Here is a 57,137-nt window from a genome sequence, read left to right as displayed (position 1 = left end):
TTCGCTTTTTTTATTTTGACGAAGCATTAGTAATTAATTCGCTTCAGATATTACTCTTTGAGCTTGCTGACTAGTTTGTTGGGAAATACATGAAGTGACTTGTTGCTGATTGTAGAGTCTGTCGTGGAATCCAAACATGATTATTCTGGCATTCATAGTCTTGAGCATAGTCCTGACATGAGCCTTCAGAGTTTCTAACAAGATATTCACAGCGGGTTTTCTCTTTATTGAAACGTCGTCCTACAATAGAAGAAAGATGCGTCCCATTTTTTTTTGTATTCACAGGAGCCACAGATGTTAAGACTTCTGGGGAATAAGTAATAGCCAACATTTTGTATTGTGATACGGAGTCATCTAATCTTTTGTAAAAATCGAGCGCACTCATTGAAGAGGTTTTCTCTTCGATATCTAATTGTAAATTCATTTGGCTGAACTGATGACGAAACTGAGGACTGCAGTGCGGCTGTGCCGCTATTTTTTGTAGAGCTGAAAAGAGTTGAGGATCTTTTACATCCTTCACCAAAGACTGCAAGTTGGTTTGATGCTCGTTCGAGAAAAAACGGCTGAGTCCTTTTGCTGTGATATCTGTGTCAACTGAGGCTGGTTGCCGCTCAGCTTTAGTCATTGCAGGAGGATCTTGGTTTGTTAAGTGCGAGGCAAAGTTTTGCTCAAGACAGACGCCGCGGGATTTTAAATCATTCAGGGCCATTGTCAGCCGTCCGCCTCCAAGAGGAAAGGCACGTGCGGGTGAATGAGCTGAGGCTGTTTGATATCGCTTCCAGTGCTCTGTAAAGTGAGAGTTCAAGTGATGAAGGGCTATATCCGTCGAAGACACGGTGGCTTTAAATTTATATGAAAGTAAATCACTAAGGACCATCGCGTAGCACCAACCAGAGGCCCCTTGTTCCCTTTGTACAGGCAAAGGGCGATCAGGTCCCACACTGCTTTCCCGTAAGTCATAGGGCTCACAGTTTTCACTCGTGGCCCATGAAGTGGAAGGAGTGAAGAAAAGGGCGAACATGATGGTTAATAAGATTCCAAAGAACAGGGACTCCATAGAGCTTATTCGAGAGGCTATTTGACTGGCTCTTTGAGTTGTTTTCAATGTAGATTGCCGACTGAATCCCATTCTATTTTTTCGGAGTCTCAGAGCACGATCTAAAGCTGTCTAAAGCTTTGACAACTGTCAGAATCATTACAGCAGATATTCTTTGGCTTTTTTGTTAGATTCGTCTCGGTATGAAACATTTTAATATAAAAATCGTGATGCTTTCTATTTTCTTCACGACGATGGTATCAGCAAATTCAGCTTGGGCAGATGAAGTTCCAGCCCCAGAGGCCGGCACACTGACTTTGTCAGCAGTGGGCGATATTATGATGGGCACCACTTATCCTGATAATTGGCTACCTGCAGATCAAGGTCGTTCGTTCTTTGCTCAAGCCGCACGATACATTAAAGCATCTGATGTTCGCTTTGGAAATTTCGAAGGAACTTTTTTTGAAGGACCGCCTCAGTCCGATGGAAAAGCTCCGGGACCTAATCGCTATCTTTTTAAAACACCTGTCGATTATGTCGAAAGATTGGTTGAGGCCGATTTCAACGTGATGAGTTTGGCTAATAACCATGCCCATGATTTCGGAAGTGCAGGGCTTCAATCAACAAAGGATGTTTTAAAGTTAGCCGGAATTCAATATTCATCAAAGCAAGGCGAAGTCGCGCAGTTTGATGTGCGCGGAGCGCGCGTCGCTTTGATCGCGGTGGATTATCGTACAGGTCCACGCAGTATATTAAATGCTGGACCGATTTTAAACGAAATCACTGAGTTAAAAAAACGCTACGATGTTGTTATGGTTTCAGCCCATGTGGGAGCCGAAGGCCGTGGCGCTGAACGTGTCTCTGACGAGAATGAAATTTTCTTAGGTGAAAACAGAGGGAACTCAGTGCGTTTTGCTCGTCAAGCTATTGATGCCGGAGCCGATGTTTTGATCATGCATGGTCCCCATGTGCCACGTGGTATTGAGGTTTATCGTGAGCGTGTGGTGTTGTACAGTTTAGGAAACTTTGCAACGGCTCGCGGAGTGAGTGTATCAGGAATAGCAGCACTGGCTCCTTTAGTACGTGTGCAGGTAGCGACGGATGGTCGCTTTTTAAAAGGCCAAGTCTTTTCCTTTATTCAGGTACGAGATCAAGGAACATTACTAGATCCGCAAAAGCGCGCCTTAAAGATGATTGAAGAATTATCGCAAAAAGATTTCGCGGGTTCTGCCCCACGCTTTAGTGAAACAGGCGGCTTTGTACGCTGATGAGTGTTTTAGGCCTACGTGGTTATTTAACACTAGGGTTCCAGTTTGATTTTGATCTGATAATCCGTTGCAGATGACGAAATGATCCCGTAGCTGGGGTCGCGCACCACTAAGCTGTAGCGGCCTTCGGAAAGATTTCCGTGCCGCTGATAGTTTTTGCTTTGATTGCTTTCAAACTGAGGGAAGTGATTGAATTTGTTTTTACTTTTGAAGTGAGCCAACTGATCTTCACGCATTAAAAATACATCCAGTTCATTTCCTTTTTGTACTTGCACCGAAACACTCAAAGTTCCTTCATAAGGTAAAGAAAACGTGTACCACTGAACAGCATTGGCCTTGATTCGATCCGTTGTGTTTTTAATTTCGATGGGATCAGGTAAGCCCTTTTTGCTTTGGCGATCAATAACGTATGCGGATGTTAACCAGACCGCTATAGCAAATAATAGAGCTCCAGAAAGACTTAATAAAATCCATTTGGTTTTTTGCTCTGACATCGAATTCTCCGTTAGTTCTTTTATAAGCTTCTCTTATAAACTATAGAGTCATCATTTGTTTTTGCAAAGAGAACTTTTGCCTCAAAGCACGTTTTAGCCACGCATTTTTCAGAGCTAAAGGGATTAGTTTGGTCGCTATGATGGCACCTCACTTGCTGAATATATACTCATGTGGACTCATGAGGTTTTGTGCCTCAAAAAAGGGGTAAGAACATGGATATTATAAATGAAAGAGACAGCTTAAGAGGGAATAGGACAGAGACCAGAGGCGATACGAAAATACAGTCGTCTTTCACAAAAACGGAATCTGAATCGGTTTTTGCGATGTTTATTTCTCGTAGCGATGCTGAAAATGCTATTGATTCATTAAGAAAAAATGATTTTGCAGATGAGGATATTTCGCTTTTGTCTCCAAATAAAAATGGCTCACGTGATTTCGTCTATCAGCAGAATACAAGTATTACGACAGGTATGATGATTGGGGCTATCTCTGGCTTCTTTTTGCTGGGACTTGTGGGATTGTACCTTGGTGCCAGTCAGCCAGAAGAACTGGGAATGACCTCTTGGATTGTTTCAACTGTGTTGGCTTCGTTGGTAGGTCTGCTATTAGGTGCGGCCTGTGGCGCCCTAGTCGGTATAGGGACACCTCCGTCAGCAGGTCGTCGTTATGGGTTCTACTTGCGTGAAGGTGGCTCTATTGTAAAAGTGCGCGTACGCAATGAAGAAGATCGTCTGTTGGCCCTCAGATTAATGGAACGTTTTAAAGGCCAAGACATTACAATTTTAAAAGACTCAGTCGTCTGGTCGACGATTTTACCAGAAAAGCGCCGACCAGCCTTGACTCACTAACTTGATTCTTTAACTCTTAACTTCGTCGTGAACTATTTCATGACGAAGTTGTAAATTCCAAAGCTGAGCATAGAGATTCTTTTTCTGAAGGAGTTCCTCGTGAGAGCCTTCTTCAGAAATTTTACCTGCGGATAAAACATAGATTTTATCCGCGTGGGTCACTGTTGACAGACGATGGGCAATAATTATCGTTGTGCGATTCTGCGATATCTTGTTTAAGGATTTTTGAATAACAGCTTCCGTTTCATTATCTACAGCGGACGTGGCCTCATCCAAAATCAATATCTTTGGATTCTTCAAAATAACTCGAGCAATAGAAATACGTTGTCTTTGACCGCCAGAGAGTTTCTGTCCACGCTCTCCGATAAGGGTATCGAGCCCTTGTGGAAGTTTGTTAATAAACTCATCGGCGTAAGCCTGCCTAGCGGCCTCAAGTACCTCTTCGCGTGTCGCCTGTGGATTTCCATAAGCTATGTTTTCGTAGATAGTTCCATGGAATAGAAATACGTCCTGACTGACAAGACCAATATTTTCGCGCAGCTCTTGCGTGTTTAATGCCGTGATGTCGTGGTCACCAATAAGAATTTTTCCGCCTGTAGGTTGATAGAATCTTAGAAGCAATTTTGTTATCGTGCTTTTGCCAGAGCCAGTTGGTCCCACAATCGCAATGGTATTACCAGCAGGGACTTGAATTTGCACGTGATGCAAAATCGGCAGGCCATTGCTATATGCAAACGAGATATCGTCAAAGCGAATGTCAGTTTTCTGAGGGAAGCCTGTACGACTTTGTGGTTTTTCAATACCGATAGGAATACTCAGAAGATTAAGAACGCGATCGGCAGATGCCATGGCACGCTCGAAAAGATCCACAGTTTCAGCAAGGCTTGTTAATGGCCACAGAAGCCTTTGTGTTAAGAAGACAAGGACGCCATAGGAGCCCACGCTGAGTTCTCCGCGAAGAGCCATAAGTCCACCAATAACAAAAGTAGCTAGGAAGCCCGCCAGTACAGCCATGCGAATTAAAGGATTAAAAGCGGAAGAAATCTGAATGGCATTGCGATTTGAAGTCAGATAGTCCTGACTGTCTTTAGAGACAGCTTTTTCTTCACGGGCCTCTGAGGCAAAACTGCGTATAGTGGCAATACCACTGATATTGTTGGCAAGGCGTGCTCCAATCAGACCAGCGCGTTCGCGAACCTCAGCATAAAGAGGGGCTGCGCGTTTCTGAAAGTAAAAAGCTCCCCACAAAATAACGGGTACAGGTAAGAAAGCAAATAGGGCAATGTTAGGAGCTAGTGCAAAGAACACGGCTCCTACTAAAAGGACGGCGGTCATGACCTGTATCAAGCTGTTCATCCCACTGTTAAGAAAGCGTTCCAGTTGATTGATGTCATCGTTAATAATAGAAACTAAACCGCCAGTGCTACGATCTTCAAAATAAGACATGTCGAGTTTTTGTAAGTGGCTGTAAGCATCGACACGTAATTCGTGCTGCATGGATTGAGCAAGGCCTCTCCATTTAAGTAGATGCAAGTATTCAAATAGGGATTCAAAGGCCCAAATAGCCAAGGTTAGTAAAGATAAAACAATCAACTGATGCTGAACGGATTCGATTCCAAAGCGCGCCAGAAAGGATTTTTCTTGATTGGCGACCATGTCGATGGCGATACCAATTAAAATCTCGGGTGCGACATCGAAAGTTTTATTTAGGAATGAAAATAAACCACCCAAATAAAAATCTTGACGATGACGTTTGCTATAAGAAAAAAGACGACGAAATGAATAAAGTGAACCCTGAGGTGTAGATGTTGCCATAGCCAGAGTTTTTAGCTCAAGCTTAGAGGCTTGTCACTAACGGGCTTTTTCAGTCAGGAGCCAATCGCATTTATGCAATATAGTCGTGCGTACATTATCCAAATGTCGGCGTAATTCTGTGCGCGATGTCTGCAGGATAAGATTATAAAGCTCAGCAGCTTTCTGTAGCTCAATTAAGCGAGGTTTTTCAGCACCACGTGACAGAGGGAAATCTGGGGCTTGTAGGTGGTGCACAATAGCCTCACGAACGGCAGTAGTCCAATCGATTTCTGTTTGTGTAAGAAAGATCGAAGGGATAAAGGTCGGAGACTTTTCTTTCTCCAAAGTCTTTTGTTCTGCCTGCTTAAGATCAAATGCTAATTTGCGAATCTGTTGTAAGACAGTTTCAAGTTCTGAGTCATATTTTTTACCAAATAAAAGAAAAACAGTTTTCTTCCATGTTTGGCAAAAATCTTCAAATTCGATCTGCTGATCTTTTTCGTGCAGTGGGGGATTCGTAATATAGTGAAGAGTCTTTGTTAAGATATCGACAGAGAGCACTACGCTTTCTTCTTGCGCTGTTTGGCAGTTGTGAATCATCTGTTCGTGTGACCAATTGGCGACATTAAGTAATGACTGTGAATTAACAGTGGCTGTACGAAATGTCAGATCAAAGCTTTCATAAATTGAACGTTCCATAGGGCGATCTAGAAAATTATCAAAATAACTTTTGGCACGTTCACTTTTGGCTAACGAAAAAAAGTCATGTAAATGGATAGCGAAAATTTCGAAAGAGTTATTCCAGAGATTTTCGTTCTTGCATGTTTTATAGAGCTGGTAGGCCTTTGCTTGATTCGGTTCAGCCTCATCCAACAAGTGGTTGATTTTTTTCTCAAGAATCTGCGGAAAGAATTTCCAAGTCTCTTGTTGCATGCCTTTAGCATAGCACACGTACTGGAAATTCAGAGTTTTTTGTTTTTAGTTTTTTGTCAAAAAAATTGACGTTTTATTGTGAATTCGCACAGTACTTTTGAATTTGGTTTTCAGTGGCAGACGAGATGCGATTCTTAGCTCCAAATGCATTTGTCCAAATCTGTTGAGCTTCCGCGGGAACCTCAGACATATTATAAACGGGGCGTACCGTGCGCAGTGGAGTGCGCTCCATAAATAAAGGCAAATAAGAAACCCCACGGATTTTCAGTTTAGATTGGGGAGCGCCTGTTAAATGAAGCTGCACCATGATGGATGTTTTGCGCGGAACTTCGGCCTGATTGCTGACGAAGTTACCTGTAGAGTAAACGATAAGACCTTCGCGTCCACTCGCCGTTGTGACTTTTTCCCAAGGTTGTACAACGTGTGGATGAGTCGCTAGAACAGCGGTAGCCCCAGACTCAATCAATTGGCGGCCCAATTGTGTCTGTTGATTGTTATGGCGTAGTTGATACTCGTCACCCCAATGAGGTGTCACGATAACGGCGTGAATTTGTGGATTGCGAGACAGCTTTTCTACAAGTCCAAGGAGTTCACCCTGTTTTTGAAAGCAGGGCATAACTTGACCATGGCGATCTGGAACTCCATTCGTTGAAAAAGTACAAGCCACCCATGCGATGTTACGGCCTTTACTTTGTGTGATGGTGTACCATTGGTGATCTGGATTTTGTGTTTCTTCACGCGTGCGCGTTCCTGCATAAAGAAGGTTATTCGCCTTTAAGGCTTCGATAGTTTTATCTGCACCTAAAGAGCCGCGATCTAACGAGTGATTATTAGAGGTCGACACAATATCAAATCCTGATTTTTTAAGATCTGTGATCAAAAGAGGATGATAGTTGAATAGAGGATAACCACTGTAGACGTTTTTATCGAAGCGGTGGCCAACATCGCCGACCTGTCTTCCGTTCGCTGTTAGTCCCAGAGCGGTAGGACCTTCTAAGTTAGCGTAGGCAATGTCTGCTTTTTTAATATAGGGAAGTACACCTGACCAAAGACTTTCAAAACGAGAAGAATGAGTTGTAGCTTGTATCTGAAGGGGAGCGTGCAAAAGGATGTCCCCAACGGCAATAATTTCGATATTATCACCTTGTGAACAGGCTTCTGAAAAGTTCAGATTACGGCTGGTTTGAGCGTGAGCTTGAAACGCCATTAACGATGAGATCGTAAAAATAGTCGTCGAAAGGGCCGCAGAAAGATAAGACCATTTTGCACGCTTCAACATAAAACCTCTCTTTAAAAGGATAGCATCAATAAAGATGCAGGTCTTATTCCAGTAACAGATATCATATAGTCGCTTTAGGATGTCAAAAGACAGAACATGGTACAAAAAGGGTCTTTAAAAGGGGTTAGCCTGTGTTCAGTTCAGGGTCTCATTTTAAGACGAAGTGATCCGACTGAAATAAAAACACCGACTCTGAGGCCGGTGTTTTTGCAGTTTGAATAAATTGTCGAGCTGAATTATTGAACTGAATTACTGAGCTACGCAAGTCGCCACGTGAATCACTTCGTTGAAACGAACGATTTGATAAGCACGGCAAGTTTCGCTACGAGCAGAACAGTCAAATTTGACAGCAGCATCTTTGCTTTCAGTGTAAGCCATTACGCGGTTACCATCGCACCAGCTTAAAATGCTCACTTGGATATCGTCGAAATCAGCAGCTAAAGCAGAAGTTGAGAAAGCAGAAACAGTCATAGCTAAAATCAAAGCGAATTTTTTCATTGGGTTCTCCTTAAAAGTGTTGGTCGTTTGTAAAAGAAAACGGCACTTTCTGTCAAGACGGCGGCTTAAAAAAGGAACAAGACCTCTTTTTTTGTAAGCTTTACCTGAAATTGTGTCTAAAGTTTTTATCTGTTATGATCAAAAACATGAAGTTATTTGGACTCAAGATATTTATTCTGCTGGCTACTATTCTGCTCAGTTCCTGTAATATATCGCTACCTACAAATGAAAATCAGAAGAATAACTATGTTTGTCAGACATCTCCTAACTCCTTTGCTAGCTGCTGTGTTGGCCGTGGCGGCGCCTTGTCGTGTTCTCCGCCATTTGGCGCTCACTACTTCCGCAGCAGTGATGGAGCCTTGATCTGCGGTGATGGCTCAGTTTCTACAGTCTGTTATCGTTAAATTCACACTAAGTTAGACATTTTCACTAATTTCGTGCATACTACCTGATCGCCTTTGAGTGCTACAGAAGGGCTAAGGAGTACCGTGTTTTTATTGCCGATGACGTTACATAATATTTCTGAATTGCGTGACCCGCGAGAGCGAGTACCACTCAGTGAAAATGAACGTTACGAGCAAGGACTTCAATTGATCAGTGGTGGACGTTTTGATTCTTATCGCCACAGCACTCAGAACCAACGCATCGAAATCGAAATGTCATGGACCGAAGCTCCACCAGTTTCTTTAGTCAAAGTGAATATCAGTGAATCTCATGCAGATGGAACATTACGCTTTACATGCTCTCACTGCACAGAAAACGGAAGAATGGCTCATAGCTGCTCGCATCAGTGGGCGAGTTACGTTCTTCTTTGGCAAGTGTTAACTCTTCCTCCAAAAGACATTGCCCATCCAGATTTGGCAGATCTTGCTAAGACATTACAGCCTCAAGTACAAGAGCAGTTACAGAATCTTGCAGCCGAGCCAGTGGTTTTTCAATCCATCAGCATTTACTCAGAAGAGCCATTAGTTTCGTCAAGCGAGTCTTTAGCTGACATTTTAAAAGACAATTTTTATGGCTATAGATTAGTAGAGCCAGATAAAGATCGCCAGCTTCTATCGCCACGACTTTGGAATTTGCCGGAAGTCTTCGGTAAAAAATTAACAGCTTTTTCTGAAAGTTATTTCAACGAGGTCAATCGGCAGAATCGGATTGCCGATATGGTTCGATACAATTTCAGTGGTGGTGTGCAGGTCAGTGCCAAAGATATTTTGCGACATCCGTTACATCGTATAGTTCCCATGCAATTGCTTCCTCCGACGTTAAAAAGCATTCCCGCCGTTTTTCAAAAATGGCCTGTGTTACAGCAAGCGACTCATAGTTTTGTGACGCAAGTTTTGTCAGAAGTCGAAGTGGTGATGCAGTACCTACTATCCGAAATAGCCAGCGCTCAGCGCAGCGGAGCCGTTGAGGTTTATCTTCAACATAAAGAGCGCAGAGACTGGGCTCTAAAACTTAAAAGTATTGATTTTGATTTGAGTGATGAAATTTACTGGAGAGTCGACTTACAAGAAAAAATTCAGTTAGAAGCTGAATTCCAGTTAGTAAACAGAACAAAATCTCCACTCAGTTTTTTTCAATCATTTGCTGTAGACCTTAAAGAAGCTATTGTTTTGGTTCACCCGTGGCTATTAGAGTTCACGCGACTACAAGAGATATGTAGGGTACAGGACAATCAGAATCATACGGGTGAAATGAAGCTGCATTTGGGAACCATGCCTCAATTTAATGTAGAGGGTGAAGGAGTCGTTCGCAATATTATCAAAGAACTACGCCAGCGTCCTATACCAGTAAAACTATCTGGAGAGTCTGCATTAATCACAGCTGAGCAGATGACGACGGAAATTCATCTTCAAGAAAACGGCAGTTTTTTCTTTCAACACCAGTTAAGACCAAAAAGTGCAGATAATGTGCAAAAGTATCGTCAGCGCACAGGTTGGTCTGAGCGTTCTAAAAAATGGATTATGGCTTTATCTGAAGGCCTACCATCCTATTTCAGTTCTGATATTAAAGATTTAGCTTCAGGATCTCGTCGTAAGCGAGAATGGGATCTAAAGCTTTTGCGTCACTTAGGAATTCTGCAATATGTTTTCTTTGAAACACTTTCTTATTATTATGACGGACAGCTGACAGATGGTTCCAAAGTTGAAAAAGAAAGAATTTTTCAAAGCCTATATGGACGAGTTCATGGGCTACTGACTTCTGGCCGTGATGCTGAAATTTTTAATGGCGATAAGCTCGAAGAGCTGTGTTCGCATTCCACACTTGTCTTTTTTGAAAAGTTCGTAGAAGACATATTAAGGTCTTTACCTGCTGCCGAGAGTTTTTATTCAGATGACGGCGAAATCATTGTGACCGGACTTTTTGAGCGCGAAGGAAGAATACTTTACTCGCTCTTAAAGGCATTGGCCCTCAATACGGGTGGCGAGATTTTTAAAAGAAGTCGGACTTCTTTTTTATCTAGAATATCAGATGTTGAAACTCTAAGTCACAGTCAGGACCTTTTTTATTTTTCGACAGGTGAACGGCAACTGCGTTCGATGCTACATATCAGTCTTGAGTATTTACAAGAGCTGGTGCCTTTTGGATGTCGTCTTTATTATGAGGGACAGCCACTGCAAGAGTTAGAAGAGGACGAATTCCGTGTGGAATTTGCCATTCGTGGGGATACAGACCAAAAGAATTTCAATTGGTTTGAATTAGATCCAAAGTTCTTTTTATTAGGTGAAGAAGTGAATCCAGATCATCTTTTAAGTCTGGGTTCGGGCGGAGTGATTGAGTATCAAGGCAAATTGTATCTGGTGCCGAAAAAACAAATTCCATCTTTACGTCGTCTAGAAAATTTTTGGCAAAAGCTCCAAAAAGGTAAAGTGGAAACTCAGAAGAAAAACCGCGAAGCGGGTGCCTATCAGTTGCCGCGCCACCAGACTTTAGAGTTATTAGCTTTAAGAGCTTCAGGTGTTAAAATCGAAGGCGATAAAGAGTGGCAGCGAATTTGTGATTTCTATGACAATTTGGGAACAGTGGCTAACGAACTTAAAATTTCAGACTCGGTCCATGCTGATTTAAAACCATATCAAAAGCGCGGTGTACAGTGGTTGCAGGACCTCTATCAACTGCGTTTAGGGGCTCTGCTTGCCGATGACATGGGATTAGGTAAGACGCTACAAACACTGTGTTTCCTAGAGGGACTGCGTGATAACAAAGAGTTAGGACATTCAATGATTGTGGTCCCTTCGTCTTTGATTTTTAACTGGGAACAGGAAGTAAAAAAGTTCACACCTAAGATTCCTTTAGAGATTTTTTCTAGTCGTGAAAAGCTCCAATTTTCTGAGCGTTTAAAATCAAACCAAACGTCCGTCGTACTGGTTACGTATGGTCTGTTACTGGAGCACGAAGAATTTTTCAGTGAATTTAAGTGGAAAGTTCTTATTTTCGATGAAGCTCAGAATATTAAAAACATCAGCAGTAAAAGATCGAGCGTGGCCCGTTCGTTAGCAGCACAGTTTAAAATCTGTCTGACGGGAACACCTATGGAAAATCATTACGGAGAGTTTTTCTCGTTAGTCGATTTACTGGTTCCGGGAAGTTTGGGTGGGTTAGAAGACTTTAGAAAAACCTACGTCAATCGTGAAGGTGTTTCTAAAGAGCAAATTGCAGATCTTAAGCTTAAAATCAAACCTTTGCTTTTAAGAAGAACAAAAAAAGAAATTTTAGATCAACTTCCAGAAAAGCAAGAAACGAAGATCAGCATCGCCTTTGAAGAAAAGCAAAAAGAAATCTATCGCGATATTGCCTTGGCCTATAATCAGCGCGTGCAAGAAGCCATGGAAAACACTGTTCAGGATGGCAAAGTGCAGGGGACAGCAAATGTACAACTTCAAATGCTGACAGCTTTATTAAGACTTCGTCAGGCCTGCTCTGACCCTGCTGCTTTACCGAATGTGAAGTACGATAAGGTTCCGCCGAAGTTAGAAACACTGATTGAGTCATTGCAAGAAATTATAGAGGCTGGTGAAAGTGCACTGGTCTTCACTCAGTTCTTACAGACGCTGGAACATACAGCTAAGTTACTAAAGGCGCACAATATACCTGTGTTTGTCCTACATGGCGGTGTGACGAGTAAACAACGTCAAAAAGTTCTTTCCGACTTCCACGAGTTAAACACAGGCGGCGTTCTTTTGATGACGCTGAAGACTGGTGGTGTGGGTCTGAATTTAACAAAAGCCAGCTATGTCTTCCATCTTGAGCCGTGGTGGAACCCTGCCGTAGAAAATCAAGCGACAGATCGTGCCCACCGCTTAGGACAGAAAAAAGCAGTGCAGGTATTTAAGTACATCATGCACGAATCTTTAGAGGAAAAAATTGAGCTTCTTAAGGCCAGAAAAGAGCAGAAGTTCCAATCACTTCTATCTGAAAATGTAAAAGATGTTGAAATTGCACAGTCGGGCCACGCTTTAAGTAAAGAAGAGTTCGATATGCTTTTAGGAATTTAGGCTCTATTTAAAGCTCTCAGACACAGTTTAAAGTAATAGCCGGAATGGATTATAGATATTCATGTAAAATGGATTCCAAAGTTGGTATTTGCGAATCATATTCTCTTCACGCTCCCAAAAGTGAAGTTGGGCCGCTGGCCAGCCATAACCATAAGGATAGCTCGTTGGATTTTTTCTTTTAGAAAACACAAATGATTCTGGATAGCGGTTGTAATCAGAAGAAATAATACCCATCTTGTCTAGGGCCATTAGGCGAATTTTTTTAGCTTCATCTAAAATTGTCGTAGCATCCGCTTTCTTATTTTGCAAAGCCTGTAAAGCCAAGCGCAGTTTCAGAGCGTGTTGCAGGCGCAACTGTGTAACCTCAAGAAGTAACTTTAATTCAGTGTTTTTTATGCCAGCAAGACTTGGGTGGCTATTCAAAGCGTTTTGTAAAAGACCTATTTCTGACTCTAAAGCCTGAGGGTCATGACGAAGTTCGCGTAATAACTTCCTTTCATGTGTTTTTTCAAAAAATGGATAGAGGTCGTCCATCAGGTTGGCAGAGCTAAGAGCTTGAATCAGTTGATAGTTTTTCAGGTACTGGGTTTGCCATTTCAGTATGGGCTCCCAGACTTGAGTGTCCTCACCCAATAAGTTGAGTCCTGCAAGAGGGTTTTGTTGAAGTTGACTATCTGTTAAAAGAGCTAGTGTCCAATCGAATAACCAATAACCTAATTCTTGGCCTGTCGAAAAATTGACTTGTGAATCAAATCCATTTTTTTTCAGAAAACGCAAATCATCGGCGCGTGCCACTAAATAATCAGTCAGGAATAATGGAACATCAATATCCATGCCGATATAATAACTGGTCTCGGGAAAGTACATAATATCGCGTTTGTCTTTTTGTTCCAGCATAAGACTGCGCATATCGGCGAAATCAAATCGCCCATACATAGGTGTTTGTGGATCCGTTAAGCCATAGAAAAATACAGTGTGGGGTTGTATACCCACAGTGGCGCTGGAAAAACGAGGTAAAAAATGAAAGTTCCCATACTTTGCTGAGTATTGATTTGTCGAAACATGCAGTTTGACATAAAAGCTGCGTCCTTGGGATTGAAGTTCTTCATTTAAAATTTCAATCCATTTTAAAGAATTTTCTTCATTGATCGAAGTGAATTCAGTCGTTCCTAACTCGGAAGCAACAAAATCAAAATCGTAGATAGCCATCAGCTCGCGAATGCGCTGGCGCAGGGCCTGTTCATCACCAATACCTAAAACGGCTCTCCAGAAGGGAATCAGATAGAAATTTTTTTGTTGAATCATGGCAAAGCTAAAAGAGAGTCCGTAGTGAATTCCCAGTTGGTGCGCTAGTTCAATGGTGGGTTTCAGCTTTGGCTGGAGCTCTTTATCTGGCAGTCGCAGTGTTTGCAGTTGAATCACGTTTTGTTGATTGCGAGCTAGCCACCAAATGGTATCTTGAGCGATCTGGGATTGATCCATAAAGAAACCATCGGTCCATTCTCCCGCGTGCTGTGTGTGTAAGTGAAAGCCTCTTAATCGCAATGAGGGTTCCCATGTCCATAACTGGCCACATTTTTTTAGAACCTCTGCTTGTGTAGGTATTATCTGCCAGCGCGGGTGAGGAAATAGAAATCCGAGTTGACGTAGCCCATAGTAGGCCGTGCTGATCATTTCCTCTTCAGAAGCAGAAATCGTCAGTTGGTAAGATTTGGAACACGAAAAACGCACCCGATGGCTTTGAGAGCTAGGCAAGAATTCGATTTTTATAGGCAGATGAGAAAGGCCAGCCCGCTGTAGCCAGTGGGTCATATCGGTTGTAACTAGGGATAGATCAGGGCTGTAGCGCAGCTTCTTCAAATTAGCTTCTGCATTTTGATGCGCAAATACGATAGAAGCAAAAGCCAGTAAAGATAAAAAAGTTATTCGAAATTTGACTGAGAAGTTCAATCTGAAATTCATATTGGGATTTTGACTATAGAAGATAGGTCGAGGCAATAAAAAAAGGCCCCTTTCAGGGCCTTTTCAGCTATCAACTCAGCATTTTCTCAGCAGAGAAGCCGCGAGTTGTCTATTTGCGTACTATCTTAGTTATCAGTAATAGTGATCCAAGTGTTAGTCACACCATATTGTCTAACAAGGCGGTTGAAGATGCGACCATTTTCAGATTGCATACGAACGCAGCCATGAGATGCTTTGCGACCTAATTTTGAGTAGTTACCCACTGGAGTTCCATGCATAGCGAAACCACCTTGGATGAACACAGCGTAAGGCATGTTACCTAAGCCCATGTAGTCTCCACCTGGATATTTGCTAGAAGAATACTTGTCGTAGATACGTCCATTTGGGTTTTTATCGAAGTTTGGAGTTTCGTGACCTGGTAAACCTGTTGATACTAACCAAGAATCTTGTAATTGACCATTAACATAAAGATAAAGCTTTTGTTCATTCTTCTTGATGTGAGCGAATACCGGACACTCAATTCTGTAACAAGCTTTTTGTAAAATTGTATTTTCAAATAACCCAAGATCTACAGTTTCATTTTCATAAAGTTGTGCTGTGCCGCCTTCTAAGAATGGAGATAAACCAGTTTCGTCGTAGTAGCGTTGATCCAACTCTCTTAATGTGTTTTCGATATTGCTATCGAAAGGATTCAACTCTTCGATCACGTTTGTTTCTGTATCGACTTCTTGGGCGTGGGCTTGGAAACCTAAAGATAGGATACAAGCAGCAGTCAGTAACATATATTTCATTGGGTTATCTCCTCTTTGTTTTATTAATTAGAATGGGTGAAATATAATGGTGTCTGAGGTGCTTTCGCAACTCGGATAGTAGGCGCTAGAAAAGATTGCGGGAATGTCAAAACTCTGTACACTAGTTATTAGACAGTACAAAGAAAAGGATCATTATAATGAATTTAATGACATTGATTAACGTGTTAGTCGTCGTGGTTTTGGCTCTGCATGTGGGATTTATGGTGCTGGAAATGTTCTTTTGGACCAAACCCATTGGGCTTAAAGTATTTGCTCAGAAGATAGATAAAGCGCGCGATTCAGCTGTTCTGGCGCAAAATCAAGGGTTGTATAATGGTTTTCTGGCAGCGGGTTTATTGTGGGGTTTGCTTCACCCACAGCCCGAAGTGTCGCATCAAATCAAATTTTTCTTTCTAGCCTGTGTTGTGGTTGCGGGGCTTTTCGGAGCTTTTACAGTCAGCAAAAAGATATTTTTTGTTCAGGCGGCTCCGGCTTTGTTACCCCTTTTCTTGCTGTGGGTTATTTAGTCAGCACGCTTTACAGCATGCTTTAGATTTGACATCAAAATAGCTCTGAGGCCCAATAGGGCCCGTGAGTAATTTGTTTGAAGCTTCTATTGATCCTAAGTTACGTCCCTTGGCCGAAAGATTAAGACCACAGCATATCTCTGAGGTCGTTGGACAAGAGCACATTCTTAATGAAAAGCAACCTATTGGAAAACTTCTACGTGCAGGGCAGTTGATGAATTTGATCATCACAGGTCCACCGGGAACTGGTAAGACGAGTTTTGCTAAAGCTCTGGCACAAACAGCTAAGGCTCACTTTATGTCTTTAAATGCTGTTGATGCCGGAGTGAAAGATCTTAAAGCTGCAGGCGAAGAAGGAAAAAAACGTCTGGCGGAAAGAAGCGAAAAAACGCTGCTTTTTGTAGATGAGATCCATCGTTTTAATAAGTCACAGCAAGATGTTCTGTTGCCATTTTTAGAACGGGGCGAATTGTATTTAGTTGGCGCCACAACTGAACACCCAAGTTATGAATTAAATCGAGCTCTCTTAAGTCGAGCTCAGGTTTTAAAATTTAAAAGATTAGAAAAAGAAAGTTTCGTCAAGCTTGCACAGAAAATTTCCACTACGGAAAATGTTGATATCAAAACTCTTTTAGACGATGAGTCTTTAGAGCAGTTGATTTCACTTGCTGATGGGGATGGACGCAAGTTTTTTAATTACTTAGAATCTGCAATTGAACTTTACAAGATCAGCCCTGAAGGGTTTCCGCTCAATACCGAAACACTGATGCAGTTAGTGGGAAGTAAAGTGCTAGCCTATGATAAGGCCTCAGATCAGCACTATGACACGATTTCGGCTTTCATTAAGTCTATTCGTGGTAGTGATCCTGATGCGGCTCTTTATTATATGGCTCGCATGTTAGAGGGCGGTGAGGATCCAGTTTTTATCGCGCGCCGTCTGGTGATCTTAGCCAGTGAAGATGTGGGGAATGCCGAGCCGCGAGCTTTACCATTAGCTATGGCCGGAATGCAGGCGGTGGAAGCTATTGGGATGCCCGAGTGTGCGATCAACTTAGCTCAGGTCGTAACATTTCTAGCAAGCTGCCCGAAGTCGAACCGCTCCTATGTGGGGTGGAATAAGGCGGTAGCTTTTGTTCAGCAAACAGGAAACGCTGATTTACCAATACACTTGAAATCAACGGAAAGAAAAACGGGTGGTTATCTTTATCCACACGACTACGAAAGAGCCTATGTAGATCAAAGCTATTGGCCACCTGCTATTAAACCGCAAAGTTTTTATGAGCCAGTAGCTAGGGGCCACGAAAAAATCGTCATTGATTATATAAAGTGGCTTAAACAAAAGCCTTAAATAGAATAAGAAAAAAGACGGCTGATATCTTGCCATTTCTCACTTGTTGGGGATTGAAACGTCACCTTTTGTCCGCTGCGAGGATGAGTTAGAGTTAACTCTTTAGCCCAAAGACAAAGCCCATTGATTTTTAACTGATCGCGATAGTAGCGATTGTGATGCGAGTCCCCATGTTCACGATCTCCGATAATAGGATGAGACACACGATTCATATGACGACGAATTTGATGCCATCTTCCTGTTTTAGGGGACACTTCTAAAAGAGAGTAGCGACTGGTATCGAACTTTTTACTGATTTTTACCGGATGCTCGATGCGAGCTAAAGTTCTGTAATTGGTTTCACAGGGAACAAGTTCTCCGGTAGAATCGAGTTCTAAAGGAAGTTCAATTCGGCCATCTTCTTCCCGTAACCAACCTCTGACCACCGAGTAATACACTTTATGAGTTTCGTGATTCTTAAACTGCAAGTTAAGGTGAGCTGTGGCCTCTTTGTTTTTACCAAAGATCAGAATACCCTCTGTGGCCGCATCTAGGCGATGTGCAGGAAAAGCTCTGATGCCATGGACATCCTTGAGCCATTGTACACAGGTTCTGCGTTTTAGCCCTCGTCTAAAGCGTGGATTTTCAGGTGGATGGACGAACCATGTGCTGGGTTTAAAAAGTAAAAGCAGATCTTCATCTTCAAATAAGATTTGTGGCTGGGTCGTATTTTCTTCTTCTAAAGCTAATAAATCAGTTGTTTGCATGGGACTTGCTGACTTTTCTTGCGAGGTCAGACAATTTTTGTGTTTCAAGATACTTCAAGGTAGCTTTTTGTGTTCCATCGGCCACAGAGCTCATAATCGTGTACATAGCGCAACTAACGGCACACTCTTTGTGCGGAGACTTATTTCGCGGGGCTATGGATTCAGAAGGTGATAGGGCAACATAGACATCTTTTAAGTTAATAGAGGCTGAATCACGCGCGAGCTTAACACCACCAGATTTTCCGCGTACAGTGAGCACTAGCTTTGCTTTGGTCAACTGCGATAAAAGGCGACGAATAACCACTGGATTTGTATTAACACTTTTTGCAAGGCTGTCTGAGTTCATCAGATCTTTTTTGCAAGCTAAAGCGGTAAGTATATGAACAGCTGTCGCGAATTGTTGATTGACCATGCGGAATGTTTTGCCATTCAGGTGTTAAAAATGCAAAATATTTGTATGAATAAAAAAATATTTTCATGGGCGCTTTACGACTGGGCCAATAGTGTTTTCTACACGACGGTAATGGCAGGTTTTTTTCCTATTTTCTTTAAAAAATACTGGAGCAGTGAAGATAGCGTTATTCTGAGTACAGAACGATTAGGATGGGTTTTGGCCATTTCTGGTTTTATGTTGGCTATATTAGCACCCACATTAGGGGTGATCTCTGATAAACGACGCGGAAAAAAGAAACTTTTGTTTGCCACAATGCTGATGGGTGTAATTTGCACGATGGGACTGTATTTCGTGCCTGTGGGCGGTTGGGCCACAGCGGCTTTTCTTTATGGCACAGGTTTATTTATGGCCTCAGCCAGTGTGGTCTTTAACGATGCGATGTTGCCCTCTGTGTGTGACGAAAAAGACTATGGTTTTGTTTCCTCTTTAGGTTACTCGTTGGGTTATTTGGGCGGTGGTGTTTTATTTGCTGTCAATGTGGTGATGTATCTGAAACCAGAGCTATTCGGAATAAGTGACGGGGCTCAGGCAGTTAAGATTTCATTTTTAACAGTGGGTGTTTGGTGGTTTGTTTTCACTTTACCATTGATGAAAAACGTTCCTGAGCCAGAAACGCAGTTAAGTAAAAAAAGCGTTAAAGATTTAACTTTAGAAACATTTCAAGAGCTGAAAAGCACTTTCTTAGACATTTTTAGAAACTCGAATCGTAATCTTTTTTATTTCGTTGTGGGTTATTGGTTCTATATTGATGGCGTGTACACAGTGATGTCGATGGCCGTTGATTTTGGTATGGCCTTGGGGTTTGAAAGCTCTGATTTGATCAAAGCTTTATTAATTACACAGTTTGTGGGATTTCCATCTTCTTATTTGTTTGGAGTACTCTCTCGAAAAGTAAGCAGTCAGTATCTGATTTTATTTTGCTTAGGCATTTATTTTGTAACGATCATCGCGGCATCACAAATGACAGAAGCATGGCATTTCTACGGATTGGCTACTATCATTGGTTTAAGTCAGGGCGGAGTGCAAGCGTTGTCACGCTCTCTATTTGCTCAGTTAGCTCCACCGCATAAATCAGGTGAGTACTTTGGCTTTTTCAATATGTTAGGTAAGTTTGCATCGGTTTTAGGGCCTGTGCTGGTCGCTTTATTCGCGCGCTATACACAGGATTCACGTCAAACTATTCTGAGTCTTTTAATTTTGATCGTGATCGGCTCCTACTTTTTATTTAAAGTAAAATTGAACCCTAAAAGTTAGATCTCATCTTTTTTGTGTTCTGTATTTTCAGGAGCTCCTTCGGGATTTTCTTGTTGGTGTTTTTGCACCTCAAGAGCTTTTTTTCCTGTAATGCCAAACCATTCAGGGAATGCAAAAGCTAAAACCACGAATAAGATCGTGATGAATAGAAAAAAGACGAGCATGATCCAAATTAATTCCATAAGCCAACCTGTGTCTGTGGACTCACTATAAATAAAATAATAGCGTAGCCATGTGAAGTGAGTGTAATTATAACACAGGTAAAACAATCTGTGACATAAAACAAGCTATTTGCTAAGACAGAGGGCTATGACGTACAACCCGCGGGATCACTACTTTAAAAAAGCTAAGCAGCAGAACTTTGCAGCACGCTCTGTTTTTAAACTAGAAGAGATCGATCAAAAATTTAAATTACTAAAACCAAAACAGATGGTGTTGGATTTAGGGGCGTCTCCGGGGTCTTGGTCGCAGTACTGTGCCCAAAAAGTAGGGCCTCAAGGTCATATTTTAGGTGTGGATTTAAAACCTGTTACGGCTAAGCTTTCTAACGCTGTTTTTATTCAGGCTGATTTACGCGATTTAAATTTAGAACAAATTTTTAAAGAGCACGGGTTTCCACCTCCGTTCGATTTGGTCATTTCTGATATGGCGCCAAACACAACGGGCATTCGCATGACGGATCAAGCTCGTTCGTTTGAGCTATGCGAGTTGGCGTTGAATATCTCGAAACGCTTTTTGAAAAAAGATGGGCACTTTATCTGTAAACTTTTTCATTCAGATGATTTTACTGATTTACGTAATCAGATCAAAGAAGACTTCCAGCAGTTCCATGCCGTAAAGCCAGATTCAACACGCAAAATTTCAAAAGAAATTTTCTTAGTTGGCGTTAGAAAAAAACATGATCCAGATTGTCTTTCAAAATAATTCCTTTGTCGTCTGTAATAAGCCCGCACAGGTTTTATCCGTGCCCGCACGTGATAAGGCAGATCCGCGCCCTTGTTTGGGGCTTGAGTTACAAAAGCATTTAGGACAGCCAGTATATCCAGTTCATCGCTTGGATTATGAAGTGAGTGGATTAATTCTGTATGCTCTCACTTCAGAAAGTCATCGTGAGTCCCAAGATTGGTTTCAGAACAAACTTATTCGGAAAAAATATCGTGCAGAAACGCCTTTTCAAAACTTTGATCATTGGCCTCAAAACGTAACCACAGATCGCAGTCAGATCATCGTAAAACCTGGTAGTCAGTTCCTATGGAAGACCAAAATATTACGTGGTAAACGCCGCTCATTTGAATCTGCACACGGAGAGTGGGCTGAAACAGAAGCCCTTGTTCATGCTGTAGATGAGGCTGCAAAAAAAATATTATGGGATCTTTATCCGATCACAGGTAAACCCCACCAGTTGCGTTTAGAACTCAGCCGCAGAGGATTCCCGATTTTAGGGGACTCTTTATACGGGTCTACTTATAAGCGGGAAGAGGCTGGAGTGGCTTTAGCGGCCATCGAGATCAATCTGTCAGGGGTTCAGAGTCGTTATGGCTTACCCGAGAAAATACTTCTAAATCCCTCAAATTAACCACAGACGAACTAACCACCACATACTAAACGCACACTAACCGGATAGAGCCTATTCGGGTTCTAAGTGAGCGGATGATGCCGTGATTCTAAGCAGCATTAAAACACAGCAATTGCTTCAATTTATTTGCAAGTGGTTCCAATTTGGGCTACTTGTCGACACGGCAAGGCAAAGATCCTTTGGGACTGTGTTGCCGTAGATCCAGTAAGCAGGAGGGGATATGAAATCAATCTTAATGACAGCGTTGATCACCTTAGTGTCGGTAACGGCTTCTGCTCAAATTAATCCGGATCTATTTGAAAAAATCATCGATAAGAATGATCTTGTGATGGTGGATGCCGAGGCGACCAATGTACCTCGTTCATTTGCCGCTTTAGTGGATGCTTTTGGTTATATTGATATCGGCTGTACAGCTACTCATATTGGTCATGGTTATGTCTTAACGGCTGGTCACTGTTTCTGGGCCAATCTGCAATTAAAAGAAAATCAAGACTGTTCAGATGTTTCGATCTCTTGGGGATTTCGCCAAGGCAAAGAACCTTACATGGTTTCAAAGTGTGAAAGCATTGTAGCGATGCAAGACAATGAAAGCCTAGGAAGTGACTTTGCTATTATGAAAGTTTCTCCGGTGCCGCCAGTAAAAGTGGATTTGGAGCGTCGTCGCCGTATTATTGCAGGGAATCGTGTAACGGCTTTTTCCCATGCAGATGATCAACCACTTCAGTGGTCAAAGTATTGCTTTGTTCAACCAGAATCTGCTTACAACCAATTTCTTCCGAAGAAAGCCATTCAACATAAGTGTGATACTAATCCAAGTAGCAGCGGAGCTGTATTGATTGATGTCTTCACTAAAAAAATCGTGGGCATTCACAATGGGGGAGTTTTAATTCCTGGGCCTGCTATGAATTATGGGACGCACATTTCGGAAGCCACGCTTTCAGGTGTTCTTGATAAGCTGGGTTTCTAAAAATGAAAACCCGTTCACCGAAACAGATCTTACTTATTCTTTCGATTCTACTTGCTGGCTGTGTTTCGGGTGGACATTCACAAATAAAAGATGGTTACCCAGATGTTTGGTGGCAGGCAGTTCCTGAAGCTGAGCTGCCAAGTTGGGAAATTCCGCCGCAAGCCGCAGACCGTAGTAAAGGCGAGGTCATTCTTTCAAAACGTAATGAGCTTGGTCAGTTTTCAAATCTGCCAGCATCAGAGTTTTCTCTTGATGGATTGAAATACGCCAGTGTTGAAGGTCTTTGGCAGTCGTTGAAGTATCCAGAATCAGCAACAGATGAAAGAGCGCGTAAAGATCTCGTGTGGCCTTACACACGTGCAGAAGTTCGTGCACTCAGTGGTTTCGAGGCGAAAAAGGCCGGTGATTTGGCCAATGCCAATATGAAGAAATTAGGGATAAAATGGGTGACCTATAAAGGCCGTAAAATCGAATACAATGGCCGCGATCAAGAGGTTCATTATGAGCTCATTTTAAACGCGTGCCGCGCTAAACTTCGCGATAATCCAGAGCTGGTTCGATTGCTTTTAAGCACAGGGGATTTAACGTTTTTAGCGGATCATCGCCAAAAGGCAGATTCTCCGCCTGCGTATTTTTACCACGAGATCTATATGAGACTTCGAGCTGAGCTCCGCCATGAAGGGGCTCCTCGTTAGATTTGAATAAAACCCAAGCCATTTCTAATTTAAGTGTCTCATTCTGAGTGCACGTCAAAAATGGAACCTACTGTCTAAAGTTTTCTAACACCAATTTCTAATGCCAGATGAGCTGCGATATACGGATGCCATACGTGTGTCGAACTTAGACTGCTGTGATTTCAACTAGTTAGAAGTTGGTATCGTATTTGAAATTAGAATCCTATATGGAAACAAATACAGAAAACAATAAATCAAAGTTGTTCGCACGCAAAATCGGTCTACTGAGTTTATTTTGTACTGTTTTGATTTTGAATGAATCTTGTCAAATGAGTGCAGAACCATCTTTATTGAGCATTCAAGACGAGATCCGTAAAACACATGCTCAAGAGCTATTAAGCACGCAAGGTGAAGTTCCTGAGAAAGTGGCGCTATTTGATGGTGATCGTAATTTCTCTCGTTATATCGAGCAATATGTACAGAAAAGAAATAAAAGAATTAATGCAGAAAGCTTTACTCAAACATTAATGAATTTGAGCCAAGATCACTCTTATGACCCGATCTTTTTATTGGCTGTAATTCAAACTGAAAGCAGCTTTAACTTTAATGCGGTTGGTAGCGTTGGTGAAATCGGTTTGATGCAAATCCGCCCGAATACTGCTGAGTGGATTTCTAAAAAGAAGAACTTACCTTGGAAGGGCGCACAAGCCTTAAAAGATCCTGAATATAATATCTTACTTGGTGCTCACTACTTTCAATACTTGAAATCGACTATGGATTCTGAAAGTTTGAAGTATGTAAATGCGTACAATATGGGTCCCACAAGTGCAAAGCGTATGGCACAAAATAACAACCTGAAAAAACACCCTTACTTCGGTAAAGTTGTGAATAACTACTTGATGATCTACGCTGACTTAAAAAATATGAAAGAAAAAGAACAGAAGATGTTGATTGCTGAAAAATCAAATAAACAATACTTTGCTAGTCTACAATCTTCAGTATCAGCAATTTTCTAATCGCTGATCAGTTTAATGGTCTGAAAATTTAAAAAAATAAATAACGGCGCGTTCATTCTGTCTCAGGGTGATGCGCCGTTAGCATTTCTATCTTAAGTCTCAGCCTAGCGCGGTCGATAAGAAAGAGTCTTACAATTGCAACGAATAAGGAATTTCTTATGAAGAACTTAATACTGTTATCTGCACTGACTTCTATTTTATTTACGGCTCCTTTTGCCTTGGCAGCTCAAGATGTTGAAGATGATTTCGGTGGACGCTATACAACTTACGATGAAGCTTTTTTACCTGAAAAAAGTGCCGTGGAGTCCATCAAGGATAAGTTGGGCCTCAGTATTCCATTTTATGCCGGTCCACAAGAGCGTGCACAGGCGGCAGACAATGCGACAAAAAAACAGTACTGTCGGCAGCATGCACGCGAAGCGTGTCGTGTTGTTCCTGAAAGTGCAGATGCTGTAGGTGATTTGCGAATGGATGCGCTGAACTGCCGCTTTTTACCAGAAGCTCCTATGGGAACTTATGATGGGGGAGCCTGCCCACGCGCTTGTTTAGCATGGACAGATGACTGCCGAGACCTGATCAGCGAAAAAGAACTTCGTCGTATTTTCGCCGATGATCTTTAGTTTTCTTCTAGCAGAATAATCTGGGTTCGATTTAACAAACTGTCTTGAAACACCGGTGTTTTGGCTTTGACTGTCATCGGTGTGCCGTTAGCAAAAAGAATTTCTTGTTCGTGTGAATGCATGTGAGCAAAGTTGGAAACAGGACGGCCTGTTTTTCCTAAAACAACAAAAACAATAGAGACCTTTTCATTATCAATGACTCCATTGACATCAGGATCAGCAAATTTAAATGCTGTTGTCGGGGATAAAGACGTCGAAATAAAAGCCAAATCCTGTGCGACTTTTCCCACTTGATAATACTTTTCAATCTGTTCAGGTTTCAATCGCGTACCGCGGAACGAGATCCCTTCAAAGCGAGGGAGTCTCCACATAGCTTCACGCATGCGTTTAGTCCATTGGGAAACCGCTGCAGAGTCCGGGCGGCCATCGCGTAATTCACGATTCACAGTAACATAGATTTGTTCATCGTCGCTTTCGTTCCCTAAGGTGTATTCGATAATCGCTAAGGACCAATCATTTTCAGGGGCTTCCATAAATTCATAGAAGTCAGTCCACTTGTCGTTAGGGTCTACGGCGCGTTCAACAGAGGCTTGCACAGTCGTCACTAAATTCGAGTGATCCATGTTGTCGAATTCACGAATCAAAGCCAAAGCGGAAGGGCCATCGTTCAACTTGGTCATAAAGCTTCGCTGAAAAGCTAGATATTTCGAAGAGTCCGACAAAGCCATCATTTGAATAGGGGGGCCTGCCGTTTTGAGGCTGAAGGTTAACTGCCCTGTAGGCGTCGCTACCGAAGCTGAGGTCGAAACATTCGCCAACAGCGCTTGCGGTATCAGCAGCGATGATAATAGGGTTGGTAACAAGGTCTTTTTAACGGCATTGCCGATCGATTTGATTTTAACCATGCGACAGGCTTTGCAAATACAGCGCCGTTTAGAAAAGGGGCTAAAGTGGCAATAGAGATTCTAATGAAACTTTCATCGTCGAATGCTTTGACGGGTGCCGCTTTTGGCCTAAAAACCTGCGGCCGTCATCATCTCGGTACGAAGGACATAACGGCGTAAAACAGCCGCGCCAGCATCGGGATCTTCTGGGATGAAAAACTCAGATGAATGATAGAATGAAATCTTACATAGGCTAGATTTTACTTTATATACAAAGTTTACGGCGTCTACAACTTTGATTGGCGTCTTAGAGTATATATCACAAGCAGCATAAGATCGTCTTAGCAGCGACACTTTCTGCATCAATTTTTTATATTTCTCTTGATGTGCAGATTTCGAAAAAAGATAGGCAACAGCATGGCGAGTTGTAACGGCATCGCCTGTCAGGGCATAAAGTGCTTCATGTAAAACTAATGCTGCTAAATTTTCTGGGTTTAAAAGAGCTGTATAGGTTTTACTTAGAGTGATATCTTTATGATATCTAGAAGCTAATAAACGCACGTTTTCCGGTATGGTGATTTTGTGATAGCGCAAATCATGTAACAACAGAACTGGTTCAGAATCATCATTCCAAGAGTGAAAAGTAATGGCACGTGTGATCACGTAAGCTAGCAGTTCATTCGCCTGTGCGATTTCCTCTAGTTTAATAGCCACTAAATCATGTGGAATGTAAGAAAGATGGCCTAAAGCCGTCGTTACGGCGTTGGTAAAGTCAGTGCGTGGTTGTAATGGGCGATGAATATACGGGGAGCGATGTATTTGGGCTTCATACAGATCATAAAGATACATACGAGATTCTGGTTGGACATAGGCTCCGTAGCCACCTCCGCCCGTGTCTGTGCCATTAGGAACTGCTTGAGTGAGTTCAGCCGTGAAAAAAAAGAAAGTGGTGATCAGTAACATTTTTAGCATGAAGATCCTCTTAAGTTGTCAGGGGAACTAATTGTACAGATAGAGCATAGACTTCTGTGCCGTTGCCATCATCTAGTAGTTCATTCATTTCTTTGCGAAATTTCTTAATTAGCTTTTTTGCATAGGGCACTTTTTTAACATCCATCGGGAAGATCATACTGGTGATATCTTTTTTATCCATCTCGACTTTATCAACAGCTTCCAGCGCACGATGCAGTATTTGTTTTTGGAAAGTTTTATGGGCGTCCGATGTTTCGCCTTCTTTGTAGTTGGTGATGTTGTGCTTTGTTTTCTTTAAGATCCCTTGGTGCTCACTTAAAAGTCCAACTTTTTTAAGGTGCTGTACGGCTGTCCGGACCACATCTTCACTGATGTTTAAGCGCTCGGCAATATCCGCCAGATCAGAAGAAAAGTTTTTCATTAAAGTCATTTCAAGAAGGGCAATATAGTACCAATGTGAAATATGAGGAAATAAACCTATCGGTAAGTGTTGATAATCTTTTTCTCGCTCTTTTAAAAGGAGCGGCAGCTCTGTTAGAAACTCAGTATCCAAAGACTGTTCTGTTCGACGGATAAGATCCGTTGAGATATTTCTTTTTGCATTCATAATCTGGGAAAGGGAAGATGGGTCCATATCTAACTTCTGTGCAAAAGCACGTAAAGAGTAGTTAGAGTTTTTTTCTTTCCTCGCATGAAATTGCTTTCTAAGCCAAAGACCGAATTCAAGAGCAATTTCTTTCGAGACAGATTTTTTCATAACGTCAGTCAACGTCCTTTCGCCGAGTAAAATGAAATAAAGACCGAATGCATCTATTTGAGACAATATCAGATCATATTAGGTGGGCATATTCTATGCCACACTTTATTCGCTTACGCGCTCAAAGAATCTCGACTTTCGACCGATGGTTTAACGAAACCAATGGGGGATGTATGGCTAAAAAATTGAGAATTGTATCAACTGTTGCTTTGGTATTTGTGTTGATAGCATCTTTTCAGAACTGTAGTAGTTATAAGGCAGATGAGGGGATGGAAAATCAGTCCTCAATTGGTGGTAGTGGTGCCAGTCAGTCCTCATCGGATGGTCAACAGTTAGTCGGTGCACCTATTGTAAGATTGCCAGAAATCGACCCTGTAAGCGGAGATATTATCGGGTTTCCATCCACGCCCAATAGCAGTACAACCACTACAACAACGAGTCAGATTCCTAAGACTTCTTTTATATACAAAACTACTTTGGTGAATAGCTCCGGTCAGTACGTGGATGCTGTCTGTAATGCGTCGGCCGTAGATCAAGAAGGAAACAGTTACTGTGCTGGCCACACGAGTAGTGATTTAGCTGAACCTAATGCAGGTGGGGCCGATGTTTTCGCGATGAAGATCGACAGTACCGGCAAGCTTGTGTGGATCAGACAGTTGGGCAGTAGATCGCTGGTCGCACTGACGACTGACTATACTTCGGCCTCTTCTGCCGGTGATCGTGCAGTCGTTAATCACAATGACTTCGCCAATTCCATCGCCGTTGATAATTTTGGCAATGTGTATGTTGGCGGGATGATGTCTCCGACTCAGCATAAATCTGGGAATAGAGTGAGCGGCTACAGCGGAGGCCTAGTCGGCGGTGGGGCCTTTGTGATGAAGCTCAATCATCAAGGTGCTATTCAATGGTTGAAGTATGCAAATGACAACGTTAATGCGGTGGCAACAAACTGTTCTGGTTTGGCTACGGATAGCGGGGGAAATGTCTACTGTACTGGTTCTGCCGTCGATTTTGTTGAAAAAAGCGGGAATAAAGGAAAAGGCGATGTTTTCGTAGTTAAGTTCAATGCTTTAGGTACTATTCAGTGGAAACGACAATTAGGCAGTGTATCCAACACTTTTGGTGACAGCAAAGCCAGTAGTGTGCCGACATCAATCACTGTGGATAATGCGGGGAATGTCTATACGGCCGGAGTAACAGATGGCAACTTAGCGGAAACTTCTGGTGGGAATGTAGATGCCTTTGTGATGAAGTTGAGTCCTTTGGGCGTCATTCAGTGGGTCAGACAATTGGGTAGTAAATCAAATACTTTTGGAAGTAGTGCCGGAGCAGATTATTGTAACGGGATAGCTGCTGACAGCATTGGAAATGTCTACTGTGCTGGCCGTACAGATGGACGCCTAGCAGATGCCTATGCTGGTGGTAATGGTGACGCCTTTGTGATGAAGTTGAACTCTCAGGGAACAATTCAATGGGTGAAGCAGTTAGGCCAGTCGTTTACTCAAGGGGACAGTTCACAGTATGAAATTTGTTATGGAGTTGCTGTAGACCCCTCAAATAATGTTTACTGTGCTGGTATGACAACAAGTCGACTGGCTCCAGGTTCCTCGGCAAATCGTAATGGTGATGCCTTTGTGACAAAGCTAAACCCTCAAGGTGCAGTTCAGTGGGTGAAGCAGTGGGGGGAAACGGAAGCCGAAGCTCAGAACAGATGTCATGGTGTTAGTGTGGATGTTGCGGGAAATGTGTACTGTGCAGGTTATTCCAATATTATTCACACCAGCGGCTCTTCAGGTTTTATTATGAAAATTGGCGTGAGCCAGCAGTAAAACATCAAGAAATTTATTTACAGCAATATTGTGGGTGAATTTAAAGAAAAGAATTAAAGAAAAAAATTGGTGGCTCGGGTCGGACTCGAACCGACACGGGCTTGCGCCCACAAGATTTTGAGTCTAGCAAGTCTACCAATTTCATCACCGAGCCACACGAAAAGACTTACGAGGGCTAATATAAATACAGCTCATCGATCAGTTCAAGAAAATTTTTCAAGTCCTTACCCAACAGCCCACTTATCTTGACCATTTGCTTTGATTTATGGCATTAAACAGCCGGAATAGTGTATAAATTTCGTCAAATTAGCTTTGGAATTAACTTGGAGATGCCAATGAATCTATTGAATATCGCGTTAGCCCTAGTTTTCGGTTTTACAACCTCAGTTGCGACAGCTTCGACGGCAGCAACAGATTTGAACCAACCATCAGTAGAGTGTGTGGATTTATCGACAAACCAAGTTGTAAAACAAGGTGTGGCTCCAGCTCAAGCCGCGGGCGAAGTTCAAAGTGGTGGCACCAGCGGTGTGGACGAAGTGGTGCTATTTGATCGCACTCCAGAGACTTCAGGTGCCGCTGTAGCGGCCGGTGAAGCGACCGTACAAGCAACGACCGTGACTGAAACAACAGTGGTTCCGGCAGCAGTGGCGACAACAAAAAAAGTGGTTAAAACAACGAAGTCTGTGCAGAAGAAAGCCATTGCCGTTCGTCCTCAGGGTTCAGGTGTAACGGATATCGTTCCAGCAGAGGGATCTAATCTTCGCGTGGTTCCTGTGGCAAGACCGGGTTACATTTCAGGTGTGACCTCAACGGGTGCTGTGGTCATGGTTCCTGCAAATCAACAGTCGTATGAAGTGGTTAGAACTTTCGAAAAAGACACTAAGTCAGATTTAAAAGTAACAGGTCGTAGCTTCTTAAATTCAGAGGGGCGTGCGATGGTTCTTATTCCTGTAGCGAACGAGGGTTATATTTCTGGAGTGACAGCGTCAGGAGAGATCGTTCGCATTCCGACAGCAGCGCCGAAAGCCACAACTGTTGCGGCTGTGCGTGAACCCGTAGTTTATGGAACAGCTCCGGCTACAACAACTACAGTTGTTACCAAAACACAGACAGTAGCGGTGGCCCCAGCAGCAACTCAATCAGGTTCTGAAACATTAATCGAACGTGAAGTCGTCGTTTCAGAAGCGGCAACAGCTCCAGAGGTGCAGCTTCCAGCTAGCAGCACGATGAAAGTAACTAAAAACGCGGCATCAGATAAAAAAGCTTATGCTTTAGTCGTTGTAGGTGCGGGTGGTTATCCAGAAGTAAATAACGTAGATGTTGGATACGACTTAACAGGTGCTTTGGGTTACTATTATAACGCATTTATGTTTGAGTTAGGTGCGGGCGTTGCAAAACATAAAATGAATTTACGTAACTACAGCTTCTTCAATCGTGTTGATAACTTTGACGTAGATCAATACAAAGGTTACGTGGCGGCGAAATACCAATTTGAAAAAGGCACGTTGGGTCTGAGTGATAAACTACAGCCAATTGCTGGCGCGTTGTTATCTTACACAAAAAGAGATTATAATTTGAAAAACCCAGCGGTGGTAACAGCTTCTGGTAATACGGGAAGTTCAAATGCATTGGATTTAGGTTTAAATGCGGGACTTGATTACGAGTTTACTTCGAAATTCTCATTAGGCTTTGATTTCAAATACATGTTCAATTTGTCGAACGAAGTGAGTGCAACCTATAATGATCCTAATTTTGGTTATACAGGAACTGCGATTGAAAAGTTGCAATACTACACTGCTGGTATTTCGGCAAAAGTGAATTTCTAAAGGTGAATTGTTAACTGTGATCAGATATCTGCAAATCTTGTTAATGGCCTTGAGTATCTATACACCTGCAATAGCCGAAGAGTTAGTGCAGGTCGAAGTCATTAATGAAGCTTTGTTTTCTTTGGCAGGTAACGAGACCTCGACAACCCGTGATCTGGCACTTTATAAATCTGTCCTAACTGAAGTTTTTCGCAAAAAGAATTTAAGTCAGTATTCTGCCAATGGTGTTCAAGATTTTTTACTTTCTAGAATGGCGTACAAAGAAGCGCAGGTATTTTCGTTGAAGCCTGAAGCTGTTAAAATCAGTGATAGTGTTAGAAAAAAATTAGAGGCTTATGATAAAGCGGAATTAGACCGCGAAGCTAATTTGATAACTCAATCTTTAGCTTGGATTGAGTTAAAAGAAAATCAACTTAAGGACCGTGAGCGATTTCAAAACTGGATTGATGTTTTAAAAAGAAAATATCAGTTGAAGATTAAGTCGCCTCAGTATCGCTGATATGATCCATATCAAACCGGCTATTCAAACAGATTGGCCCCAGATAATCTCTATTGCGGAAGCGGCGAAGACCACTTTGGAATATCCTGCTGCGTTTAATTGGTCAGCAGAGACCTTGGCTGAAGAACTAAATCATGTTTTCACGATATTGGCAGAGCAGTCCGAAGAGGTGAGGGGATTTGTCTGTTATCGCGAGCTATCCGAGGCTTTTGAAATCAGTGTTTTGGCGACTCATCCCAGCTTCCAAAGAACCGGCATTCAAACCGAATTAGTCCTGTATTTACAAAAACTTGCTGCAACGCATAATAAAAATGTATGGCTGGAGGTGCACCAAAAAAATACGGCGGCGCTGGGCTTCTATCAAAAGCTAGGGTTTCAAACCCTCCGTATTCGAAGTCATTATTACTCAGATGGTGGAGGAGCTGTGGTGATGGGCTGGAAAGCATCTGAAAATCGTTAAACCGGCCTTTGTGAGTCTGAAAGTTCAATCCAAGTAAAGACAAGTTGCCCCAGTCAGGAATTTTTGTTAAGGTGATTACGAATTGGGCCAAAAGCCCAATTTTTTTTTGCTTAAAACAAACAAATCAATATTTTCATTGAAAATTTGTTCTTGGACAGAAAAAGACAAAAAGGGATTGCTTTGGACAGTTGGTTAACAAAAGTAGAACAGATCGCACAAGAAATCGCGGAACGTGAAGGGTGTGTTTTGTATGACATCGAACACACGGGTGCGGGGCGTGGTAGAATTTTACGTGTTTTTATCGATAAAGAAGGCGGAGTCGGCATCGAAGACTGTTCGAATGTTTCCAAAGGACTTAACTTGCGCCTTGATGTTGAAGATGTAGTTCCTGGGGATATGTACAACCTTGAAGTATCAACACCGGGCTTAGATCGCCACCTTAAAAAAGTATGGCATTTCGAAAAAGTAGCTGGAAAAAAAGTATTCGTTCAGCTTTCTAAATCTTTAGGTAGCCTCGGTGCCACTGAAGACAAGGGAATGCTGTCGATGAAAAAGTTTGAAGATGTATTAACTGGTGTTGAGGGCTCTGACTTAATGTTCGATATTCGCGGACACAAGATTAAAGTTCCTTTTTCAGCAGTAGAAAAAGCAAAACTCGTATTTGAATATAAAACGAATCCTAAAAAGAAATAACTGGGGGAATTATGGCAGATAACATGTTTTCTGATTTGGCAAAAGTGATTGATCAAGTCGGTAAAGACAAAGGCATCGATAAAGAAGTCGTCATTGACGCCGTTAAGCAAGCGATGCTAGTAGCCGCTAGAAAAAAATATGGTACTTATCGCGAAATCGAAGCCCAATACAATGAAGAAACTGGCGAAGTTGAATTGTATGAGTTTAAAGAAGTAGTAGAAGCAGAAAAATTTGTCGACGAAGAAGTTGAGATCACATTAGATGAAGCTTTGAAATTAGATCCAGGCGCTCAACTAGACGATTCTATTGGTATCAAATTAGAATCAGGTGATTTGGGACGTATCGCAGCTCAAACTGCAAAACAAATTATTTTACAAAAAGTACGCGATGCCGAAAGAGAAATCATTTTCTCTGAGTTCGAACAACGTAAAGGTGAAATTGCATCTGGTATCGCACGTCGTGTAGAAAAGGGCGCAATCGTTGTTGATTTAGGCCGCACAGAAGCTCATATTCCACCGCGCGAACAAATTCCAGGTGAAGTTTACAAACCAGGTGATCGTATTCAGGGTTACTTATCTGAAGTACGTCAAACGACTCGTGGTCCTCAGATCATCATGTCTCGTGCAGACGAGCGTTACTTAGTGAAACTTTTCGAAATGGAAGTTCCAGAAATTTATGATGGCATCGTTGAGATCATGTCAGCGGCTCGTGAGCCAGGCCAACGCGCTAAAATCGCAGTCCGCACAAAAGACAACTCGGTTGATCCAGTTGGAGCTTGTGTAGGTATGAAAGGTTCTCGTGTACAAAATATCGTACAAGAACTTAAAGGCGAAAAAATTGATATCGTGATGTGGGATGAAGACGTTACACGCTTTGCATGTAATGCTTTAGCTCCGGCTGAAATTTCAAAAGTTTTCTTGGATGAAGAAAATAAAGAAATGGAAATCGTAGTACCAGATGCTCAACTAAGTTTAGCTATCGGTAAAAAAGGTCAAAACGTGCGTTTGGCAGCTAAATTGACTGGTTGGAAATTAGATATCATTTCTGTATCAGCAACATCTGCTCGTACTGCAGAATCAATTTTCAATTTAATGTTGTTACCAGGTATGAGCGAAACAATGGCTCAAAATATCTTCCAATCAGGTTTTGGTTCATTCCAATCTTTAGCTACGGCTAAAGCGGAAGAAGTGATGACCATCCCAGGTTATGATGATCCAGAAAAAGCTCAAAAGTTAATTGATGATGCTGATGCTTTAATAAAGAAGTACGAAGAACAGGGCGTCCCTGTTCCGACGTCTCCTCAGGCTCAACCTGTCGAGAAAACATCTTCAGCTAAGCAAAGAGCAGAAGAGCAACTTAAGGCCGAACTATCTAAGTTAGGTCAGGAATAGTTTATACATAGAAGAAAAGACGAAGGGTAAAATTGCGTGAGTAATCCAAAAGTTTTCGAGTTTGCAAAAGAAGTCGGTATGACGCCGCTAGCTTTGATGGACAAAATCAAAGAGTGGAGTTTACCGGTTAAAAATCATATGGCTGAACTCGAGCCGGAAGTGCTAGAACAGATCAAAGCTAAGTTGGCTGAGCCAACTGGTGAAGCTACAGAAGAGAAGCCGAAAAGGGCGACTCGTCGAAGCACGACAAAAAAAGCTGCTAATGAAATTGGTGGTCCAACAATTGTTACGGCTACCTCACGCAAAGCAGCTGCGGCTAAAGCAGCTGAAGATGCCGAAAAGACGGTTGCTAAGCCAGCGCGTACCTCAGTTATTCGTCGTAAGAAAGACGCAGAAGTTGCTGAAGAAACTAAAGCAGCAGAGTCTGCGGCAGAAGAAGTTGCAGCTCCAGTGGAAACTCCGGTAGAAGCAGCTCCACCAGTGCAAGCTCCAGTGGTTGAAGAGGTTGTTGCTCCTGTAGCAGCTGCGCCGACACCTGAAGCTCCGGTGGAAGCAGCCCCAGTAGCTCCAGTGGTAGTTGAAAAAGCAGCGCCAACTGTGTCTCGTAAAAAAGAAGTTTCGATTGGCGATAGCGGAGTTTCAAGCTCAGCAAATGTCGCTTTACCAAAACGTAATATCGTCGGTCGTATGGATTTAAGCCGTGTTCAAGGTCCTCCGGGTTCTGAACGTGGCCCACGCCCACAAGGTGGTGGTTTCCAACGTCCGCAAGGCGGCGGAGCTGGTGGTGGATTCAATACTCGCTCACCAGGTGCTGGCCGTAACATTCGTGCTGGATTTGTGGCTCAAATGCCAGATCCAGTTGCTCCGACAACGGATTTTGATTCTCAAAAACGTGATTATGATAAACGCTCTAAGAAATTTGGTGGCACACCTACAGGTGGATTGTCTGCTAAGGAAAAAGAGCAAGAAGAGATACTACAAAGTTTTAACGCTGTTGAGTTCCGTAAGCGTGAAATGGTTTTCCAACCAAAGAAAAAAACCGCTGTATTAAACCGCGCGGCTCAGAAAACGCAAATCACAACTCCGAAAGCATCGAAACGTATTCTTAAAGTGAATGGTAAGATGAAAGTTGGGGACATCGCCATTGAAATGGGTATCAAAGCAACACAGTTAATTAAAGCTTTGATGACGAATGGTGTGATGGGCAATGTAAACTCGGATCTAGATTTTGATACGATTGCTTTGATCGTACCTGAGTTTGGCTGGGAAGCACAAAACACATTTAAAACTGCAGATGAAATCGTTGTAGAAACAGCATTCGGAAATTTAGAAGCTGAATTAGTGATTCGTCCACCGGTTGTGACTGTTATGGGTCACGTTGACCATGGTAAGACATCACTATTAGATGCTATCCGTAATGCTCGTGTAGCTTCAGGTGAGGCTGGCGGAATCACTCAGCATATCGGTGCTTATTCAGTTACGACTGAAGATGGCAGCTTAATTACATTCCTAGATACTCCGGGCCATGAAGCTTTTACGGCTATGCGTGCGCGTGGAGCGAATGCAACGGATATCGCTATTATCGTAGTGGCGGCTGATGATGGTATGATGCCTCAAACAGCAGAAGCTATTAGCCATGCGAAAGCAGCGGGTGTACCGATTATCGTGGCAGTGAATAAGATGGATAAGCCAGGTGCAAATCCTGATCGTATTAAGCAACAGTTAACAGAGCTTGAAATCGTTCCTGAAGAATGGGGCGGTAGCACGATTTTCTGTGAAGTGTCGGCTTTGAAACGTACAGGTATTCCTGAGTTACTTGAAAATATTAAATTATTAGCGGAAGTGGCAGAGCTAAAAGCCAACCCTGAAAAATCGGGTTCAGGTTTAGTTATTGAAGCGAAACTTGAAAAAGGTAAAGGCCCTGTTGCAACTATCCTTGTTAAAGACGGACACGTAAATGTAGGTGACTACATCGTGGCTGGTTCGATGAAGGGTAAAGTGAAGTCATTAACTAATGACAAAGGCGAGCGCGTAGATACGGTTACTCCAGGTTTACCAGTTGAGGTCTTAGGCCTTGAGGGTGTTCCTGCTGCCGGCGATCGTTTCGATGTTGTGGTAGATGAAAGAACAGCAGAAGAAGTTGTAGGTGTTCGTAAAGAACAAGCCATGGCTGAAAACACTCAAAAGAAAATGTCTTTAGAAGATATGTTCTCGAAAGTGACTCAAGGTGATTTGAAAGAATTTAATATCATCTTGAAAGCGGACGTACATGGTTCGTTAGAGGCGATTCAAGGGATGTTGAATAAAATGACATCTGTTGAAGTTAAAAATAAGATTGTCCACGCTGCTGTAGGTGGAGTTACTGAAAATGACGTTATGTTGGCACACACTTCAAAAGGTGTGGTGATCGGATTTAACGTACGACCAGATAACAATGCACAAGCGAAAGCAAAACAACTGGGTGTCGACATCAGAACGTATTCGATTGTTTACGAAATGATGGACGAAATCAAAAAAGCAATGACGGGTCTATTGGCTCCACAAGTTGTTGAAAAAGTTATGGGTACGGCTGAAGTGCGTAATACATTCAGTGTTCCTAAGATTGGTGTTATCGCCGGATGTTTCATTACGTCTGGTAAGATTCAACGTTCGAATATGCTTCGTCTTGTTCGCGATGGAAAAATCGTTTATGAAGGCAAGTTAGGTTCATTGAAACGCTTTAAAGATGACGCTAAAGAAGTTGCTGAAGGCTTCGAGTGTGGTATCGGTATCGAAAATTTCAATGACGTTAAAGTCGGAGACGTAATCGAAGCTTACACTAAAGAAGAAGTGGCTCGCGAACTGACTCCTATAAACTAGAAGGTTATTTGTGAAAAACACCGGTGATGGAAGACGCAAAGTTAGAGTAGAAAAAGAAGTGCAAGAGGTGATCTCGCGCTTCATTATCGAACAAATGCGCCATGATTTACCCGGTGTTGTTACTGTAACGCGCGTTCAGATGCCAGCGGATTTCAGAACGGCACATGTGTACGTCACTTATTTTGCTTCTTCAACAGAAGGACAGGATGCCATGACTGACGCAGCAGAAGTTCTGCAAAGTTGGTCTCGTGACATTCAAGACGAAATTGGGCATGTGATGAAAATGCGTTACTGTCCAAAGTTAACTTTTCACAATGACGAAGCGACCGAAAAAATTCTTAAAATTGAAAGAATCCTATCTCATATCAGCAGTGATCCTGAGTTAGCTAAAAAACTCAGTGATGAGGATATTGATTGAACGGATTATTACTTATAAACAAGCCGGCAGGGATGACCAGTCACGATGTGGTCAGTCGTGTTCGCTATCTATTAAAAACTAAAGAAGTAGGGCACTCGGGAACTTTAGACCCTATGGCAACGGGCCTGATGGTTTTACTTATTGGTGAAGCCACTAAGCTTAGCTCTTATGTCACTGAAGGTGATAAATCCTATGCCGTAGGTATTCGTCCTGGGGTGACTACAGATACATTAGACATTACAGGTCAGATTTTAGCTGAAAAACAAGTGCAGTGTTCAGAGGGGCAGATTCAAGAGTTAGCACTGTCGTTGGTGGGTGAGTTTCAACTTCCTATTCCGATGTTTTCTGCAAAAAAAGTAGATGGTAAAAAGCTGTACGAGTATGCCCGTGAAGGCGTGCAGATCGAGCAACCTCAAAAGAAGATGGCTTTCTGGAATGTGACTCACCAAGAGCCCTTAAAGTTTCACTTACACTGTTCTAAAGGTAGTTTTATTCGTTCATGGGTTCAGCTTTTAGGTGATCGCATGGGGTGTGGGGCAGCCATGGCCAGCTTGGAAAGAACTTCATCTCACCAGTACAACTTAACAGAAGCGATGACTTTAGCTGAGCTAGCCTCTATGGAAGCCCAAGAAGTAAGCAGAAAATTGGTCCCTTTGGATAAGGCTCTTAAAGGTGTGAAGTCTATTCGGGTAAAAGGTCAGGATGCTGTTTTGATGAAAAATGGTCAAATCAGTCACTCATTACGATCACAGTTGATTTCGCGCTTCAATCCAGATCAAGATGAAATCATTCAAATCTTACCCGAAGAAAAGGGTCGCTTGCTGGCCTTAGTAGGGCTTGAAAAACAGCAGGGCTTTAAAATTAAAAGAGTCTTTAACTGTTGAAAACCCTTGAATATTTTCCCCGAGATTGCTAAAAATTGACCTCTATCTTTGGTATCGTCAGCCATGACGTTATTGAGGATCTAACCAGTCGCAAGACTCTAAACAGGAGAAACGTTAATGGCCGTTACAAAAGTACAAAAAGCCGAAATTTTAAAAAAATTCAAAACATCTGATTTGGATACAGGTTCACCTGAAGTTCAAGTTGCCTTGTTAACTGCAAGAATCAACGAAATGTCAGGACACTTCCAAACACACAAGAAAGACAATCACGGTCGTATGGGTCTAATCCGCGCGGTTAACCAACGTCGTAAATTGTTAGACTACTTAAAATCAAAAGACCAAAGCCGTTATGAAAAACTAATCGCGGCACTTGATATCCGTAAGTAATCAAAATTCGAAATACCCCGAAGGCCCGCAAAAGGGCCTTCGAAGTTTTAGAGCTTTATACTGAATTCATCTTTTCAAAGCTCTAAGACCAGTTCAATGACCGACTCAGTGATAATAAAGGAGTTATATGATCAACACAGTCACCACTACAATTGCAGGACAGCAAATTAAAATCGAAACAGGAAGACTGGCGAAACAATCTGATGGATCTGTTTTAGTTTCTTCTGGTAACAACATGGTTCTTGTTACAGCTGTTTCCGCTAGACAAGCGAAGCCGGATCAAGGTTTCTTTCCACTTTCTGTAGAGTTCATCGAAAAATTCTATGCGATTGGTAAAATCCCAGGCGGTTACTTTAAACGTGAAGGTAAACCATCAACAGAATCTGTTTTAAATGCACGTATTATCGATCGCCCAATTCGTCCATTGTTTCCTGAAGGATACATGAATGACACTCAAATCGTAGCGACTGTATTGAGTGCTGATGGTGCGTTCCCAGTAGAAATTTTAGCTTCATTAGGAGCCTCTGCTGCTTTGCACATTTCTGATATTCCGTTCGGTGGTCCAACGGCGGCATGTATGGTTGGCCGTGTAGACGGACAATTCATTGCGAATCCAACACCAGAGCAAAAAGCTAAATCTGATATGAACATCATCGTATCAGGAACTAAAAATGGTATCTTGATGGTAGAAGGTGAAGCTCAATTCATCTCTGAAGCAGACGCCTTAGCTGCATTGAAATTCGGTCACCAATCATTATTGCCATTATTACAAATTCAAGAAGAGTTACGCGAAAAAACAGGATCTGTACCTAAACGTGCATTTGTTCCTGCGGTTATCGATGCTGACTTCAAGACAGCGGCTGAGAGCTTATTGACTCCGCTAATTGAAAAAGCGATGTCGATGAAAGTTAAACAAGAGCGCTACGCTGCTTTTGATGCTGCGAAAACTACGGCTAAAGAAGCTTTAGTACAAAATATCGCTGACGATAAATTGAAATCTCAAAGAGAAAAAGAATTAAGCAACATCGTTGAAGATGTGAAGTACAAAGTAGCTCGTGCTATGATTTTAGATAAAGGCTCTCGTATTGATGGCCGCGATTTGAAAACTGTACGTTCTATCTCTAACGAAGTAGGTATCTTACCTCGTGCGCACGGCTCTGGCTTATTCACTCGTGGCGAAACGCAATGTCTTGGTACTGTAACTTTAGGTACTGCGGATGATGAACAATCAATCGAAGCACTAGAAGGCAGCTACAAGAAAAAATTCTTATTGCATTACAACTTCCCTCCATACTCTGTTGGTGAAACAGGTCGTTTTGGTGGTCAAGGCCGTCGTGAAATCGGTCATGGTAACTTGGCTGAACGCGCGATCAAAGCTGTTATCCCAGATCATGTTAACTTCCCATATACAATCCGTATCGTAGGCGAAGTACTTGAAAGTAATGGTTCAAGCTCAATGGGAACTGTGTGCGCCAGTACATTAGCTCTATTAGATGCAGGTGTTAAAATTAAAGGTAACGTAGCGGGTATCGCGATGGGTCTGATTAAAGAAGGTGATCGCGTAGCGGTTCTTTCTGATATCTTGGGTGATGAAGATCACTTAGGTGATATGGACTTTAAAGTTGCGGGTACAGCTAATGGTATTACAGCAGTTCAAATGGATATCAAAATTGACTCTGTAAGTTTTGCCGTAATGGAAACAGCGTTGAATCAAGCTCGTGAAGGTCGTTTACACATCTTGAACGAGATGGAAAAAGTGATCAACGTACCTCGTGGTCAGATCTCTGAATTTGCTCCAAGAATTGAAACTATCAAAATCAAACCAGACAAAATCCGTGAAGTTATCGGTTCTGGTGGTAAAACAATCCGCAGCATCACTGAACAAACAGGTGTTAAGATTGAAATCCAAGATGATGGTACGATCAATATCGCCTCGGCTGATCCAGCAGCTACGAAGAAAGCTATTGCTATCATCGAAGCTATCTGTGCTGAAGCTGAAGTTGGTAAGACTTACCAAGGTAAGGTTATCAAAATCGCAGAATTTGGTGCCTTCGTTGAAATCTTGCCAAATACACAAGGTCTTTTACACATCTCTGAAATCGCCAATGAAAGAGTTCGTCAAGTGACGGATGTTCTTAAAGAGGGCGAAATGGTTGATGTGAAAGTTCTTGAAGTAGATCGCGCAGGTCGTATCAAACTTTCTCGTAAAGCTTTATTACAGTAATTCATTCAAGACTGATGGACGTATTTAAGAAGTCAGTTTTACCTAACGGAGTGCGGATTGTGACTGAACATCATCCGCACTCAAAGTCAGTGTCGATCGGAGTTTGGGTTCTAACTGGAACTCGCGATGAAAAACCAGAAGAAGTTGGAATCTCTCACTTCGTAGAGCATCTGGTTTTTAAAGGCACGAAAACTCGTAATGCCTATCAAATTGCAAAATCATTAGAATCTTTGGGTGGAGAGTTAAATGCTTACACCACACGTGAATACACGAACTACCATTGTACAGTTTTAAAAGAAGACTGGAGAATTGGTTTAGAGGTATTGGCTGATCTTGTTTGTAATATGAAAATCTCGCAAAAGGATTTCGACTTAGAAAAGAAAGTCATTTTGCAAGAGATCGCGATGTGTGACGATCTGCCAGAAGAATTGATCTATGACTACTTCTATGAGGGGGTTTACAAAAATCATCCTTTAAGTCGTCAAATATTAGGGCAGGCAGAAACAATCACGAAGATGACTCAGAAGAAGATATTTGAGTTCTATCGTCATTTCTATCAAGGTAAAAATTTGATTATCAGTGCCGCTGGTCCTTTAGAGCATGATCAGTTGGTTATTGAGTGTCAGCGTCTATTTAAGAATCGCAAGAAATTTTCAGCGAAGAGCAATCGCCGTGCTCCTCGATGGAAACGCTATCGTAAAATATTTGAACGGGACATGGAACAGGCCCATGTTTTAGTGGGATTACCTTCTACGAGCTTTAACGATAAATTTCGCTTTGAAGCTTTGGTTTTGAATTCATTGTTGGGTGGGGGAATGACCTCACGTCTGTATCAAGCCATTCGTGAAAAACAGGGCTTGGCGTATACAGTGTTTTCTAGTCTAAACACGAATGTGGATTCAGGTAATATCTCTGTTTATGCAGGGACTGATTCTGCGAATGTGAAAAAAGTCATGCAGATTATTAAAGATGAATTTGCGAAACTTAAAAAACAAGGGGTGCGCAGTAGCGATCTGACGTTATTTAAGACACAGGTGCGCGGCCAGCTTCTAATGGGATCTGATGATATTGAAAACCGCATGTCTTCTTTAGGAGTCAATGAGATGGTTTTCGAGCGCTACAAGCCAGTGAGTAATGTCATTGAAGAAATAGAAAAGATATCTGTAGAGTCGATGAATCAGTATATTGCAAAATACTTAGACCTAGACAAGATGTCGGTCGTATTGATGGGGCCTAACTTGCAAGGCCATCAGCAATGGCTTCAAGATTTCGATTTTTCAAAAAATTAAAATTATCTAAATTGAGGGGTATGTATGAAAGTCAAAATTAAAAAATGGGAACATTATAAAGGTGAATTGCCAGCGTATCAGTCAGCAGGAGCTAGTGGTTTTGATGTGCGTGCACAACTAAGTGGTGATTCTATCACGTTAAAAAAAGGTGAGCGTGTGATGATTCCGACAGGGTTGTCATTCGAGATTCCTTTCGGATACGAGATTCAATCGCGACCACGCAGTGGTTGGGCAGCTAAACATGGCTTAACCTTGATGAATTCCCCAGGCACTATTGATGCTGACTATCGTGGTGAAGTTAAAATTATCTTAGTGAACCTAGGGCAAGAAGATATTGTGATTCAAGATCAAGATCGCTGTGCTCAGTTGGTGATTTGTCCGATCTATCAAGCGCAATTTGAAGTTGTCGAAGAACTTGGCGATACCGCACGTGGTGCAGGTGGCTTTGGTTCTACAGGGAAAACATAATCATTCTAAATAAATTGATTTGCTAACCAAAGCAGAACAACAAGACCGAAAACAGTGCCTATCAGCTGATAGGCACGCTTACGTTCCACTCTGAAATTATCACAAAGTCCGATCACTCCTAGTAATGAAGTGAAGGCGAAGCCGATAAGTGAAATCGGTGCAAAGTATTCAGATAAAGTCTGAAATAAATAAAAAGGAACTGAAGACAGAGCGACCAAGGTGAAAATCTTGCGGAAGCTTTCCGTCTTATTTTCAAAAAATTGAAAATAGTAATAAAGAAAAAGACTCATCAGAAGGGCGCTAAGGGTTGAAATGATGGGCATCAAAAAGAGCCCAAAAAGAACTCTTAGGATATTCAGTTTTAGTAGACCTGCGATGACTCCTGATAGAATGGCCAGCAGAAGATGAAATGCAAAAAGACTTGGCCAATTCCAGTTGGGAAGTTGAGAGATTTTTTGAGTGGGATGTTTGATGAACTCAATCAGATATCGAACAAGATCTTTTAAATCAATGGTAGCTTGCTGATTGGGTGTAACGTCTCTCATATGACTTCATTTTCAGCAAGTTCTACGCAATGGTCAAGAAAACGATCGTAAAACTCTAAACGTCTATCCAGCAATACCTGTTGGTAAGGTGGGGCTTTGACTCCTAACAAAAGACTGAATAGGCGATGGTATTTGTAAAACAGAGGTTCTGTTAAAGGCTTTGCCGCTGAGTTATTTAAATGAGCTACGGGAAGTCGGGTAAAGGTGCTGTTGGAGTTGAGTGGTAGGACATCCTTAAGCTCCTGATAGGTGTCTTCCGCAAGAATAAAGTGGAAAGCAGCATCTGTCTGTCTTTGTAGCCAGCTTTGCAAATAGCGCTGACGCAAGGATTGGGAGCGAAAAGGCATGGCCGGAGAGTGCACAACATAGCCATGGGCTTCAATAAAGTCCTGAAGCTGGCCACCCAACTTTTCATGGTAAAACAAACTACGCGGGGCTGAGATGAAAACCAAAGGGTATTTGGTCATCAGGCAGTTAGGTCTTAGGACGAGGTTATTTAGATCCATACTATCCAGAATAGAAAATAAAACTGAAATTTGGCAAACTAGTATTATGTTAGTGCAAAGAAAATCTTGTTATTGTGCCTTCTGCAAAGTCGAACGAAAAGTGTACGTCAATAAGCATCTCGGGCTTATGGATGTCTTGGGTTTGGTGCTGTTGGGTATTACGCTGACATACGCAATTTTTAAGGGCCTAGATCCTCGTGGTCTGCTCATTGTGGGTCTACTTTTGATTGTGGCCGAGACTTTTGCGCAAACAAGATGGCGGACATCGATGATCTGCCGCAACTGTGGATTTGACCCAGTTGTTTATGTCAGAAGCCCAGAGCAAGCAGGGCTTAAAATTAAAGCATTTTTAGATAGACGATCTGAATCTCCAGAGCATCTATTGCGTCCTCCAGTGGTTTTACCTGTAAAAAAAGAAGTCAAAGGGCAAAATCTCTCTTTAAAAATCTGATATAAACCTACTATAATGCAGGACTGTGAGATACCTAGCATTGCTCTGTTTTTTTGTTTTATCTCAACCTCTTTTGGCCGCACAAAATGCGACAATTATCGGATCCGAGGTTGAAATCTATAAGGCCGGAGATTTTGACTCTGAGATCATCGATTACGTTCGTTCTGGGGAAGCCTATCAAATTTCAGATAAGACTTACGGACCTTTCTATCGCATTCGCCTAAAGGATGGTCGTATTGGTTACATCGTGGATTACGAACTCGATATTGAGGGTAAGGGCCGAATTGTTCCTAAAGATTTAGACGATCTGCTTCTGGAAGAAGAGCGGCAACGGCAGGGTCAGATGCCTGATACTCCTTCGCGTAGCAATGAAGAAGAAGAGTTTAATGACTTCAACTCGGGATATGGTGGCATCACCGTTCAATTGATTAATTACCATGAAAAAACAATGGGAGATGAGCAAATCGCCGATCTTATAGCGATTGGGTATAAGTCGATCTCATTGGTTTCTTGGAGTGTTATTGGTTCCTATGGAGCCCCCAAATACTACGCGCAGAAGACCGGCGGATCTGCCAATGGTTTTAAACTCTGGGGGGACTTCGGTTTTTCAAGTTCGGTGATCACTTATCCTAAAGGGGAAGTTCGGGTTGGCGGTGGTTTGTTCACACATGTATCCATGCTGACAGTTGAAACTCCACAAAGAAAATATGATCTGCATGATGTGACTGGCGGGCTTTTCTTAGAGGGTGGTTGGCTTATTAAACTCAATAAGAAAAATGCGATTGATGTGGCGATCAAATATTATTTTGATAAAGCCAGCTACGCAGGCTTTGGTTTGTCGTATTTGTTTTAGGAATTTTATTATATGTCGATACAGGTTTTATCCTCTGAAATTGTCAATCAGATTGCTGCTGGGGAAGTGGTTGAACGTCCATCACACTTAGTTAAGGAGTTGATGGAAAATAGCCTTGATGCCCAAAGTGATCAAATCACGGTTGAGGTTTCTGAAGGCGGACGTTTTGTGCGGGTACAAGATAATGGTTCCGGTATTTTTTCATCTGATCTTGAAAAAGCTTTGCAGCGACATGCGACGAGCAAGATCACTCAGACAGACGATCTTTGGAATTTACATACATTTGGATTCCGCGGTGAAGCCCTAGCCAGTGCGGCAGCGGTGTCACAGCTTACGCTAAAAAGCATTCATAAAACAGAGAAAAAACCTTCACAGATTGAATCAGTCTTTGGAAAAGTAGCTGGAGTGAAGCCGAGCTCTCAATCGGCGGGGACTGAAATTCAAATTGAGAATCTATTTGAAAATGTGCCGGCGCGTTTGAAGTTTTTGAAATCAGAATCCAGCGAAATTTCGCAGATTAAATCTGTTTTTAAAGCCTTGGCTTTAGCGCATCATGGGGTTGAGTTTAAGCTTATCGCCAATGGGCAATTGCAATTATTTTACCCTAAAAGAGCGACTCGTCTAGAACGAGCCGCTGACGTTTTGGAAAAGAAAGTTTTGTTTGAGGCTCAAAGCCAGAATTCGTCGTTTAACTGCCATGTTGTCTTTTCATCTCCGCATGATGTGGCTCGTACTTCCAAACAGATATGGGTCTTTGCACAAAACAGATGGGTACAAGATCGTGCCATTATTACGGCGGTTATGGATGCCTACCGCAGTTTATTGATGCACGGAGAGTATCCTTACGCCGTTGTTTGGCTTGAGTGTAAACCGGATGAAATCGATGTGAACATTCATCCCACAAAATCGCAGATTAAGTTTCAAGATCCGTCTGGAGCCTTCCGTGCTGTACATCATTGCTTACGACAAGCTTTAGAAAAAGCTCCGTGGATTCCGCAGAATCTTAAAGTGGATATGCAGGCAGATATAGCTCGCGCCAATGCAGGTGACGGAAGCCCCTTCTTTGCAGAATCGCAAACTTTAAAGTTTACAGATCACACGTTAGAACAAACACATTTTAAAAGTAAAAGTTTTGCCTCCACAGCTGAGGAAGCAAATAACTCCTCATCTGCGTTCTCTGTGACTTCTTTTTCGGTGCCCTATCAAGAGCGAGCTGAAATAGGAGTTGAATCGCGAGTGATGGATTCGGTCTCTACAGAGGGTCGTCAGACAAACGAGGTGCGTGGTTACTGGTCCTCTTTGCAGGTTTTGGGACAAGCGAATCTCACTTACATCATTTGTCAGAAAGAAGATCGCCTAGTATTCGTGGATCAGCACGCGGCTCACGAGCGAGTGGTTTATGAGTCTCTGATGCGCTCGTGGAAAAACAATAACTTCCAAGTGCAGAGCTATTTATTTCCTTTGGCGATTGATCTGTCTGAAGAAAAATTAGAAGTGCTACTTAAAAACTCTGAAGAAATTCAGAAGATGGGATTTGAAATCGAGCAGTTGGGCCCAGAGTCATTAGGTATCAAATCGGCTCCACATCTTATAAAAGATTCTTCTTTGCCTGTTGTTTTTGAACGGATGGCGCAGGATTTGTTAAACAGCGGTGGCAGTTTTGCTATCGAAAAAAAGATTTCAGATTTATTTGCAACGATGGCTTGTCACTCTGTTATCAGAGCCGGACAAAGCCTTAGCATAGCCGAGATACAACAGCTTCTACAGTCCATGGATGAATTTGCTTTATCTAGCTTCTGTCCCCATGGTCGACCTGTTTCTGTGGAAAAGACCTTCACTGAATTGGAAAAGCTTTTTGGACGAATCAATTAAGAGTTCAAAAGATCTTAAGTGTATTTTTGTCGTGGGGCCGACGGCTTCTGGTAAGAGCGCATGGGCTCTTGAGCAGGCTCAGCGCTATGGTGGAGTTATTGTTAATATCGACAGCGTGCAGTTTTATAAAGGATTGATTGTAGGAGCGGCGGCTCCTAGCGAGTCTGAGAAAAAATTAGCACCTCATTTCCTGTATTCTTATGTTGAGGCTCCAAATGAAATGACGGCCGGAGGATATCTTCGGGATTTCTATCAACTTATTGAACAGCAAAACTTTCGGGGACCTGTTTTTATTGTGGGTGGAACGGGTTTTTATATTCAGGCCTTAGAAAAAGGTATGTTTGACGTTGTTTCAATACCACAAGAGTTCCGTGAAGAAATAGAAAAAGAGTTACACGAGCGTGGAGCCGAAGCTTTACATGCAGAGCTATTGAAATTAGATCCCAGCAGTAAAATCCATGTGAATGATCATTTTCGCCTAGTGCGCGCTATCGAGATCATTCGCTATACAGGTAAAACAACATCGGATCTGAAATCGACTCCGGAAAAAAATAAGAATGCACTTCCGTATAACTTTATAAAAGTGGGATTTGATTTTGATAAGTCAGATTATGTGACGCGCGTACAAATGCGCACAGATAAAATGATCGCTGAGGGAATCATTGAAGAGACGCAGAATTTTCTTCAGCAAGGCCACGACACGTGGGCGCCGTTAAGTAGTGTGGGATACCGTCAAACTGTTGAATTTATCCAAGAAGGCAAGTCACGTGAGTGGCTCAGTGAAGCTATTCAGCAAGGCACCATGCAGCTTATCAAGAAGCAAAAGACATGGTTCAAGCGTGATGACTCAATACTTTGGTCCAAACAAGATAAACAGAGCCTCGATTTATTACAGCAAAAGCTAGATCAGTTTCTATCTTGAGTTTGACCCTTTTGGGGCTCAAAAAGCATAATATGTAAATGAAAAGTATGACCGGTTTCGGTAATTTCCGAACACAAAACAATGAAGTTTCCATTGAAGTCAGTATTCGCGCGGTGAATGGAAGATTTTTAGAAACCAGATTTCATCTTCCTCGAGGTTACTTTCCTTACGAAATAGAACTCAAAAAGAAATTTTCCAGCAGTGTGCTTAGAGGCACTGCGGATGTTTACGTTTTACGTAAAACGAAAAGTTCAGTGAGTAGCGGACGAATTTCTGTGAATTTGAAATTGGCTCACGAATATTTAAAAGCTTTTAAAAAATTATCATCTGAGCTGCGTTTAAATGAAAATGTTCGTTTAGAGCAAATCAGCAAACAGCCGGAAGTGATTCAGTTTGAAGAGTCAGATGCCATCTCGGCTAATGAGTTGAGCTTATTAAAAAAAGCTTTCGAAGGTGCATTGAAAAAGTTTGATGCAGAAAGAGTGCGTGAAGGTGCAGCACTTAAAAAAGATCTACAGAAAAACTTAAAAGATTTGCAAAAACACATTGGCCGCGTCTCAAAGATGAGAGATGAGGCAAATAAGCTTTTACAAGAGCGATTTGAGTCGAAAGTGAAGTCACGTCTTCCTAAAGAAGTGGCAGGCCAGCAAATGGATCCACAACGCATTTCACAAGAGATTGTAATTCAGTTAGAAAAAGCCGATATCAATGAGGAAATAACACGATTAACGGAACACATTAAGAACTTCGATAAGTTGATTGAGATGCCAGTCGTAGAAGGTAAGAAACTGGATTTCTACACTCAAGAGCTTCTGCGTGAAGTGAATACCATCGGTTCAAAAAGTCAGGTGGCCGGAATTACGGAATCTGTTGTTGAAGCAAAAACATTAATCGAACGTATTAGAGAGCAAGTACAGAATATCGAATGAAGACGAAGATGATCATAGTGGCTGCACCCAGCGGCGCAGGAAAAAGCAGTTTTGTTGAGCGCCTAGCGGCTGAAGATAGTCGTTTACATGATATTATTACCTATACGACTCGTGAAATGAGACATCATGAAAGTCATGGAAAGCCTTATTTCTTTATTTCCCGTGAAGAGTTCGAAAAAAAGATCACAGAAGGTTTCTTTATCGAGTGGGCTCAGGTTCATACGAATATGTATGGAACGTCTTACGAGCAAATCCAGCTAGCATGGGCTAAGGATAAGGTGGTCATTATGGACATCGATATCCAAGGGGTAGAGACGTTCAAAGGTAAATTCCCTGACGCCAAAACTGTGTTTATTATGCCTCCGTCCATTGACGAACTGAAGCGACGCGTTATAAAACGAGACGGTGGAGCGCCACCAGATCTTGATGTTCGCATGAAAAATGCCGAAAAAGAGATGAAAAAGGCGCACGAGTTCGATGTTCAGATCATCAACGATGACTTCGAAAGATCCTACGCTGAATTCAAAAAAATAGTTGAGAATTGGATAGCTTAGCGCTATTTTATCAGACTTGTTCTTGTCATATTTTGGTGGAGGTGTACCTATGGCTCGTGTAACGGTTGAAGATTGTATGGATAAGGTTCCGAACCGTTTTGCTTTGGTTTTGTTGGTAGCGAAAAGAGCTAAACAACTTCTAAAGGGTAGCGACTGCACTGTTGCCACTAAAAACAATAAATACATTGTAAATTCATTACGTGAAGTGGCGATCGGCAATGTGGGTTTTGAATCTAAGATCGATCCACAAACGGCGCAAACTGAGATGCTTAAGGATCTTAATAAGTAGTCTATTGATGGCGGACTACTCTTTAGTCCGTATTTAATCAATTTCGAAAAGCCCGCTTAAATGGCGGGTTTTTTTGTTCTATAATGAGCTGATAATGTCAGAGATTCTCAACGACGATAGACTGCCACAAAAACCCATTAAAAACGTGGCCGAACTCTGCGAAAAAGTTAAGTCATACCATCCCACAGCTCCTGTACACATTATTGAAAAAGCCTATGAGTTTTCTGAGAAAGCCCATGAAGGACAATTACGTCGTTCAGGCGAGCCCTATATCTCGCACCCATTAAATGTGGCTGGTATCTTAGCTGATTTAAAATTGGATATCGATACAATCGTAACCGGACTTCTGCATGACACTGTAGAAGACACAGAAGTGACTTTAGAGGATATCAAAAGAGAATTTGGTGACACGGTGGCCTCCTTAGTGGATGGGGTCACTAAAATTGGTCAAATGAACTTCAGGAACAGCTTTGAAAAACAAGGCGAAAACATTCGTAAGATGATCATTGCCATGGGTAAAGATGTTCGTGTGGTGTTAGTGAAGCTATGTGATCGTCTTCATAATATTCGTACGCTGAATCATATGCCCTATGAAAAACAAGAGCGTATCGCGCAAGAGACTCTTGAAATCTACTGTCCTCTTGCGGGTCGTATCGGTATCAGTGCTTTAAAGATCGAACTTGAAGACCTGTGTTTCCGTTATTCGCGACCAGATAAGTATTATGAATTAGTTCAAACGATTAAAAAGACCGAACACGAAACACAGCGCTATATCGAAGAAGTTAAAAAAAGTGTTACGGATTCTTTAGCTAAAAGTACGATTAAGAATTTTAAAATCTATGGTCGTTCAAAGCATTTATGGTCCATTTATCGTAAGATGACGGCTCGTAATTTGACCTATGATCAGATCTACGATGTCTTGGCTTTCCGTATTATCGTCAACACTGTCGTTGAGTGTTACGAAGCCCTTGGCTACATCCACTCGATTTGGAAGCCGATCCCAGGTCGCTTTAAAGACTTCATCGCGATGCCAAAGTCGAATAACTATCAGTCACTGCATACGACAGTTATTGGGCCGGGTGGGGATCGTATCGAGATTCAAATCAGAACTGAAGAAATGCATTTGATCGCTGAAAAAGGGATTGCGGCGCACTGGAATTATAAAGAGCGTGGCAACCTTAATCAGGAAGAGCTGAACAAAGCTAATTGGTTAAGAGACTTAGTGGCTCTGAATCAATCAGGTGATGCACCAGATGAGTTTTTGGATACTATCAAAACAGGTTTGGCTGAAAAAGATATTTATGTCTTTACCCCTAAAGGGGATGTGATCGAACTTCCAGATCAAGCGACACCTGTGGACTTAGCTTACGCTATTCATACTAATTTAGGTGGCATGTGTACCGGAGCGCGGGTGAATGGACGTATGGTTCCATTGAAACATCATTTAGAAAATGGTGACCGCGTTGAAATTCTAACATCTAAAACGCAAACACCATCGAAAGATTGGTTGAAATTTGTTGTTACGACTAAAGCAAAATCACGCATCCGTCAGTTTGTTAAAGAAGAGCAAAGACGTAATGCGATTGTGATGGGTAAAGATATAGTCGAAAAAGAATTCCGAAAATTTGGAATGGCAGCAGCAAAATATCTAAAAGGCCCTGAGTTTGACAAATACATGAAAGAAAGTGGAATTGTCGATCTTGAAGAGCTGTATGCCCGTGTCGGTTACGGAAAGTTCGAACCGAATTTACTTGTTAAAAATCTAAGCCCTGAAGCTATTCAAAAAGAGGCCGAGAAAACTCCTGATTCGACCATCATGGAAAGATTGGTGAAGTCGGCTAAAGCTAAAATGCGTCGTACAAATTCCATTATCGCAGTTGATGGTATGGATGATGTTCTGGTGCATTTTGCTAAGTGTTGTAGTCCAATTCCGGGGGACCCGATTACAGGATTTATCAGTCGTGGTAAAGGGATTATCGTTCATCGCTCGAGCTGTAAAAAAGTATTCGAAAATGATCAGATCAGACGGGTCGATGTCGAGTGGACGTCGAAATCAGCGCAAGATGGACAGGAACGTCAGGTAAAATTGGAAGTGATCTCTCAGGATATTCAAGGTCTTCTGAAGCTGATGACCGAGTCTTTTGCTTCTCAGGGGATCAATATCGATTCAGCTCAAATTCGCACGACACGTGATAAAAAAGCGGTCTGTCTGTTCGAGATTTCTGTTAAAGACGTCGCTCAGTTATCGAATGCCGTTTTATCCCTACAAAAAATCAAAGGCGTGATCAACGTTCAACGTATCAGCGGTTAATTGAGTCGTTCATTTAACGATGAAGAGTGTTTCAAAAGAGAACATAAATCCTGAAAAAATATAAAAAATAGAGCAATTGTCTTAGTTTTTTCGAGTAGATGTCGATAATATATTAAATATTCAGTCAGTAAAGACTAAGGGGAGTTTTGTGAAAAAATTCTTTTTACCTCTTCTGCTTGTCGTATTCTCATCCAGTATTTTATTTGCAGAAGAAAATGAACACAGTGTGATTCTTGATAGTGAAGGTGGTGCTTATGCCCCTTTTATCGGGGATGAGTCGGGCTTTATTGAAAGTCTTCCTATAATCGGTGGTAAAAATAAAGAAGTCAGGCGGAATTACTGTTTGAATACAGTTGAAAAAGCATGCCGTGATACGATAACCGTTTTTACTCTTTGTAATGAGGCGAATACTCGTAATGGTCAGTGCCCGTCGGCCTGCGAGGCATGGACAGAGGATTGTGGTGACCTTAAGATCAGAAGATACAATATCGAACGTAAGCTAGCAGGAATGGATTAATTAAGTTAATAGTTTTGAATCGAGTTAAAAGGCCCAGCCGTAACCTGCGCGAAGCATGATGATGCTGGCTTTTACTGTATCTGAGCTTTGGAACATCTGATATTCCAAAGAGGCCGGAATAAAATTCTTATTACTGATAAAGAAATCCATTCCAGTGGCCACAGCAATTGTCATAGTAGTTTTGATATCATCTTCCAGAAGAGCCGTTGTTTTTTTGCTCATAGGAAACTTAAATGTTCCACCTAAGCCCACCCAAAAAAGTGATTTTCCTTTTGTAAGATCGAATCTGGCGTAGCCACCACCAGAGATATAGTTGATGTAGGCATTACAGTCTGTAGAGGTTAATTTATCACAAGACAGAAACTGAGATGACCCCGTAACATTGAACGGCTCGTAGCCAAGGGAACCACGTACTGTTAGCCAATCGTTTACCGGCATATCCATAATTCCGGTCAAACCAATTGATGAACCTTTCAGATTTACATCTTCTGTATTGGGAGTCGGGTTAGAGCCGTCTGTTTGTTTAGTGATCATGTTGTTAGAAGATAAAGTTGCAACTAGCGAAAACTTATTTGCATTCACACGATAAACTGCGCGTCGTCTTCCTGTGGGTTCATCTGTAATAGTGCCAACTTCAGAGACGCTATTTGCATCATCCATTATAGGTTCTGATGTGGTATTGGTGGTAGCAGAGGGCGTTGATGTAGAGGCTGTTGACGTATTCGTTACAAAACGAATTGTTGCCGGAGACGTATACTGACCTTTTTCAATAGTAAGGATCGCACGATTGTTTTTAACTTGAGTGACGCTACCTAAAGCCACGCGTTTATTTTCACTGTTGATCAAAAGGAATTTCTGATCAACAAAGATTTGATCGGTAGCGTCTACTTCGACAAGAATTCTAGAGTCACGTTGTTGAATGATTCGCGCTGCCTGAGACGTATTAGAAAAAGAAAAGATCAAAGAAAGTAATAAAGTCGAAAGATAAAGACGAGAATTGAAGAACATACTTACCTATTATGTGTTGTCATAAAGGCAGTATGTGCCTTTTAAGTTATCCGTTTCAAAGACAGATTGATTGTTGATTTGATATTCCCACAGGAAAACGGAGTCTTGTCGATCATAGCCCCCATTGGAAACTGTAATAAGCTTAGAAGCCGTGGCGTAGCTACGAACAGAGTTAAGTGAGCAGCTAGAAACTTTAAGATTCTTAACGTGAAAGCTAGCTGAGTTGGATTCAAAGTCTTTTCTGTCTTCGGATCTGTAAAGGTTGCAAGAAGAAAAGGCTGTTAAAAGAGCAGTTGTAAGGATGGCGGTGTATATTTTTTTTGCTGCACTCATAAATTTATTGTGAGTGCATTTATAAAAAAAATAAAGCCTTTTGTCTTAACAAAAGGCTTTATTCAAAGACATTTAAAATGTTTTTCTAAATTAGAATGGAATATCTTCGTTTTGGTTGAATGAAGGTTCTGGTCCGAAATCAGCAAAGTTGAAGTCTCCACCAGAAGATTGTGCAGAGTTATTTGCTGATGATTCAGCTCCTGCAGAACCTAAGAACTGAACTGTGTTCGCTACGATTTCAGTTGTGTATTTCTTTTGACCATTGTCTTCCCAAGAACGAGTTTGTAAGCGACCTTCTACGTAAACTTGGCGACCTTTTGCTAAGTATTTACCGCAGATTTCAGCTAATTTACCCCATACAACAATGCGGTGCCATTCTGTACGCTCTTGTTTTTGACCATCTTTTCCAGTCCAATTTTCGCTTGTTGCTACATTTAAACGTGTAACAGTAGCTCCTTGGCCGACAGCCTTCATTTCAGGATCCTGACCTAAACGACCAATAATAATAACTTTGTTAACTCCAGACATATGCCCTCCCGTGTATGTTTTCCTGTTCAGCGTTCCTCGAGTCAATAACGAATTTGAGATGCTACAGTAATGTGCATCATGTGCATATAGGCTGCAATGGAAAAGCCTAATCTGTAGGCGGATAAAAAGCCAAATGGCCTATATCAGGTCTGAGTTTCGGACGAAAAAGACGGGGGTATTTATTTCAGGGGAATAAACTGGGGAGGCATTCCCATAGCAGCAGCTTGGACCTTGAATTTATAAGCGGCCGTACTTCCAGATTGAACTTTGTACCCATCTAAAAAGCTCAGAAAAAAGCGAGCTTTGTCTTGAAAGCTTTGGGCGGCTTTAAGATCTAAAGACAGATCGTAGGCCCCAATAACCGGCACAATTTGTCCCTGCATGTTTTGAAAACTAAGATTTAAACTTCCTGTGACGTCTCCGTAAAACTCATCTTGAGCTGTCCCTAATTTTCCAGACTCAATCTGGAATTTTCCATTGGCTAGGCGGCCTTTGAGTTCAATACGTGCCAATTTAAGTTCAGGAAGACTGAGTTGTCCGAAGTCCTGCAAAGATACACTTGTTGTTGGTAACTCAAATTTAGAGATTAGCAAATTCAGATCCATTTCAGGCTGTTCGCCCATGGTCAAATCGGCAATGGCATGGGATTCGATATTCAACTGTCCTTTGATCGGCAGACTGATATTCGCCACTTCGCGGGCATCTTTTAAATTGATATTTTGTGCTGATAAATGGATTTCAGATTTTTCTGCTCCACCATTTGAATTGGCAGGTTTTAACGAGACTTCAACATTTCCTTTAAGGAATCCCTTAGCTGTTAAAGTGCCACCGGGTTTTCGTGCGAGCAGGGCCGCGATAGAGGGCTGAACTTGCACCTCATCACTTGTGAGTGCTGAAAGCTGGCGAGTTTCAACATAGACATTTTCTAAAGATAATGAAACCGGAACAGGATTTAAAGACATTTTATCAAACTGTAAGAAAACTTGATTCTGTGTTTGTTTGGATACCTGAGACGACACAAGATCATTTAAATCACTTAAAGGAAATAGGACGACAAGAAATACAATGGTTAAGCTCAGGGTAAATAGAATCTTCCATTTATGAGAGAATAAAAATCTAAAAAAAATGACGATTGAATTCATCATCGATCATTTCCTTGGTTACGTCTATTGCCACCAGCAGGAGCCTCGGCTGGTTCTTCCAATGAAGGTTGGGGAACATTTAAAGAGTATAACTTATAAGTGACATCATAATAGCGCGTATCTTGAGTGTGGGCTGTGATCGCTAGATCCTTCATTTTAACACTTTCTGATATGGCGACTAAGGAAGCTCCGATATCAGTGATTTGTTTTAAATTGAGCTTTGCTAATTTAACTTCAAAAACGGCAGCAACAAGATTATTGGGAATCAGTCGTCCCTCAGGAGCCGCCGCGCTGACGCCAAGTTTTTGTTCAGGTAAAAGCTCGGCACGACCGACAATAGATTCAATCGAAAGTTTTAACGTATCAGCTGGAGGTGGAACTGCGATATTAGGCGTCGAAGAAGCTTCGCGATAAGTTCTAAATAGATCGCGGATCAGATCACGCTTTTCTTGGAAAGAGGCTAAAGTTTGTTGGGTTACACTGAATTGAGTCAGCGGATAATAAACCAATACAAAGACGAGCAGTAAAGATCCAAGAACAAGAGCTAATTTTTGTCCAGAAGGGGAAAGGCTGTCGTAGCGATCTTGTGCCTGTTGATATGCAGGACTTTCTTGAATCTGTTGTCCAACTTTAGACGCTGAAGCTTTTAGTTGTTCTTTTAGATTGTCTAATTGGCTCATTTATTCAATCCTCGATCAGCTTTAAAAGACAGGTTGAAAGCAGTGCGGTTTGCAACCGGAGTCAGGTTAGCAGTTTGGCTACTGACGACTCCATCTACAGATAAAGATTTTAAACTATCACTCAATAAAGAAATTTCACGCGGTGAATTGGCGTAGCCAGTCAGTTGAACAAAATCATCTTTTACTTGAAAGGTCATGATGTCCACATTGACTTGATTTCTTTGAGGCGCACTTTCACTAACACGCTTTAAAATATCAAGGGCCGAGTTAACTTGAGCCACCTGAGCTACAAGTTTCAAATCGGTAGCTTTCTTTTTATTTTCACGAATGTAACGTTTAACGCCAGCTTCGTTGGCTTGGCGATTGGGAAGCTTAGCCACTGTTCGCGCTTGAGATCTAACGGCCTCTTCGCCTTTATCATTTAAAGCGACAGAAAAGTTATCGCGTAAAGTCGTCCACGTGAAAAGAACAATTAAAAAAGCTAAGGCAACTTGAGCGACAGTTCCCCACTCTTGCCACAACGCTTTCATTTTATCATTTTGTTTTGCAAACTCACCCTTAAGTAAGTTTGTTGCAGGATTGCGAGGCTTTTTGAAAGCTTCTAGTGCGATGGCAACGGCTGTGGTAAAGCGCGCTTCGATTTGCTGAAACTGTTGAGGTGAAGATGCCGAGTGGATACTGCTGCTGTAAGGTTGCAGTAACTGAATAGGGTTGCACGCGACTTCAAGATGCTGCGTGAGGAACCCACCCAAGTTCGGCATCATGCTGGTTCCGCCAGTGAAGTGGAGTGCCGTGATGTCGGCGTTAAACTCACTTTGTAGCTCAATCAAAGTCATCTGCACATCACGAGTTAAATCCCGTAGACTCAGTGTTAGAACGCTTGAAATTTCAGACTGTTCATAACTGGCATTTTCGGTGTTGAGTAAAATAGCCGCTTGTGTGTGCAGAACATGTAAAGCTTCAACATAAGAGATACTTTGTTTGCGGATAATATCTTGGACTAATTGCTCAGCACCCCACCAAAGGCTACGAGTAAAGATCAGACGATTATTTTCGTAGGCTGTAAAAAGCGTTCTTTTGTGACCAATGTTAAGAACCACTTGCAGGCGTTTTTTTGGAGCGTGTGTTTCATCTAAAGTTAGATTTTGTGCGTTTGCAGGTGGTGGATTCTGCCAGTCTTCAACTAAATTCGCAAAAGCGATGCCTTCAACTGTGATCGCATGTAGCTCTATTCCAAAGTTTGCAGCTAATGAGATTAATTTTTCAACATGGGTT

57 protein-coding genes and 1 tRNA gene (1 of these 58 running past the window's edge) are annotated in these 57,137 nt (G+C 42.0%); 35 read left to right on the top strand and 23 right to left on the bottom strand.

What is annotated here, in order from left to right:
• Positions 1–70: 70 nt before the first annotated feature.
• Positions 71–1,057, bottom strand: coding sequence for a hypothetical protein (locus tag A11Q_RS07950; protein WP_015470290.1), 987 nt, complete (start codon positions 1,055–1,057; stop codon positions 71–73).
• 182 nt (positions 1,058–1,239) lie between these two features.
• Here A11Q_RS07950 and A11Q_RS07945 point away from each other — a divergent pair, with 182 nt between their 5' ends.
• Entirely contained in the window at positions 1,240–2,304 is a 1,065-nt protein-coding gene (locus A11Q_RS07945; protein ID WP_015470289.1) for a CapA family protein, read from the top strand.
• Positions 2,305–2,336: 32 nt separating this feature from the next.
• Here A11Q_RS07945 and A11Q_RS07940 read toward each other — a convergent pair whose 3' ends face one another.
• A complete protein-coding gene (locus A11Q_RS07940; RefSeq protein ID WP_015470288.1) occupies positions 2,337–2,798 on the bottom strand; it encodes a hypothetical protein in 462 nt (153 codons plus the stop codon).
• 213 nt (positions 2,799–3,011) lie between these two features.
• Between A11Q_RS07940 and A11Q_RS07935 the strand changes: the two genes are divergently transcribed.
• Entirely contained in the window at positions 3,012–3,647 is a 636-nt protein-coding gene (locus tag A11Q_RS07935) for a hypothetical protein (protein ID WP_015470287.1), read from the top strand.
• A gap of 9 nt (positions 3,648–3,656) precedes the next feature.
• On the opposite strand, the gene A11Q_RS07930 is transcribed toward A11Q_RS07935, so the two are convergent.
• The 4 genes from A11Q_RS07930 to A11Q_RS07915 form a co-directional block, all read right to left on the bottom strand.
• Entirely contained in the window at positions 3,657–5,462 is a 1,806-nt protein-coding gene (locus A11Q_RS07930; RefSeq protein WP_015470286.1) for an ABC transporter ATP-binding protein, read from the bottom strand.
• A 36-nt stretch (positions 5,463–5,498) separates the two neighbouring features.
• On the bottom strand, positions 5,499–6,374 hold the full coding sequence (locus A11Q_RS07925; RefSeq protein ID WP_015470285.1) for a hypothetical protein: 876 nt from the start codon (positions 6,372–6,374) through the stop codon (positions 5,499–5,501).
• A gap of 73 nt (positions 6,375–6,447) precedes the next feature.
• Positions 6,448–7,653: a CapA family protein gene (locus A11Q_RS07920; RefSeq protein ID WP_015470284.1), complete on the bottom strand. Its 1,206-nt coding sequence runs from the start codon at positions 7,651–7,653 to the stop codon at positions 6,448–6,450.
• Between the two features lie 249 nt (positions 7,654–7,902).
• Positions 7,903–8,151 (bottom strand): hypothetical protein, encoded by a 249-nt coding sequence (locus A11Q_RS07915; protein ID WP_015470283.1) that lies wholly within the window; start codon positions 8,149–8,151, stop codon positions 7,903–7,905.
• A gap of 146 nt (positions 8,152–8,297) precedes the next feature.
• Between A11Q_RS07915 and A11Q_RS13785 the strand changes: the two genes are divergently transcribed.
• Complete coding sequence (locus A11Q_RS13785; protein WP_148284972.1) at positions 8,298–8,555, top strand: hypothetical protein; 258 nt, start codon at positions 8,298–8,300, stop codon at positions 8,553–8,555.
• 84 nt (positions 8,556–8,639) lie between these two features.
• A complete protein-coding gene (locus A11Q_RS07910; RefSeq protein ID WP_015470282.1) occupies positions 8,640–12,647 on the top strand; it encodes a DEAD/DEAH box helicase in 4,008 nt (1,335 codons plus the stop codon).
• Between the two features lie 27 nt (positions 12,648–12,674).
• On the opposite strand, the gene A11Q_RS07905 is transcribed toward A11Q_RS07910, so the two are convergent.
• Together A11Q_RS07905 and A11Q_RS07900 are read right to left on the bottom strand one after the other, a co-directional pair.
• Entirely contained in the window at positions 12,675–14,609 is a 1,935-nt protein-coding gene (locus A11Q_RS07905) for a hypothetical protein (protein WP_015470281.1), read from the bottom strand.
• A 125-nt stretch (positions 14,610–14,734) separates the two neighbouring features.
• Positions 14,735–15,400 (bottom strand): L,D-transpeptidase, encoded by a 666-nt coding sequence (locus A11Q_RS07900; protein ID WP_015470280.1) that lies wholly within the window; start codon positions 15,398–15,400, stop codon positions 14,735–14,737.
• 158 nt (positions 15,401–15,558) lie between these two features.
• On the opposite strand from A11Q_RS07900, the gene A11Q_RS07895 reads away from it, so the two are divergent.
• A complete protein-coding gene (locus A11Q_RS07895) occupies positions 15,559–15,927 on the top strand; it encodes a DUF1304 domain-containing protein (RefSeq protein ID WP_015470279.1) in 369 nt (122 codons plus the stop codon).
• Positions 15,928–15,991: 64 nt separating this feature from the next.
• Complete coding sequence (locus A11Q_RS07890) at positions 15,992–17,275, top strand: replication-associated recombination protein A (RefSeq protein WP_015470278.1); 1,284 nt, start codon at positions 15,992–15,994, stop codon at positions 17,273–17,275.
• Here the strand turns inward: A11Q_RS07890 and A11Q_RS07885 are convergent.
• The gene (locus A11Q_RS07885) at positions 17,272–18,021 is read right to left on the bottom strand and encodes a pseudouridine synthase (protein WP_015470277.1); all 750 of its coding nucleotides are present in this window, start codon (positions 18,019–18,021) and stop codon (positions 17,272–17,274) included. The genes A11Q_RS07890 and A11Q_RS07885 overlap by 4 nt on opposite strands.
• Positions 18,008–18,367, bottom strand: a complete 360-nt coding sequence (locus A11Q_RS07880) for an RrF2 family transcriptional regulator (protein ID WP_051056752.1) — start codon at positions 18,365–18,367, stop codon at positions 18,008–18,010. Before A11Q_RS07880 ends, A11Q_RS07885 begins: the two co-directional genes overlap by 14 nt.
• 33 nt (positions 18,368–18,400) lie before the next feature.
• Here A11Q_RS07880 and A11Q_RS07875 point away from each other — a divergent pair, with 33 nt between their 5' ends.
• A complete protein-coding gene (locus tag A11Q_RS07875) occupies positions 18,401–19,729 on the top strand; it encodes an MFS transporter (protein ID WP_235044587.1) in 1,329 nt (442 codons plus the stop codon).
• On the opposite strand, the gene A11Q_RS07870 is transcribed toward A11Q_RS07875, so the two are convergent.
• Entirely contained in the window at positions 19,726–19,911 is a 186-nt protein-coding gene (locus A11Q_RS07870; RefSeq protein WP_015470274.1) for a hypothetical protein, read from the bottom strand. The genes A11Q_RS07875 and A11Q_RS07870 overlap by 4 nt on opposite strands.
• Positions 19,912–20,038: 127 nt before the next feature.
• Between A11Q_RS07870 and A11Q_RS07865 the strand changes: the two genes are divergently transcribed.
• From A11Q_RS07865 to A11Q_RS07840, 6 genes are all read left to right on the top strand, one after another.
• Positions 20,039–20,653, top strand: coding sequence for an RlmE family RNA methyltransferase (locus A11Q_RS07865; protein WP_015470273.1), 615 nt, complete (start codon positions 20,039–20,041; stop codon positions 20,651–20,653).
• Positions 20,628–21,305: a pseudouridine synthase family protein gene (locus A11Q_RS07860; RefSeq protein ID WP_015470272.1), complete on the top strand. Its 678-nt coding sequence runs from the start codon at positions 20,628–20,630 to the stop codon at positions 21,303–21,305. Before A11Q_RS07865 ends, A11Q_RS07860 begins: the two co-directional genes overlap by 26 nt.
• 220 nt (positions 21,306–21,525) lie before the next feature.
• On the top strand, positions 21,526–22,272 hold the full coding sequence (locus A11Q_RS07855; protein ID WP_015470271.1) for a trypsin-like serine peptidase: 747 nt from the start codon (positions 21,526–21,528) through the stop codon (positions 22,270–22,272).
• Between the two features lie 2 nt (positions 22,273–22,274).
• Complete coding sequence (locus A11Q_RS07850; RefSeq protein ID WP_015470270.1) at positions 22,275–22,967, top strand: NADAR family protein; 693 nt, start codon at positions 22,275–22,277, stop codon at positions 22,965–22,967.
• 206 nt (positions 22,968–23,173) lie between these two features.
• Entirely contained in the window at positions 23,174–23,962 is a 789-nt protein-coding gene (locus tag A11Q_RS13545; protein WP_015470269.1) for a lytic transglycosylase domain-containing protein, read from the top strand.
• A gap of 158 nt (positions 23,963–24,120) precedes the next feature.
• Positions 24,121–24,582, top strand: a complete 462-nt coding sequence (locus A11Q_RS07840; RefSeq protein WP_015470268.1) for a hypothetical protein — start codon at positions 24,121–24,123, stop codon at positions 24,580–24,582.
• Here A11Q_RS07840 and A11Q_RS07835 read toward each other — a convergent pair.
• From A11Q_RS07835 to A11Q_RS07825, 3 genes are all read right to left on the bottom strand, one after another.
• Entirely contained in the window at positions 24,579–25,487 is a 909-nt protein-coding gene (locus tag A11Q_RS07835; RefSeq protein ID WP_015470267.1) for an ADP-ribosyltransferase family protein, read from the bottom strand. The genes A11Q_RS07840 and A11Q_RS07835 overlap by 4 nt on opposite strands.
• A gap of 108 nt (positions 25,488–25,595) precedes the next feature.
• A complete protein-coding gene (locus tag A11Q_RS07830; RefSeq protein WP_015470266.1) occupies positions 25,596–26,438 on the bottom strand; it encodes a hypothetical protein in 843 nt (280 codons plus the stop codon).
• Positions 26,439–26,448: 10 nt separating this feature from the next.
• Positions 26,449–27,195 (bottom strand): TIGR02147 family protein, encoded by a 747-nt coding sequence (locus tag A11Q_RS07825; protein ID WP_015470265.1) that lies wholly within the window; start codon positions 27,193–27,195, stop codon positions 26,449–26,451.
• 173 nt (positions 27,196–27,368) lie between these two features.
• On the opposite strand from A11Q_RS07825, the gene A11Q_RS07820 reads away from it, so the two are divergent.
• Entirely contained in the window at positions 27,369–29,024 is a 1,656-nt protein-coding gene (locus tag A11Q_RS07820) for an SBBP repeat-containing protein (protein ID WP_041575172.1), read from the top strand.
• 67 nt (positions 29,025–29,091) lie between these two features.
• Here A11Q_RS07820 and A11Q_RS07815 read toward each other — a convergent pair.
• Positions 29,092–29,178, bottom strand: a tRNA-Leu gene (locus A11Q_RS07815).
• A gap of 181 nt (positions 29,179–29,359) precedes the next feature.
• Between A11Q_RS07815 and A11Q_RS07810 the strand changes: the two genes are divergently transcribed.
• From A11Q_RS07810 to dut, 12 genes are all read left to right on the top strand, one after another.
• A complete protein-coding gene (locus tag A11Q_RS07810) occupies positions 29,360–30,850 on the top strand; it encodes a porin family protein (protein ID WP_015470263.1) in 1,491 nt (496 codons plus the stop codon).
• A 16-nt stretch (positions 30,851–30,866) separates the two neighbouring features.
• Positions 30,867–31,349, top strand: coding sequence for a hypothetical protein (locus A11Q_RS07805; RefSeq protein ID WP_148284969.1), 483 nt, complete (start codon positions 30,867–30,869; stop codon positions 31,347–31,349).
• Between the two features lies 1 nt (position 31,350).
• Entirely contained in the window at positions 31,351–31,809 is a 459-nt protein-coding gene (locus tag A11Q_RS07800) for a GNAT family N-acetyltransferase (protein ID WP_015470261.1), read from the top strand.
• Between the two features lie 180 nt (positions 31,810–31,989).
• Positions 31,990–32,502 (top strand): ribosome maturation factor RimP, encoded by a 513-nt coding sequence (locus A11Q_RS07795; RefSeq protein WP_015470260.1) that lies wholly within the window; start codon positions 31,990–31,992, stop codon positions 32,500–32,502.
• 11 nt (positions 32,503–32,513) lie between these two features.
• Positions 32,514–33,893: a transcription termination factor NusA gene (gene nusA, locus A11Q_RS07790; protein WP_015470259.1), complete on the top strand. Its 1,380-nt coding sequence runs from the start codon at positions 32,514–32,516 to the stop codon at positions 33,891–33,893.
• Between the two features lie 36 nt (positions 33,894–33,929).
• On the top strand, positions 33,930–36,752 hold the full coding sequence (gene infB, locus A11Q_RS07785) for a translation initiation factor IF-2 (RefSeq protein WP_015470258.1): 2,823 nt from the start codon (positions 33,930–33,932) through the stop codon (positions 36,750–36,752).
• Between the two features lie 10 nt (positions 36,753–36,762).
• Complete coding sequence (rbfA, locus tag A11Q_RS07780; protein WP_015470257.1) at positions 36,763–37,170, top strand: 30S ribosome-binding factor RbfA; 408 nt, start codon at positions 36,763–36,765, stop codon at positions 37,168–37,170.
• Positions 37,167–38,054, top strand: a complete 888-nt coding sequence (gene truB / locus A11Q_RS07775; RefSeq protein ID WP_015470256.1) for a tRNA pseudouridine(55) synthase TruB — start codon at positions 37,167–37,169, stop codon at positions 38,052–38,054. The genes rbfA and truB overlap by 4 nt, the downstream gene beginning before the upstream one ends.
• Before the next feature lie 117 nt (positions 38,055–38,171).
• Positions 38,172–38,441, top strand: a complete 270-nt coding sequence (gene rpsO, locus A11Q_RS07770; protein WP_015470255.1) for a 30S ribosomal protein S15 — start codon at positions 38,172–38,174, stop codon at positions 38,439–38,441.
• Between the two features lie 127 nt (positions 38,442–38,568).
• Complete coding sequence (pnp, locus tag A11Q_RS07765) at positions 38,569–40,665, top strand: polyribonucleotide nucleotidyltransferase (RefSeq protein ID WP_015470254.1); 2,097 nt, start codon at positions 38,569–38,571, stop codon at positions 40,663–40,665.
• 14 nt (positions 40,666–40,679) lie between these two features.
• Positions 40,680–41,954: a M16 family metallopeptidase gene (locus A11Q_RS07760; protein WP_015470253.1), complete on the top strand. Its 1,275-nt coding sequence runs from the start codon at positions 40,680–40,682 to the stop codon at positions 41,952–41,954.
• Between the two features lie 24 nt (positions 41,955–41,978).
• Positions 41,979–42,422, top strand: a complete 444-nt coding sequence (dut, locus tag A11Q_RS07755) for a dUTP diphosphatase (protein ID WP_015470252.1) — start codon at positions 41,979–41,981, stop codon at positions 42,420–42,422.
• A 5-nt stretch (positions 42,423–42,427) separates the two neighbouring features.
• Here the strand turns inward: dut and A11Q_RS07750 are convergent, their stop codons facing one another.
• Positions 42,428–42,967: a YIP1 family protein gene (locus A11Q_RS07750; protein ID WP_015470251.1), complete on the bottom strand. Its 540-nt coding sequence runs from the start codon at positions 42,965–42,967 to the stop codon at positions 42,428–42,430.
• Entirely contained in the window at positions 42,964–43,434 is a 471-nt protein-coding gene (locus A11Q_RS07745; protein ID WP_041575168.1) for a hypothetical protein, read from the bottom strand. The genes A11Q_RS07750 and A11Q_RS07745 overlap by 4 nt, the downstream gene beginning before the upstream one ends.
• A 139-nt stretch (positions 43,435–43,573) precedes the next feature.
• On the opposite strand from A11Q_RS07745, the gene A11Q_RS07740 reads away from it, so the two are divergent.
• The 9 genes from A11Q_RS07740 to A11Q_RS07700 all read left to right on the top strand — a co-directional run bounded on the left by A11Q_RS07740 (position 43,574) and on the right by A11Q_RS07700 (position 52,171).
• Complete coding sequence (locus A11Q_RS07740) at positions 43,574–43,924, top strand: hypothetical protein (RefSeq protein ID WP_148284967.1); 351 nt, start codon at positions 43,574–43,576, stop codon at positions 43,922–43,924.
• A gap of 25 nt (positions 43,925–43,949) precedes the next feature.
• Entirely contained in the window at positions 43,950–44,777 is an 828-nt protein-coding gene (locus tag A11Q_RS07735) for an SH3 domain-containing protein (RefSeq protein ID WP_148284966.1), read from the top strand.
• A 12-nt stretch (positions 44,778–44,789) separates the two neighbouring features.
• Complete coding sequence (gene mutL, locus A11Q_RS07730) at positions 44,790–46,649, top strand: DNA mismatch repair endonuclease MutL (protein WP_015470247.1); 1,860 nt, start codon at positions 44,790–44,792, stop codon at positions 46,647–46,649.
• The gene (gene miaA, locus A11Q_RS07725) at positions 46,633–47,571 is read left to right on the top strand and encodes a tRNA (adenosine(37)-N6)-dimethylallyltransferase MiaA (RefSeq protein WP_015470246.1); all 939 of its coding nucleotides are present in this window, start codon (positions 46,633–46,635) and stop codon (positions 47,569–47,571) included. Before mutL ends, miaA begins: the two co-directional genes overlap by 17 nt.
• 38 nt (positions 47,572–47,609) lie before the next feature.
• Entirely contained in the window at positions 47,610–48,500 is an 891-nt protein-coding gene (locus A11Q_RS07720; protein WP_015470245.1) for a YicC/YloC family endoribonuclease, read from the top strand.
• A complete protein-coding gene (gmk, locus tag A11Q_RS07715; protein ID WP_015470244.1) occupies positions 48,497–49,054 on the top strand; it encodes a guanylate kinase in 558 nt (185 codons plus the stop codon). Before A11Q_RS07720 ends, gmk begins: the two co-directional genes overlap by 4 nt.
• A gap of 49 nt (positions 49,055–49,103) precedes the next feature.
• Entirely contained in the window at positions 49,104–49,343 is a 240-nt protein-coding gene (rpoZ, locus tag A11Q_RS07710) for a DNA-directed RNA polymerase subunit omega (RefSeq protein WP_015470243.1), read from the top strand.
• 94 nt (positions 49,344–49,437) lie between these two features.
• Positions 49,438–51,654, top strand: coding sequence for a RelA/SpoT family protein (locus tag A11Q_RS07705; protein WP_015470242.1), 2,217 nt, complete (start codon positions 49,438–49,440; stop codon positions 51,652–51,654).
• Between the two features lie 148 nt (positions 51,655–51,802).
• Complete coding sequence (locus A11Q_RS07700) at positions 51,803–52,171, top strand: hypothetical protein (protein WP_015470241.1); 369 nt, start codon at positions 51,803–51,805, stop codon at positions 52,169–52,171.
• 24 nt (positions 52,172–52,195) lie between these two features.
• Here A11Q_RS07700 and A11Q_RS07695 read toward each other — a convergent pair whose 3' ends face one another.
• The 6 genes from A11Q_RS07695 to pilM form a co-directional block, all read right to left on the bottom strand.
• Positions 52,196–53,179: a hypothetical protein gene (locus A11Q_RS07695; protein ID WP_015470240.1), complete on the bottom strand. Its 984-nt coding sequence runs from the start codon at positions 53,177–53,179 to the stop codon at positions 52,196–52,198.
• Positions 53,180–53,188: 9 nt separating this feature from the next.
• Positions 53,189–53,512: a hypothetical protein gene (locus A11Q_RS07690; protein WP_015470239.1), complete on the bottom strand. Its 324-nt coding sequence runs from the start codon at positions 53,510–53,512 to the stop codon at positions 53,189–53,191.
• A gap of 90 nt (positions 53,513–53,602) precedes the next feature.
• Positions 53,603–54,040 (bottom strand): single-stranded DNA-binding protein, encoded by a 438-nt coding sequence (locus tag A11Q_RS07685; RefSeq protein WP_015470238.1) that lies wholly within the window; start codon positions 54,038–54,040, stop codon positions 53,603–53,605.
• A gap of 179 nt (positions 54,041–54,219) precedes the next feature.
• Positions 54,220–55,185: a type II secretion system protein GspN gene (gene gspN, locus A11Q_RS07680; RefSeq protein ID WP_015470237.1), complete on the bottom strand. Its 966-nt coding sequence runs from the start codon at positions 55,183–55,185 to the stop codon at positions 54,220–54,222.
• Positions 55,182–55,862, bottom strand: coding sequence for a hypothetical protein (locus tag A11Q_RS07675; protein WP_015470236.1), 681 nt, complete (start codon positions 55,860–55,862; stop codon positions 55,182–55,184). Before A11Q_RS07675 ends, gspN begins: the two co-directional genes overlap by 4 nt.
• Positions 55,859–57,137, bottom strand: partial view of a pilus assembly protein PilM gene (pilM, locus tag A11Q_RS07670; protein WP_015470235.1) — the 3' portion only. 395 nt of this gene lie beyond the right edge of the window; only the last 1,279 of its 1,674 coding nucleotides appear in the window; its start codon lies beyond the right edge, outside the window; its stop codon occupies positions 55,859–55,861. The genes A11Q_RS07675 and pilM overlap by 4 nt, the downstream gene beginning before the upstream one ends.

It is taken from the genome of Pseudobdellovibrio exovorus JSS, assembly GCF_000348725.1.
Lineage (GTDB): Bacteria > Bdellovibrionota > Bdellovibrionia > Bdellovibrionales > Bdellovibrionaceae > Pseudobdellovibrio > Pseudobdellovibrio exovorus.
Note: the sequence above shows the minus strand (reverse complement) of the source record. Positions and strands in the feature narration are given on the sequence as shown.

What these genes read in the sequence shown, in the direction of transcription:
- A11Q_RS07685 (WP_015470238.1), bottom strand. Translation starts at nt 54,040, where the DNA reads ATGTCTGGAGTTAACAAAGTTATTATTATTGGTCGTTTAGGTCAGGAT.
- A11Q_RS07870 (WP_015470274.1), bottom strand. Translation starts at nt 19,911, where the DNA reads ATGGAATTAATTTGGATCATGCTCGTCTTTTTTCTATTCATCACGATC.
- A11Q_RS07950 (WP_015470290.1), bottom strand. Translation starts at nt 1,057, where the DNA reads ATGGAGTCCCTGTTCTTTGGAATCTTATTAACCATCATGTTCGCCCTT.
- A11Q_RS07705 (WP_015470242.1), top strand. Translation starts at nt 49,438, where the DNA reads ATGTCAGAGATTCTCAACGACGATAGACTGCCACAAAAACCCATTAAA.
- A11Q_RS07810 (WP_015470263.1), top strand. Translation starts at nt 29,360, where the DNA reads ATGAATCTATTGAATATCGCGTTAGCCCTAGTTTTCGGTTTTACAACC.
- A11Q_RS07935 (WP_015470287.1), top strand. Translation starts at nt 3,012, where the DNA reads ATGGATATTATAAATGAAAGAGACAGCTTAAGAGGGAATAGGACAGAG.
- A11Q_RS13545 (WP_015470269.1), top strand. Translation starts at nt 23,174, where the DNA reads ATGGAAACAAATACAGAAAACAATAAATCAAAGTTGTTCGCACGCAAA.
- A11Q_RS07865 (WP_015470273.1), top strand. Translation starts at nt 20,039, where the DNA reads ATGACGTACAACCCGCGGGATCACTACTTTAAAAAAGCTAAGCAGCAG.
- A11Q_RS07940 (WP_015470288.1), bottom strand. Translation starts at nt 2,798, where the DNA reads ATGTCAGAGCAAAAAACCAAATGGATTTTATTAAGTCTTTCTGGAGCT.
- A11Q_RS07690 (WP_015470239.1), bottom strand. Translation starts at nt 53,512, where the DNA reads ATGAGTGCAGCAAAAAAAATATACACCGCCATCCTTACAACTGCTCTT.
- rpoZ (WP_015470243.1), top strand. Translation starts at nt 49,104, where the DNA reads ATGGCTCGTGTAACGGTTGAAGATTGTATGGATAAGGTTCCGAACCGT.
- A11Q_RS07885 (WP_015470277.1), bottom strand. Translation starts at nt 18,021, where the DNA reads ATGCAAACAACTGATTTATTAGCTTTAGAAGAAGAAAATACGACCCAG.
- A11Q_RS07695 (WP_015470240.1), bottom strand. Translation starts at nt 53,179, where the DNA reads ATGTTCTTCAATTCTCGTCTTTATCTTTCGACTTTATTACTTTCTTTG.
- dut (WP_015470252.1), top strand. Translation starts at nt 41,979, where the DNA reads ATGAAAGTCAAAATTAAAAAATGGGAACATTATAAAGGTGAATTGCCA.
- A11Q_RS07850 (WP_015470270.1), top strand. Translation starts at nt 22,275, where the DNA reads ATGAAAACCCGTTCACCGAAACAGATCTTACTTATTCTTTCGATTCTA.
- A11Q_RS13785 (WP_148284972.1), top strand. Translation starts at nt 8,298, where the DNA reads ATGAAGTTATTTGGACTCAAGATATTTATTCTGCTGGCTACTATTCTG.
- A11Q_RS07930 (WP_015470286.1), bottom strand. Translation starts at nt 5,462, where the DNA reads ATGGCAACATCTACACCTCAGGGTTCACTTTATTCATTTCGTCGTCTT.
- A11Q_RS07915 (WP_015470283.1), bottom strand. Translation starts at nt 8,151, where the DNA reads ATGAAAAAATTCGCTTTGATTTTAGCTATGACTGTTTCTGCTTTCTCA.
- A11Q_RS07855 (WP_015470271.1), top strand. Translation starts at nt 21,526, where the DNA reads ATGAAATCAATCTTAATGACAGCGTTGATCACCTTAGTGTCGGTAACG.
- A11Q_RS07920 (WP_015470284.1), bottom strand. Translation starts at nt 7,653, where the DNA reads ATGTTGAAGCGTGCAAAATGGTCTTATCTTTCTGCGGCCCTTTCGACG.
- rpsO (WP_015470255.1), top strand. Translation starts at nt 38,172, where the DNA reads ATGGCCGTTACAAAAGTACAAAAAGCCGAAATTTTAAAAAAATTCAAA.
- A11Q_RS07905 (WP_015470281.1), bottom strand. Translation starts at nt 14,609, where the DNA reads ATGAATTTCAGATTGAACTTCTCAGTCAAATTTCGAATAACTTTTTTA.
- mutL (WP_015470247.1), top strand. Translation starts at nt 44,790, where the DNA reads ATGTCGATACAGGTTTTATCCTCTGAAATTGTCAATCAGATTGCTGCT.
- gspN (WP_015470237.1), bottom strand. Translation starts at nt 55,185, where the DNA reads ATGATGAATTCAATCGTCATTTTTTTTAGATTTTTATTCTCTCATAAA.
- gmk (WP_015470244.1), top strand. Translation starts at nt 48,497, where the DNA reads ATGAAGACGAAGATGATCATAGTGGCTGCACCCAGCGGCGCAGGAAAA.
- A11Q_RS07875 (WP_235044587.1), top strand. Translation starts at nt 18,401, where the DNA reads ATGAACAGCTGTCGCGAATTGTTGATTGACCATGCGGAATGTTTTGCC.
- A11Q_RS07880 (WP_051056752.1), bottom strand. Translation starts at nt 18,367, where the DNA reads ATGAACTCAGACAGCCTTGCAAAAAGTGTTAATACAAATCCAGTGGTT.
- A11Q_RS07945 (WP_015470289.1), top strand. Translation starts at nt 1,240, where the DNA reads ATGAAACATTTTAATATAAAAATCGTGATGCTTTCTATTTTCTTCACG.
- A11Q_RS07895 (WP_015470279.1), top strand. Translation starts at nt 15,559, where the DNA reads ATGAATTTAATGACATTGATTAACGTGTTAGTCGTCGTGGTTTTGGCT.
- A11Q_RS07900 (WP_015470280.1), bottom strand. Translation starts at nt 15,400, where the DNA reads ATGAAATATATGTTACTGACTGCTGCTTGTATCCTATCTTTAGGTTTC.
- A11Q_RS07750 (WP_015470251.1), bottom strand. Translation starts at nt 42,967, where the DNA reads ATGAGAGACGTTACACCCAATCAGCAAGCTACCATTGATTTAAAAGAT.
- A11Q_RS07830 (WP_015470266.1), bottom strand. Translation starts at nt 26,438, where the DNA reads ATGCTAAAAATGTTACTGATCACCACTTTCTTTTTTTTCACGGCTGAA.
- pnp (WP_015470254.1), top strand. Translation starts at nt 38,569, where the DNA reads ATGATCAACACAGTCACCACTACAATTGCAGGACAGCAAATTAAAATC.
- A11Q_RS07675 (WP_015470236.1), bottom strand. Translation starts at nt 55,862, where the DNA reads ATGAGCCAATTAGACAATCTAAAAGAACAACTAAAAGCTTCAGCGTCT.
- A11Q_RS07925 (WP_015470285.1), bottom strand. Translation starts at nt 6,374, where the DNA reads ATGCAACAAGAGACTTGGAAATTCTTTCCGCAGATTCTTGAGAAAAAA.
- A11Q_RS07800 (WP_015470261.1), top strand. Translation starts at nt 31,351, where the DNA reads ATGATCCATATCAAACCGGCTATTCAAACAGATTGGCCCCAGATAATC.
- nusA (WP_015470259.1), top strand. Translation starts at nt 32,514, where the DNA reads ATGGCAGATAACATGTTTTCTGATTTGGCAAAAGTGATTGATCAAGTC.
- A11Q_RS07860 (WP_015470272.1), top strand. Translation starts at nt 20,628, where the DNA reads ATGATCCAGATTGTCTTTCAAAATAATTCCTTTGTCGTCTGTAATAAG.
- A11Q_RS07835 (WP_015470267.1), bottom strand. Translation starts at nt 25,487, where the DNA reads ATGGTTAAAATCAAATCGATCGGCAATGCCGTTAAAAAGACCTTGTTA.
- A11Q_RS07825 (WP_015470265.1), bottom strand. Translation starts at nt 27,195, where the DNA reads ATGAAAAAATCTGTCTCGAAAGAAATTGCTCTTGAATTCGGTCTTTGG.
- A11Q_RS07720 (WP_015470245.1), top strand. Translation starts at nt 47,610, where the DNA reads ATGAAAAGTATGACCGGTTTCGGTAATTTCCGAACACAAAACAATGAA.
- A11Q_RS07820 (WP_041575172.1), top strand. Translation starts at nt 27,369, where the DNA reads ATGGCTAAAAAATTGAGAATTGTATCAACTGTTGCTTTGGTATTTGTG.
- A11Q_RS07745 (WP_041575168.1), bottom strand. Translation starts at nt 43,434, where the DNA reads ATGACCAAATACCCTTTGGTTTTCATCTCAGCCCCGCGTAGTTTGTTT.
- A11Q_RS07840 (WP_015470268.1), top strand. Translation starts at nt 24,121, where the DNA reads ATGAAGAACTTAATACTGTTATCTGCACTGACTTCTATTTTATTTACG.
- A11Q_RS07760 (WP_015470253.1), top strand. Translation starts at nt 40,680, where the DNA reads ATGGACGTATTTAAGAAGTCAGTTTTACCTAACGGAGTGCGGATTGTG.